This window comes from Flavobacterium praedii, from assembly GCF_026810365.1.
Taxonomy (GTDB): Bacteria; Bacteroidota; Bacteroidia; order Flavobacteriales; family Flavobacteriaceae; genus Flavobacterium; species Flavobacterium praedii.
Map to the genome: position 1 here is coordinate 2,739,678 of NZ_CP113948.1, position 57,671 is coordinate 2,797,348.

The following is a 57,671-nucleotide window of genomic DNA, read 5'->3' on the forward strand; positions in this document are numbered from 1 at the left end:
ACACTTTCCCAATATTTCAAAGCTTCCTTGCTGGCAAATTCGTTCTCGTTGTGCGCATCCATATAACGCATCCAGTACCAAGAGCTTCCTGCCCAACCCGGCATGGTGTTAAGCTCAAGCCCCCAAACCCCCGAAGGAGGATTAGCCGCGTCTTCAACAGAGACGATTTCGTTTTTATTGGTATCCCAATGCCAAGCTTTTGCATTTCCTAAAGGCGGTTGCCCATCTTCAGTCGGGAGATATTTCTCTACTTCTGGCAAGATGATTGGTAAATGTTGCGCATCGATCATTTGCGGCAAGCCATTCACGTAATACACTGGGAAAGGCTCTCCCCAATAGCGCTGACGAGAGAAAACCGCATCACGCAAACGGTAATTGATTTTCCCTTTTCCTTGATTTATTTTTTCTAATTCCTCAATTATTTTTTTAGTAGCTTCTTTGTAATTCAATCCGTTTAGGAAATCCGAATTGGCAATTTCCACATTGTCTTTTGAACCGTAAGCTGCTGCCGAAATATCCACATTCGCAAAAATGTTTTTGATTTCGGGCATTCCTTTTTGACCTTTGAAGAAATTTGCAAAAGCATAATCTCTTTCATCACCACAAGGGACCGCCATTACAGCACCTGTTCCGTAACCAGCCAAAACATAATCCCCAATCCAAACTGGAATTGGTTCCTTGGTAAACGGATGCTCGGCATACGCTCCTGTGAAAACTCCCGAAATGGTTTTTACATCCGCCATACGCTCTCTTTCAGAACGCTTGGCTGTTTTTTCGATATAGGCTTCCACTTCTGCTTTTTGTTCAGCAGTTGTGATTTGAGCCACCAATTCGTGTTCTGGTGCCAAAGTCATAAACGTAACTCCGAAAATCGTATCAGGTCTAGTCGTAAAAACATCTATGTTAGCCTGATGTTCTTTTACATTAAAAGAAACCATCGCTCCCACCGATTTTCCAATCCAGTTTCTTTGGCTTTCTTTGATGCTCTCGCTCCAATCTATATCATTCAGACCTTGCAACAAACGTTCCGCATAGGCAGAAATTCGCATACTCCATTGCGTCATTTTTTTGCGAATTACAGGATATCCACCACGTTCCGAAACACCGTTCACGATTTCGTCATTTGCCAAAACCGTTCCCAATCCCGGACACCAGTTCACTTCGGTCTCCGCCAAATACGTCAATCGGTATTGCAACAAAATTTTCTCCTGCTGTTCTTTTGCGAAAGCATTCCATTCATTTGCCGAAAACACTTCAATAGCATCGTCACAAACTGCATTTATATTGGCATTCCCTTCAGTAGAAAAAACTGCTGTCAAGGTCGAAATATCTTCGGCTTTATCCGAATTTCTATTGTACCAAGAATTAAACAATTGGATAAAAATCCATTGTGTATGTTTGTAATAATCAGGATTCGAAGTACGCACTTCACGATCCCAATCAAATGAAAACCCTATTTTGTCCAATTGCTTTCGGTACCCAGCAATCTCTTTTCCTTCTTTGTCCAAACCACCGTCAATATTTACCGAAGTTGTATCTTCTGGCCGTTGCCCAGTCTGAATTGCATATTGTTCCGCTGGCAATCCAAAACTATCATACCCCATTGGGTGCAAAACGTTAAAACCTTGGTGTCTTTTGTATCTCGAATACACATCTGATGCGATGTACCCTAGCGGATGCCCCACATGCAATCCCGCTCCAGAAGGATACGGAAACATATCCAACACATAATGTTTTGGTTTGTCTGAGTTATTTTGAGCTGCAAAAGTTTTATGCTCTGCCCAGTATTTTTGCCATTTGGCTTCAATTTCGTTCGGATTGTATTTCATTCCTTTTTTTTATTGTTTTTTAATGGAGTCATGCTGTCGCAAAAGCTCTACTCATTCCTTTTTTTTATTGTTTTTTAATGGAGTCATGCTGTCGCAAAAGCTCTACTCATTCCTTTTTATTTATTGTTTTTTTAATGGAGTCATGCTATCGCAAACTCAAGTCCTATTATAAAATTCTAAGTAACTGCGTTACTAAGTTGTCAAGTTTTTTGTCGCAAAGACTATTTGAGGTGCCAAATTTACATTTATTGTACGAAAGTTAAAACTTTGGGACTTATTAACTTCAAATTAAAGAATATGTTTATTATTTTTACCCCATAATTTAGATATACTATGAGCTCATCATTTGAAAAGTTTCAAAAACGCAGGTTAATTTCCTCTTATTTTTCAGTAGTACTAAGTGTATTCTTGGTATTATTCCTATTAGGTATCTTGGGATTTTTTATAATCAATTCCAAAAAACTAGCCGATGACTTCAGAGAAGAAATAGCAATGACTGTTTTTTTTAAAAAAGAAGCCAATGATACCATTTTAAAATCTTTTGGTCAAGAAATGAAAAGAGCCAAATTCGCAAAATCTTTTGTTTATGTTTCCAAAGAACAAGCAGCAAAAGAGCATACCGATATTATTGGTGAAGATTTCGTAACCTTCTTGGGTGAAAACCCTCTACAAAATTCATACGACATTCACTTAAAAGCAGATTACGTAATTAAAGATAGTATTGCCAAAATTGAATCCAATTTACGAAAAAACCCGATGATTTCTGATATTGTTTACGACAAACAATTAGTAAACTTAGTAAACGACAACATCAAGAAAGTCAGTATGTGGATTTTGATCATCAGTGCCTTCTTGACCTTTATAGCGGTACTTTTAATCAATAGTTCGCTACGCCTTTCGATATATTCCAATCGTTTTATTATAAAAACCATGCAAATGGTTGGCGCTACCAAAGCCTTTATCCGAAAACCATTTGTAATGCGTAGCATCAAACTGGGTATGATTGGTGCTGGCCTAGCTATTCTTGCTTTAATTGGCGTGTTAATTTATTTGGAAAACAGTTTTCCAGACCTTGGAATCCTAGATGACAAATTATTGATTGGACTTGTATTAATCGCTGTATTTGGACTTGGCGTTTTAATCACTTGGCTGAGTACTTATTTTGCCACACAACGTTTCTTGAATTTAAGAACAGACGACCTTTATTAATTTTAGATTGCAGATATAAGTCTGTACATTTCAGTTATAAAACATAAACTTAAAACAGCGGATGAGATTATTTCGTCCCTCACAATAACAAAATGAAAAACGAAGAAAACAAACACGAGTTCCTTTTTGAAAAAATAAACTATAAAATTCTATTAATCGGAATTGGTGTAATTGCATTGGGATTTATTCTAATGTCTGGTGGAGGAAGTGATGACCCTAATGTTTTCAATGAATCTGTTTTTGATTTCCGAAGAATACGTTTGGCTCCAACCACCGTTTTAATTGGTTTTGGAATTACCATTTATGCCATTCTTAAAAACCCTAAAAAATAGTAAGCAGTGATCTGTAATAAGTTTGCAGTAAAAGCAAGCAAAAAAACTGAACACTAAAAAACTGAACACTGATCACTACAAAATGAATACACTACAAGCTATTATCCTTGCCATTATTGAAGGAATCACAGAATTTTTACCCGTTTCTTCTACTGGGCATATGATTATCGCATCGTCTTTTTTTGGAATCGCGCACGATGATTTTACAAAACTCTTCACCATTGTCATTCAATTAGGAGCAATCTTATCAGTAGTGGTTTTGTATTTCAAACGCTTTTTTCAAACTTTTGATTTTTATTTCAAATTATTGGTTGCCTTTATACCCGCAGTTGTCTTTGGATTACTTTTTAGCAAAAAAATTGATGCATTACTCGAAAATCCTGTAACTGTAGCCATTTCTTTATTAATAGGCGGAATCATTTTATTGAAAGTTGACCAATGGTTTAACAACCCAGACGTATCTGAAAACACTCAAGAAATCACCTATTTACAAGCATTAAAAATTGGTTTATTTCAATGCATTGCTATGATTCCTGGTGTATCGAGAAGTGGAGCCACAATTGTTGGTGGAATGTCTCAAAAACTATCACGTACCTCTGCTGCTGAGTTTTCTTTTTTTCTTGCAGTTCCAACTATGCTTGGAGCAACAGTAAAAAAATGTTACGATTATTACAAAGACGGTTTTGTATTATCTCACGACCAAATCAATTACTTGGTTATTGGAAATATCGTTGCTTTTATTGTAGCGCTTTTGGCCATTAAAAGTTTCATTGGCTTTTTGACAAAAAATGGATTTAAAGTATTTGGTTACTACCGAATTATCGCTGGAATAATACTACTCGCCATTCACTTTTTCATTCATCCTTTGACCGTACTTTAATGACAACCGAAGATTTTTTAAACGGACAAATTCTCTTAATAGACAAACCTTTGCACTTTACTTCTTTTCAAGCGGTAAATAAGCTCAAGTATGCGCTAATCAATAAAGCAGGATTGCCCAAAAAATTCAAGATTGGTCACGCAGGAACATTAGACCCTCTCGCTTCTGGTTTACTATTGGTTTGTACTGGGAAATTCACCAAAAGAATTACCGAATTACAAGGGCAAGCCAAAGAATATACAGGAACGTTCTATATTGGAGCCACTACTCCATCTTATGATTTAGAAACTGAAATTGATCAAACTTTCCCGACAGAACATATCGATGAATCTTTGATACACGAAACGGTAAAACAATTTTTGGGAGAAATTGATCAAAAACCACCAATTTTTTCAGCTATAAAAAAAGACGGGATTCGTTTGTATGAACATGCACGCGCAGGAGAAATTGTAGAAATTGCTGCTAGAAAAACAACTATTCACGAATTTGAAATTACCAGAATTGCACTTCCCGAAGTCGATTTTAGAGTGGTTTGCAGTAAAGGAACTTACATTCGTTCTCTTGCCTTTGATTTTGGACGCGCCATGAATTCGGGATCACACTTGACTGTTTTACGTCGGACCAAAATTGGCGATTACAATGTGGAGAATGCCATAGATGTCAACTTATTCGAGCAAACTCTTTCTACAGATAAATGATAAAAAAAACACATGACAAATACAGAATTGAATTTGCGATGTGTTTTTAATAAGATCAAAGTAATTTTACTTCATACTTTTTTTCAACTTGTCTAAAATTTGGTTAATAATGGGTGGCACTTTCATTTCCAAATAAGAAATGTGATACATAATCATAAACCTTTTCAAATAGATTTTTCATAATGATGTTTTTTTTAATTGTTGAACAATAGTTAAACACACCAATAAAAAAAAGTAAATCAAAACAATAGACCCGGTTGGCAATCACTAAGTTACACTTATTTTAGATATAAAAAAATAAATCAAAAAATAAATTACAGACAAGCGCATTCTTTTATAGAATACATCATTTTTACCACTTCATGTTGCACAGACAATCCTTTGTCATGCAAATACCACAATTGCAATTGTGACTTGGCTTCCTCATCAACAATCCCAAATTGTTCTTTATAATTTTTAATTAAATCTGACGCTCCTTTTGGTCTTGGCCCCCAATGACTACAAACCTTACCCAATTGTTTATCTATAATAAGAAGCTTAGGAATGGCTCTAGCCCCATTAGTCAAAAAATGACTCATTAAATCATCATTCTCATCTCGTAAAACAATTTTCAAATCAATTTTATTCGATTCGGCCGCCATTTTATTCAATATAGGCAAAATTTGTGCAGCATCTCCGCACCAACCTTCTGCGATAACCAACCAAATGTATTCCTTTTCAAGACCTTTCAATTTCAAACTAATTTCCTCGGGAACAGTAATGGTTTTGTCTAATCTTTTCAAACGGGATTCATTCAAGGTACTGTAATGTAATAAATCTTCCGATTGTTCCTCACCAGTTGACTTTCCTTCTGCCAACAAATCGGATATAATTTTTCTATATTCTAAATAACTATAACTATTAAACAACGCTTTCGCAACTGAACTTTTCATATGTAGATAATATTTGTTTTTAATGGATCCCCATAGCTATCGGGAGGTATCGCCAGAAATTAATTAGTGTTTGTGACAGCTATTTTCATAGCGATTTCATATTTTGATTTATTTTTTAAGCAAATTTAAATTACCCTAACCATAAAAAGTGTGATAAAAATCACTTAAGACCCAACAAAATGCATAATTTTATATAATGGACAGTAAATTAAAATCAATCGGTTTAATATTATCTGGTGGAGGGTCTAAAGGCATAGCTCATGCTGGGGTTTTGCAGTTTTTGGAAGAAAAAAACATTACTCCAACTCACATTGCTGGCTCAAGTGCAGGATCAATAGTTGCTGCCTTGTATGGAATTGGCAAATCTCCCGAGGCAATCCTGGAATTTTTCAAATCTATTTATTTTTTCCATTGGAAACATTTTACATTTTCTAAAGCAGGTTTAATTGACTCGGAATCCTTCAAAGAATATTTTTATGAAATTTTTAAGGACACAACTTTGGGAGAACTAAAAATACCAATATACATTACCGCCACCGACTTGATCAAAGGCAAATCAAAAGTTTTTAGCCCCGAAACCAAAACAATAGATGCCATCTTGGCGTCATCGTCATTTCCTGGAGTAATGTCTCCGTATGAATTTAATGGAAAGTTATATAGTGACGGTGGCATTCTTAATCATTTTCCAACCAACATTCTAAAAGACAAATGTGATACCTTAATTGGGATATATGTCAGTCCAATACAGCAAATAGAAGCAAAAGATTTAAATTCTATCAAAGCAGTCACAGCTAGAGCATTTGATTTATTCTCCGCCAATTCGAGCATACACAAATTTGATCATTGCGATTGGTTGATAGAACCCGAAGCCTTGTCCTTATATAGCACATTTGAAACCAGTAAAATCAAAATGGAGGCTATTTTTAATATTGGATACGAATCGGCTAAAAAATCATATAAAAAACTAAATTTAAATATTTAGGGAACAGTATTTTCAAAAAAAACAGAATATGTCTATATTTGCACAACTTATGCTGTTTTGACTCGAAAACCAGTGTAATTTACTTTCGAAAATGAAGGGAGACCTTAAAAAAATAAAATCTAAAGATGAAATACAAAAGAATCCTTCTAAAATTAAGTGGCGAAGCTTTAATGGGTGATTTACAATATGGGATTGATCCTAAACGATTAGCCGAATATGCAGATGAAATCAAACAAATTCATGCCAAAGGAGTTGAAATCGCTATAGTTATTGGTGGAGGTAACATTTTTAGAGGTGTTGCTGGAGCCAGTTCAGGAATGGATAGAGTTCAAGGAGATTATATGGGAATGCTAGCCACAGTTATTAACGGAATGGCATTACAAGGCGCTCTTGAAGACAAAGGAATGAAAACCCGTTTGCAAACTGCCTTAAAAATGGAATCTATTGCAGAGCCTTATATCAAAAGAAGAGCGGATCGTCATCTGGAAAAAGGAAGGATCGTAATTTTTGGAGCTGGTACAGGAAACCCTTATTTTACAACAGATACTGCAGCCGTTTTACGAGGAATTGAAATCAATGCTAATGTAATTCTAAAAGGAACACGTGTTGATGGAGTTTATGATTGTGATCCAGAGAAAAACGCATCAGCTGTAAAATTTGAATACATTTCATTTGAAGATGTATTAAAAAAAGGATTAAATGTTATGGATACCACAGCATTTACTTTAAGCCAAGAAAACAAATTACCAATAGTCGTTTTCGACATGAATAAAATAGGGAATCTATTAAAAATTTGTGAAGGAGAAAACATAGGAACCGTAGTTAATATATAGTTAGCAGTATTCAGTGTTCAGTTTGCAGTAAAAACTGATCACTAAAAAACTGATCACTGACCACTAAATAAAAAAAAATGACAGAAGAAATTGAATTTATATTAGATAGCACCAAAGAATCAATGGCTGGTTCTATTGAACATTTAGAGAAATCATTTTTAAATATTCGTGCTGGAAAAGCATCTCCAGCTATGTTAGGAAGTGTTTTTGTAGATTATTATGGATCGGCATCTCCACTTTCACAAGTTTCAAAAATTAGTGTTCCAGACGCCAGAACTATAACGCTTCAACCCTTTGAAAAAAACATGTTACATCCTATCGAAAAAGCAATTATGATTGCCAATCTTGGATTTAACCCAATGAACAATGGTGACATGATTATCATAAGCGTTCCACCACTTACCGAAGATAGAAGACGTGAACTAGCCAAACAAGCCAAAGTTGAAGCAGAAGATGCCAAAATTGGGGTTAGAAATGCCAGAAAAGAAGCCAATACTGATATTAAAAAACTAGAAAAAGAAGGAACTTCTGAAGATATTTGTAAAAGTGCCGAAGAAGAAGTACAAAACTTGACTAATACTTATATCAAAAAAATAGATGAACTTCTAGTTATAAAAGAAGCTGAAATCATGAAAGTATAATCTTTTAAATTAATAAAAATAATAAATCTGTCTTGTCTTTTTGAACGAGACAGATTTTTTTATACTTATTTTTGTGGCAAGGATGCGTAGCCAAATGCCTTTCTAATCAAAACAGTATTATGAAGTACTTTATTGCATTGTTCTTCCTTTTTACACTAACAATTCAGGCACAATTTCAAATTAACGGAATTGTAAAAGACGCTACAACCAAAAAACCACTTCCTTTTGCTTCCATTGTTTCAAATGAAGACACCAATACTATTTCGGATGTTGACGGAAAATTTAGTTTGGTCTCCAAAAACAAAATAACATCAATTACCGTTTCCTATATTGGTTATACAAAAAACACCCTTACTGTAGATAACGCAAAAATATTTTATAAAATTGCTTTAGAACAAAAAACAAATCCTCTCCATGAAGTTCTTGTTTCAAATGTCAATCCAGCATTAGCCATAATAAAAAAAACAATTGAAAATAAAACAAAGAACAATCCACAAGAAAAACTAAAAAGTTATGAATTCAAGGCGTACAACAAGCTCATCGTAACAGCAAATCCCGATTCTATTCATGGGGATATTGATTCCGTTTTTGTCAATAATCCCTATGGAAAATACCTAAAAGAAATTGATTCCACTGATTATAAATTTAAGTTATTAATCAAAAAGCAACATTTATTTCAAACTGAAAAAATTTCCCAATATCAATATGATGGCAAACGATTAAAAGAAACCATTTTGGGAACAAAAATGGCAGGCTTTAAACAACCTGTTTATGAAATCCTATCCTTTAACCTACAGTCATTTTCTATTTACGACACTAAATACGAACTTTTTGAAACCAAATACAACAGCCCAATTGCTCGTGACGCGTTAAAAGATTATAACTTTAAACTTTTGGACACGGTAACCATAAATGGACGAAATGCCTTTATGGTTTATTTTAAAAACAAAAAAGAAAAAAGAACAGCGGGTCTGGAAGGTATTTTATATATCGATGAGACTAATTATGCTGTTGCAAAAGCAATTATGCGAATTAAGGGCATACTGGATATCAGTGCAATTCATGAATTTAATTACATTCCAGAAGAAAATTTATGGTTTCCTACACAGAAAAAATTTAAAATTGTTAAGGGAAATAATGATGATGATATAAAAATATTAGGCGGAACCATTCAATTTGACGGGGACATTAAAGAAGATTTAACGCCCAGAAAAAGAGAAGAATCAGACTATGTCTATTTACTATCCCAAACAAATAATTTTGATATTCAATACAATTCTACAGTTAAAATCAACAAACCAATTGTTGCTGTTGAAATTAAAGATGATGCCATATCAAAACCAGAAAGTTTTTGGAATGAATTTAGAAAAGACAGTTTAGACAGCCGAAGTCAAAAAACCTATTTATCATTAGATAGTATTTCGATAAAAAAAAGAATTGAAAGTCGGTTAAATTTGCTTCGAAAAGTACTTACTGGTTATGTTCCATTCAAATCTTGGGATTTTGATTTGCGTAAAATAATTAGTTACAATAATTATGAAGGACTACGATTGGGACTTGGCGGAATAACTAATGATTACTTTTCAAAAAAATACAGGATAGAAGGCTACACCGCTTATGGTCTTCGGGATTCTGAATTCAAATACAATATAGGAATTGGAACCAGAGTTAATAAATTCTCAAACACCTGGATTAGTTTAAACTACACCGATGACCTGAGAGAAATTGCGAGTATCGATTATGCTGTTGAAAAAAGAGCTTTCAAGATTTATGACCCTCGCGCTATCAATTTCAGCACACTTTATAGATATGAACAATGGAAAATAGCATTAGAATCTAAAATTATCCCAAAAGTAGAATCAACATTGGCTCTGGCAAGTACATTTGTGACTCCTCAATTCAATTACATATACAGTTTAAATGGCAAATCGTATTCTAGTTATAACATGACTACAGCAACATTTTCATTAAAATGGAGCCCTTATAGCGATTATATGCAAACACCAACAGGAAAAATCGAATCTGAAAAAAGGTTTCCAAAATTCACCTTACAGTTGATACAATCACTACCCGATGTTTTAAAAAATGATTTTAACTATACCAAAGTTGACTTTAAAGCAGATTATCAAATCAAATATCTCAATGGGCAACGTACCTTTTTGTTATTTGAAGCAGGTAAAGCATTTGGTGATTTACCCCTGCCACAACTTTACAACAACGCTCCCAATAATTTAAACAAAGAAACCATTATAAAAAGAATAACATTTGCCGGTAAAAATAGTTTTGAAACCATGTTTTTTAATGAATTTTTTTCGAGCGAATACATGACATTTCAATTTAAACATGGTTTTAATAGGATCTTCATATTAAAAAAATTAAAACCTTCATTGGATTTTGTCACAAGAATGGCGTGGGGAAAAATGGAAAACCCAGAAAATCATATTGGCATTGACTTTAAAACCTTAGAGAAAGGATATATAGAATCTGGAATTGAATTGAATAAAATATTTAATGGTCTGGGTCTAGGAGGCTATTACCGTTATGGTCCAAATCAATTGAGCAAATTTGAAGACAATATAGCCATAAAATTAACTTTCGTCTTAAATTTAGGAATTTAATAAAGTCCTAATGATAGTATCCAAAACGGTAAGAGCCCTCTATTGATTTAATTCAGACAGTTGCGATGAACATCATTGTAAAAAATCACGAACTTTAGAACACATTTCGATCTCAAAAGCATCCAAATTGAGAATAATCACAGAGCATGCGTACTTTCTCTTTACTCAACATATCAAAATCAAAAAAAAGTAGGGTAACGATCAATGTGAGGAAACAAATTTCAGCCCAACTATTGAGGCTATCAAAGTAAATAGGAAAAAAAGTCTCCAGAAAGTAGCCGGTTCTTTGAATATAAAAATACCAACTAAAACAGTTCCAACAGCTCCAATTCCTGTCCAAACTGCATAAGCGGTACCAATAGGCAAAGTTTGAGATGCTTTGTACAACAATAACATACTAATTGAAAGCGCCGTAAAAAAACCAACCATCCACAATGTCGAGGTCATACCCGAAGTTTCTTTGGCTTTGCCCAAACAAGTGGCAAAACCCACTTCAAAAAAACCCGCTATAATTAATAAAATCCAATTCATAATTATGGTTTTATAATCAATACCGAAGGCACCCCACTCAACCATTTACTGCGAGAATCCAATAAATCTTTCCAACTATCCAAACTCACAATCATTAAATCTTGCTGAATCAAGAATTCATTGTTTAACAATGATTCTTTATCTAAAATTACATTATTTGGATATTTTTGCTTTAAAGATTCTATAGCACTGGCAATTACAAAATTATTCTCTATGTGGCTGTTGAAATCCAAAAAAGCAACTGTAGCATTATTATTGAATATCATTTTTTGAGCATATTCAATCAAAAATGAGTCTTCGGAAGTGTAAATAGGAACGAAGACTTTATTTACTTCTTTCAAATCTTTATCAATCAAAACACCTAATGGCATTTTAGTTTTCAAAACAATTTGGCGAGTTCGTTCATCAAATGGAGAATTGACAAACAATCCTTCTTTACCGGTAAACTTATCTAATAATCTTTCTGGATTTATGATTCGAGAAGTAAAGCCAATTACTTTTCCCAATATTGTTCCTTCAAAAATCGATTTCCCCAATCCAACTAGCAATAAATCATATTCTCCTTGATTGGCAATATCAATAATTTCATTTTCTATATCAATAGTTGCCTTAAAAATAGTAGTAACTTCTTGTTTCAGCACAATTGCCTCTTTCATTATAGGACTAAAACTACTTTTCTCTTTATCGTCCATATTAAAAGTATGTACTTCATCACTTAACGATAAATGTAAAGCAGTGATACTGGCTTTTTCTTTTTGTTTTTTCACCATACTGTTGGCTAAACGCAATAAAGATTTTCCTTTTTCATTATTCCCAAAAGATAGTAGAATACGATATTTACTTTGATCAACTTCATCTTCATGATCTATTATATCACTAGTTTTGAAAATATAATTGATTAAATTTAAAGCGGGGCCTGTCATAAAAGTAGTCACCAATGCCATAATAACCATCATTGTAAAGACCTCCGTAGTTAGTACACCAAGGCCCAATCCAATATTCAAAACAATAAGCTCCATTAATCCCCTAGTATTCATTAAGGCTCCAATGATAAGACTGTTTCGCCAACTTTGTCCGACAAATTTTGCTGCCAAAGCACTACCAAAAAATTTCCCTACTACTGCAACTAGAATGATAAACCCTGTCACTTTCCATAAATAAGGTTCATTGATCAAACCAATTTCGGTACGTAAACCTGTGAATACAAAAAATAAAGGAAGCAATAATATAACAGAAACATCTTCTACTTTTGCAATAAAAACGGTTCGAAACTTAGGAATATCAGGCATAATAGCCCCCATCATAAAGGCACCAAATAGGGCATGAATACCAACCAATTCCGTAGCATAGGACGAAATGATTAATATTAAAAAAAAGATTGCCACCACGGGTTTACTCAAACTGTCTTTGGCTCCATATAAATCACCAATTCTTTTCAAGAATGGTTTTACAAGAAAAATCATTATTAGAACATATAAGGCTGCCAGAGAAATTATAAACATGGAACTTTCAAAGGTTCCCGCTTTTACTATAGCAATTACAACTGCCAACAAACACCAAGCGGTAATATCATCTGCGGCTGCACATGTAATTACGATTGCTCCTAACTTAGTTTTATGCATGCCTCTTTCTTGAACAATTCGAGCCAAAACCGGAAAAGCGGTGATACTCATTGCAATTCCCATAAACAAACTAAAAGAAAGAAACTTTACTCCTTCTGGAGCAAAACGATTGTAAACAAAATACGCCAATCCTATACCCAGTGCAAACGGAATTACAATACTTGCATGACTAATAACAATAGCTTCTTTGGCTCTGTTTTTTAGAACTTTTATGTCGAGTTCCATCCCAATAACAAACATAAAAAGAATCAGTCCAATCTGGCTCAAAAATTTTAAATTTTCTAATGAATCAGGGGGAAATAATGCATGAAAGAAATCTGGAAAATATAAACCTAACAAGGATGGCCCTAATGCAATTCCAGCTATAATTTCACCAATAACGGAAGGTTGACCAATTTTTTTGAAAACCCAACCAAAAAGTCGTGCCACAAGGATAATCATTATAATTTGTGCCAATAAAATAGCTAAAGGATCTTGTACATTATGAATCATTGCATTGAGAAAATCCTCCCAAGAATTATTACTGGCTATCGGATGAATAATAGTCTCATTATTTTCAAGGTATTTTCCTTCCTTAATTATCCAATACATAAGAGCTGTAAAACCACCTGTTACGCCAAAATAAAACAATGTATTCCTATACTTTTTCATATTTATAGTAACCCCAAAAATTAATTTAATAAAACAAAGTTGCGAAAACAAATCTATTAATTATAAAACAAATAACAATGGTAACTAAAATTTAATTCTACTGTAAAAAATGACCTTGAAAAAAATCAAATCAAATGCATAAAAACAAAAATAACTCTTGGAGTTTATGTATTTTTGGGGCTTTAAAAAATTTATAATGAAAAAATGGTTTAGTCTAGGATTTTGGGAGTTAATTGCCCGAGTTGTTCTTAGAAATAAAATAGTAATGTTATCGATAATTGCACTAATTACGATATTCTTGGCAATGCAATGGAAATACATTCGTTTTACCCATAGCGAAGCCAATTTATTACCTGCAGATAATATTGTAAACATAGAATACAATTCGTTTTTAAATAAATTTGGAGAAGAAGGAAACCTAATTGTTATTGGTATAAAAAACGATGCAATATTTACTCCAAAAGTTTTTTCCTCATGGGTAAAACTGATGAATACGATCAAGACAAACAAAGATGTCGATTTGGTCATTTCATTGAATGATATGAAAAAACTACAAAAAAACGAAGCTTTACAAAAATTTGAATTAGTTCCTTTTATTGATCCAAACAAAAAAATTGACAAAGAATATCTTCAAAAAATAAAGCAAGAACTTTTTAACAAACTCCCTTTTTATGAAGGATTAATTTTTAATAAAAGATCTGGAAGCATTCGCTCGGCGGTTTACCTTGACAAGAAAATTGTAAACACTACTGAACGCAAAAATTATGTCCTCAACGAATTAATTCCTGCTATAAAAGTTTTTGAAAAGGAAACCAAAATAAAACTCCGTGTTTCAGGTATGCCTTACATTCGTACCCTGAATGCTCAAACTATTCTTAGCGAAATAAGTCTTTTTATTGGCGCAGCATTATTCCTTACTTCCCTATTGTTCTTTTACTTTTTTAGAAGTTTTAGAGCAACCATGATTTCACTAATTATTGTAATTATAAGTGTAATGTGGTCTTTTGGTGTATTAGGCCTTTTAGATTATGAAATTACGGTTTTAACCGCTATGGTTCCTACTTTGATGATTGTCATTGGAATACCAAACTGTATTTTCTTAACCAACAAATACCATCAGGAATACAAAATTCACGGCAACAAAACCAAAGCTTTACAAAGGGTGACTACAAAAATAGGAATGGCAACCTTTATGACCAACTTAACTACAGCCATTGGTTTTTTTACTTTTATATCATCAAACAATAAATTACTTATAGAATTTGGAAATGTAACATCGATTAACATATTATTGTTATTCATACTTTGCATCATAACTATTCCTATTTTGCATAGTTATGTACCCGCTCCGATAGACCGTCATTTAGAGCATTTAGAGAGAGTTTCGATCAAAAAATTTATGGATTGGATACTAAGAAATGTAAAATACAATCGTTTTTCTATTTATGTGGTTTCTATAAGTCTATTGGTTATAAGCATCATCGGAATTTTTCAAATGCGAATTTCTGGAAGTTTGATTGAAGACATGCCCAAAAAAGAACCATTCTTCAAAGACATCGTGTTTTTCGAAAAAGAATTCGATGGAGTTATGCCATTAGAAATAATGATAGACACCAAACGCAAAAAAGGTGTCATGAAATTGTCTATGTTAAAAAAAATGGATGAACTTCAAAAAACTATTGAGGAAATTCCAGAACTTTCAAAACCTATTTCTATTGTTAATTTGGTGAAATATTCCAAACAAGCTTATTACAATGGAAACCCAGAATATTACGATTTACCTACATCACAAGAACAGGCTTTTATCTTGTCTTATGCCAAAAATGCAACAAAGGATTCCAAAGAGAATTTAATGAAGAGCTATGTCGATTCCAGTGGGCAAGTGGCTAGAATCACTACGTTTATGCGTGATGAAAGCGGAAGCAGAATTCCAATAATTGAAGGAGAAATTCGTAGAAAAGCAGATATACTATTCCCTCCAGATAGATACAATGTAATTATCACGGGAAAAGCCTTAGTTTTTCAAAAAGGAACAGGCTATTTACTTGACAACCTACTTTCATCTTTAGTTTTTGCCTTTTTCCTAACTGCATTATTGATAGCTTTTATGTTTCGTTCTTTCAAAATGGTTTTGGTTTCAATAATCCCAAATCTATTGCCATTATTATTAACGGCTGGAATCATGGGCTTTTTGGACATTCCATTAAAACCTTCTACTATTTTAGTTTTTGGAATTGCATTCGGACTTTCGGTAGATGACACCGTTCGATTCTTGTCTCAATATCGAGAGGAACTTAAGAAGAACAATTGGAAAATCAAAAAATCAGTTTACGCTACTTTTAACGAATCGGGATTGAGTATGTTTTATACTTCAATCGTTTTGTTTTTTGGGTTTTCGGTTTTTATGCTCTCTAGTTTTGGAGGAACTATTGCTCTTGGCGGACTCATATCACTGACCTTATTATTTGGAATGTTATCTAATTTAATGTTACTGCCTGCTTTGGTATTAACATTGAATAAAACTTTGGCAAACGAGCAAGAATTCATTGAACCTAAACTGGAAATGCTTGAATTTAGCGATGAAGAAATCGATAAATTAGAAAAAGAGAAATAGCAGTTTCTCGACGTTTTGGGTAATGATTGAGAATTATATCCTAATGTATCTAAATCCATTTATCGCAAAAGTATAAAAATCCATAAAAGGTTTTGTAGTTTGTGGTTTTGCGATAAATTTGAATCCAAACATACTATCATTGAAATAGTAAGATGTTGCCGTCTTACTATTCAAAGATGGCAATCAACAATGTACCTCCAAATTTCTTAAATTTTGCAAAAGATTGATTATCGAATTGATTTTGCAATTATCTTTTACTTTGTTATCAAAAGTAAAAGATAGAGAAAATAGCAGGAAATAGCTTCTCACTTAGAGAGGGTCTGTGCCAATTTTTCAAACAATTTCTTTTATATTTGCACTTAGATTAAAACACTGATTTTTGTATTAATCGAAAATCTGAACTTTAAAATCAAAAAATTAAAATGAGACACACAAAAGTTAAAGACTTACTAAACAGTACATCTACATTACACGAAATCAATGCAAAAGGTTGGGTTAGAACTTTTAGAAATAATCAGTTTATTGCTTTAAATGATGGTTCAACCATTAATAACATACAATGTGTTGTCGATTTTGAGAATACACCAGACGAAACATTGAAAAGAATTACAACTGGAGCAGCTATTTCGGTAACTGGGAATTTGGTTGAGAGTAAAGGTGCTGGTCAAAAATTTGAAATCCAAGTCAATAAACTGGAAATTCTTGGCGATTCGGATGCAGAGAAATTCCCAATACAACCAAAAAACAAACCAAGCTTAGAATTCTTACGCGAGAATGCTCATTTACGCGTGCGTACGAATGTGTTTGGCGCTATTATGCGTGTGCGTTCAGTTTTGTCGTATGCTGTTCATAGTTATTTTCAACAAAAAGGTTTTGTATATGTGAATACACCAATCATCACAGGATCTGATGCTGAAGGTGCGGGTGAAATGTTTAAAGTAACTGCATTGCCATTTGAAAATACACCAAGAACCGAAGATGGAAAAGTAGATTTCAAAGAAGATTTTTTCGGAAAAGAAACCAATCTTACGGTTTCTGGACAATTGGAAGGGGAAACATTTGCGATGGCTCTGGGTCAGATTTATACTTTTGGACCTACTTTTAGAGCAGAAAATTCAAATACTTCTCGTCACTTAGCCGAATTTTGGATGATTGAACCCGAAGTAGCTTTCAATGATTTGAATGACAATATGGATCTTGCCGAAGATTTTATTAAATATGTTGTAAAATATGCCGTTGATAAATGTGGAGAAGATTTAAAATTCTTGGAAAGTCGTTTGACTGAAGAAGAAAAATCTAAACCACAAGCAGAAAGAAGCGAAATGCCTTTGTTGGAAAAATTAGGATTTGTAATGGATAACAATTTCAAACGTGTTTCCTATACCGAAGCGATTGATATTTTAAGAGATTGTACACCGAACAAGAAGAAAAAATTCAATTATATCATTAACGAATGGGGTGCTGATTTACAATCGGAACACGAGCGTTATTTAGTAGAAAAGCACTTTAAATGTCCAGTAATTTTGTTTGATTATCCTGCTAATATCAAAGCATTCTATATGCGATTGAACGAAGATGGCAAAACGGTTCGTGCCATGGACATTCTTTTCCCAGGAATAGGAGAAATAGTAGGAGGTTCACAAAGAGAGGAACGTTTTGATGTTTTGGTCGAAAAAATGAAAGCCTTAGGAATACACGAAGAAGAATTATGGTGGTACTTGGACACCAGACGATTTGGATCTGCAGTGCATTCTGGTTTTGGACTTGGATTTGAAAGATTGGTGTTATTTGTAACTGGAATGACTAACATTCGTGACGTAATTCCTTTCCCAAGAACGCCAATGAACGCAGAATTTTAAAAAGTTTAATGTTGTTTTATAATTGTTTAAAGTTGTTTGAACCACAACAACTTTAAACAATTAAACTCTTAAACCTTTAAATAATAAGACAAATGTTAAAGCAATTTTTAAATTTAAAAATATCACAGAAATTATCTCCACAACAAATACAGTTGATGAAGTTAATTCAGTTGCCTACGCAAGCATTTGAACAAAGATTATTAGAAGAAATGAATGAAAATCCTGCTTTGGAATCTGGCAAAGAGGAGGATCTTCACGAAAAAGATGAATTTGACAACGAACAATATGACGACTATGATGATTCTGAAGCAGATAGAATTGAATCTGAAGATATAAACATAGACGAATATTTAAATAATGATGACACCCCAGATTACAAGACACAAATAAGCAACTATAGCGATGACGATGAGGAAAAAGAAACCCCATTTGCAGCCTCAATAAGCTTTCATCAGGATTTAATCAATCAATTAAATACTTTTATTTTAACTGACGAGGAGCGAGATATTGCGGAGTTTTTAGTTGGCAGCATAGATGATTTAGGATATTTAAGACGAAGTATTCCTGATTTGGTGGATGATATGGCTTTTACTCAAGGGCTTTATACCACGGAAAAACAAGTCCAAAACATCTTGCATATTATTCACGAATTAGAACCTACCGGTGTCGGTGCTCGTGATTTACAAGAGTGTCTGTTATTGCAACTAAAAAGAAAAACCCCAACAGAATCTGTGGATCTGGCCACTTTAATGATCGAACAACAATTTGATGCATTTGTAAGAAAGCATTACGACAAATTGATTCAAAAATTCAATATTTCTAATGAGCAGCTTAGAAATGCAGTTCATGAAGTAGAAAAATTAAACCCAAAACCCGGAGGTTCTTTTACAGGAAACAATAAAATAACTGAAAATGTAGTTCCTGATTTTGCAATTAGAATTGTAGATGGCGAATTAGAACTTACTTTAAATGGCAGAAATGCCCCCGCTTTGCATGTTTCTAAAGATTATCAAGAAATGATGCAGACGTATAAAGAGTCGAAAGATAAATCCCATTCGCAAAAAGACGCTGTACAGTTTATCAAACAAAAATTAGATTCGGCCAAATGGTTTATTGATGCCATAAAACAACGTCAAGATACTTTGTTTGTGACCATGAATGCCATTATGCATTACCAAAAAGACTATTTACTTGATGGAGATGAAACCCAATTAAAACCGATGATTCTAAAAGATATTGCTGATAGAGTTGGACTTGATATTTCGACCGTTTCTAGAGTTGCCAATAGTAAATATGTCGAAACACCTTATGGAACAAAATTGGTAAAAGAGTTTTTCTCAGAAGCTATGAAAAACGACCAAGGAGAAGAAGTTAGTACCATTGAAATAAAAAGAATTCTTCTCAACACCATTGAAGAAGAAGACAAAAGCAACCCACTACCTGATGATCTGTTGGCAGAAATTCTTAAAAATAAAGGATATCCAATAGCCCGAAGAACCATAGCCAAATATCGCGAACATCTAGAAATACCTGTTGCTCGAATGAGAAGAAAATTATAGATCCCTATTTAAATACTGTTTAAAACCTCTTTTCGAAATTGAAAAAGATACTACCAATATTCTCCTATATTTTTCATCCGATTTTTATTCCGGTGCAAGCTAGTTTTTTCTATTTTTTATTCCATATTACCGAATACAAAATAGAACAAATTGCTACTTTTCTTTTGCAAATAGCAATAGTCACAATCTTGATCCCAATGGCATTGTTTCTGGTATTGCGCTATACCGAAAGAGTAGACTCTATTATGATTGCAAATTTGGATCAACGCAAAATTCCCTTGGTTTTTCAAAGTTTTTTAATCATTCTATTGTTGCGAAAAAGCATCACATTAGAACAATTCCCTGAATTACATTTCTTTTTTTTAGGTGCTTTATTTAGTACTTTATTTGCCCTAGGATTATTATTTATAAAAACCAAAGCCAGTCTCCACATGCTAGGTATTTCTGCATTAACCGTTTTTATTTTTGGTATGAATATACACTTACAATTGGGCAATATTTATTTAGTGCCAATTATGCTTTTAATGAATGGTTTTGTAGCCTCATCGCGTTTGGTTATGCACGCACATACTCCAAATGAATTGATGATTGGTTTATTCGTAGGGAGTATTCCTCAATTAGCCTTTTTATTTCTTTGGTTATAAAATATAGAACACAATCCCAATACTTAGGATATCCATTTTTATAGGGACTGAATCAATTTGCGCTGAAGGTTTAAAAAGGTTGTTCAAACCGTAATATACCTGTAAATTAAAGGAGCTATATCCTATCGAAAGATACACTCCATAAAGGAATTCTTCAAAATCTTTATTATTTTTGATTACTATTTTTTGAATACTATCATCAAATACAGACTTATCAGATAACAAATAACTAAATTTAAAGCCTCCATAAATTCTAAAAAAAGTAAACTCTTCGGGTGTCGAAGTTCGCCATCTAAATTCAATAGGAACTTCAACTCGCCATTTTTCAAACCTATTCTTACTGTAATCCACATTAGACGGAATCACACCATAAATTGGATTTTTTCCACTTCCAACAATAGCCATATTTTGAATATAATTATCAAATGAAAAACCAATTCCAGGAGCAATTGCCAAAGTTCTACTTTTATTTAAAGGCATATCTCTAAGAAATCCAGCAGAAAAACCAAAAGATATTTTATTTTGAGAAACACCAACTGGTTTTGTAATTATTGAATTGTAATTAATCCCAGCATAAAATTGATCTTCCCTGTAAAGACTATCAATTTTAACATGCAGTGTATCTATAGAAAAAGGCACTTCTTGTGACAACCCTTTAAAAACGGATAAAAAAAGAAAACATCCAAGAAATATTCGCATCATTCTTTTGAAAGTTAAATTAAAAACAAACTATTTTACAGCAAACTTAATACTATTACTTAACACCCAGATTTCGCATAGAAATTTACTATATCTGAATTCTAATGCTGAACATGAATTAAAATTACACTTACAAATATACCAATTTGATAGTTTGCTATTACTTTTTAAAAGCAAATTAAAAACCACAAAAAAACCCTTCAATCATAAACATTAAGAAAGAAGGGATTTGGTTTTAAATACGATTACATTTACTGCATCGAAACAATTATAAATTCGCTTCGTCTGTTGGCTTGGTGTTCTTCTTCGGAACATTTTACACCATCGGAACATGGATTAACCAATTGAGATTCTCCATATCCTTTCCCGATTAATCGTGCTGAATTAATACCGTTTTTAACCAACCAAGCCACTGTAGCTTTGGCTCTTCTATCGGATAATTTCTCGTTGTAAGCAGCGGTTTGGCGGCTATCGGTATGCGAACGAACTTCGATTTTCATCGCTGGGTATTGCTGCATAACGGTCAATACTTTGGCCAACTCGTAACTGGCATCCTTACGAATGTATGACTTGTCCAAATCAAAATAGATCATCGGAATGTCTAAGGTTTTGGCCAAATCTGTTCCTACGGTTATTGGCTTGATTCTTCGCTCCAACTCCATCGAGTAGTCTTTGCTTCCGCTGAAACTTTTTGATCTAACTGATCCTTCTTTGGTTTGATAGTCCTCTTTCTCGGCTCTTACATAATACGTTTTACTGCAATCTACTGCAAAACTATACCTGCCTTGAGCATCGGTTTGGGCAACTTGCAACGGTTTGAAATTGGAATCAAATAAACTCATCTTTGCATTCGATACTATTTCTTTGGTTTCTTGATCTGTTATCAAGCCCGAAAGCACTTGATCACAAATCAATTTTTTGTACTCCACAAATCGGTAAATATCATCGTATCCTTTTCCGCCTTCTCTATTGGATGTGAAAAATCCATTGCGCTTTTTATTGATTAAAAACGCAAAATCATCTTGATTACTATTTATTGGCTCCCCAACGTTTTGAATGCCATAAAAACTATCATCTACCTCTTTTCTGGCCACAAAAATATCCAATCCTCCTAAACCTGGGCGGCCATCGCTGGCAAAAAACAATTCATTTTCTTCCGATACAAACGGAAAGGTTTCTCGGCCTTCGGTATTGATTTCCGGCCCTAGATTCTCTGCAGTTCCATATGTACCATCTTGATTGATTTTAACCCTAAACAAATCCGACTGCCCTAATGTCCCAGGCATATCCGAGGCAAAATACAGGGTTTTTTCGTCTTGGCTTAATGCTGGGTGAGCCACGCTGTATTCATTGCTGTTAAATGGCAATTCTGTTACATTGCTCCACTCGCCTTCTGTATCCAATGTGGCTTTGTAGAGTTTTAATAAAGTGTTTTTACTCGAATCTCTTCCTCTTTTGCCTTCTAGGTAGTTGTTTCGTGTAAAATACATGGTTTTGCCGTCTTGGGTAAATATCGGAGTTGATTCATTGAACTTCGAATTGATCGTACGTACAAATCGTTCCGGAATTCCCATCTCTCCATCGGGTTTCATCTCTGATGCATACAAATTGGTAAAGGATTTGTTGGTCCATTTGAATACTTTCTTGGAAACACCTCCAGTATCTCTTGCGGAAGCAAATACTAATTTATCGCCTAAAAAGGAACTCCCATAATCTGAAAATGCCGAATTAACTCCTGCATCCACTACTTGAAAACGTCCCGAATTGGCCTTGATTTCCTCTAGATAATTTTTATTCTCTTTGAATAATATCCCTCTTTTATCGTTACCACTTTTTAAATTAAACTGTTCCAACATTTGATCCGACTTTTTGTAATCTCCTGTTGATTTTAAGGTCTGTGAGTAGCGGTAATAATATTCGGCCTCTTGATTGGGATACAATGTAAATAGTTGCTCATACCATTTTGATGCTTGTGGCAATTCGGCTTTAAAATAATAGGCATTCCCTAACTTTTGAAACATCTTTTCGTCTTGGTATCCTTTGGCTGCCACTTTCTCATAATTGACTATGGCATCGACATAAGCATAACGATCGTAATTGACATCCGCTTTGGCAACTGTTTTTTTTTGGGCGTACCCTGAGGTCAACAAAAGCAATATAAAAAGGCTATATAGTGTAGTTTTAATTTTCATAGGTGTGGTTTTAAAAGAATCTTGGGGAGATAATTTTGTCAAACTTGTTAAACAATTCGTATCGCAAAAAGATTTCGTGGGAACCCGAATTGTATTGTGCCAATTCTGTTGTGTCAAAATCATAACTGTATCCTATAAACCATGAATCGCTGGCTTGGAAGCCCACCATGGCGCTCATCGCAGCACTCCATCTGTAGGCTAATCCCGCTACGAATTTTTCGTTCATCATGAAATTGGCGCTCACGTCCACCTGAAGTGGTGCTCCTTGTACGTATTTGCTTTGCAACGAGGGTTTGAATTTTAGACTTGGATTTAAATCAAATACGTATCCTGCTATCAGGTAATAATTGATTTTCTCGGTGGCAATATGGCTGCTTGAACTCGAGGTGGCCGTCCCATCAAAATGTACCGTTTCGATTAAATTGGGCGCTGACAATCCTAAATAACCATTATCCGAATGCAAGTAAAACCCAACTCCAATATTGGGCGAAAATTTATTGTCGATATTCTCTTCAAAAATAGCATCGCCTGGCTTTTGTTTCAGTTTTGTAAAATCAACGTTTAATAAATTTGCGCTACCTTTTAGTCCAAATGACATTTTATATTTATAATTTACAGGGATAGTGTATGAGAAATCAACGGCTATATTGTTCTCATCCGATGGCCCTATTTGATCGTTTACAAATGACAATCCCAAGCCTACTTTACTATCATTTATTGGTGTATTGATCGAAAAGGTGTTCGTCACCGGTGCGCCATCTATTCCTACCCATTGATTGCGGTGTAATGCAAAAATACTCATGGCTTGTCGAGATCCTGCATAACCTGGATTCACGACTATCGTATTGTACATGTATTGGGTGTATTGCGCATCTTGTTGGGCAAAGCCTACAAAGGATAAAAGCATTAATACCAACCCTATTATTTTCGTTTTCATGTGTGTGTTTTTTTTAAGCTTAGGGACTTATCCAACTATTTTCTGTTCAAATACAAATATCCTGATTTCTCAAATGCATTATTGGCACTGTCTCTGTATTTCAGTATATAAAAATAGGTTCCTACCGGTAATTCTGATGATTTCTCTATGGTTACTCGACCTTCGGAAACTCCTTTAAAAGCCCTATCTTCATTATTGTAATGCTCGCGTTCGAATACTAAAACACCCCAACGGTTGAAGATCTCTATCGAATTCTCCGGATAACATTCTAAGCCTTTTACATAAAACTTGTCATTGATCCCTGCCGAACCATCAGGTGACACTGCATTGAAGACTTCTATTGCACAGCCCGAAACACTCAGTACCGTTGGATTATCATCCACCAAATTCAACTCGTCCGATTTATCTTCTACTACTTTTCCGCTTGGTGCGGTACCATAAACAGTAGCTTGATTTGAAATACTTCCTAAATTAATATCTGATTGCTTAATAAAATACAAGCCCGAGAAATGTGTCGTACTGACTTCTCCTATGGCCAATGTTAATGGAGATCCTGACATGATAACTCCTGGTAATGGATCACTAATAGTTACATTACTCAATGGTGTATTACCTGTATTGGTTATTTCAAAACTGTAGGTAATGGTTTCCCCTGGCTGTGCATATCCATCGTTGTTCTCATCCCTGAATTTCGCCGTTTTCACTAAAGCAATACTAGGCCTTTCTACTACAATAGTGATCGTGGCTTGACTGCAATTGCTAGGATTGGCTTTCTCACAAATGCTGTAATTTAAGCTATAGCTACCCCCTGGTGTATTGCCCAACACATTCAACAGCCCATCTGTTCCTATTGTGAAATTTGGACTTGGTGTCAATGTGATACTTACATCTGAAGCCTTAGCCGGCAATCCATTGATTGTGTCATTTGACAATACATTGAGAACTCCTGTTAATGCTTGAGTTCCATCTACTGTTCCTGCATCGTCATTGACCGCTAGAATATCGGCATAGGTTTTACAACTGATTCCAAAATCTAAATTCAAATTAACTTTTACTGATTCTGTAAACTGAGCGTACAAAATAGTATTGGTGGTTAAACCACAGTCAACATAACTTTTTGATTTTTCTGTACGCGCTTGTTTTAGTGTTCCGCTTGGCAATACTTTAACCAATCCAGAAGCTGACATCGCCTCAGAAGCTTGTTCAAAATTAGCTTCTTTTATAAACTCAATTTTATATTCTCCATAAGCTCCTTGTGGCGCTCTTGTTCTCCAATAGCCTTCAACTCCCATCGTTACGCTTCTGGAGAATCCATTAGGACCCGTTACAAATATATTAGGAACATTGGTGGTACCATTACCAAATCCTGCAGCGTTCAATTCTCCAGCATTTTGGATCCCTTTATAACTTCCATCGCCATTAAAATCAATCCATTCCCATTTACTGAAATCAATTACGCCATTTGCATCTGGTATGTTTTTAGTCACAAGACCATCGTTATTGGCATCATACCACTCGTCTTGTAGCCCATTATTGTTCAAATCGTACCATACAAAATCACCTAAAACTAATAAATCAGTTTTATTATATCCAAAATCAATCTTTTGATACTTACAATCTTCTACTTTTAATATCAAGAAACTTGGTGTTGTATTATACAACTCTTGGGCCGCATTCAAATTCGCGTCTTGAACCTGGATTACATAATCCCCCGCTACCATTCCTGTAAATGAATAGCTGCCATCTGCTTTGGTAATACTCAACAAAATTGGACCGGTAGTAGTATTTATTGGTTTTAAAGTCACCGGAACATTTCCTAAGGGGGTATTAGTAAGCTCATTTTTAATTAAACCCGATATAGCTGTTGATAAACCACAACCAACTGTTACTGTAACTATAGCCGTATCACAATTATTTAGGTTTAATTTATCACAAATGGAATATGTCATTGTATATGTCCCAGACGGTGTAAAGGCTGCCATTTCAACTGTCCCATCTGATTTTAATGTCATAAAGCCCGTTGGATCAGCTGTGACTGTCGATATTAGTACATTGCTCAAAGTAGCTTTGGCCAAATCTACAGCATCATTATCCAATACATTTAATACCTCTTGAACTGAATTGCTGCTCAACAAAGATCCCGATAAATCATCAGCTGCAAATATAACCGGTGGGGCAGGTAAAATAAAGACTACCTCTAATGTAATTGTAGCTGAAGTTGCATCAACAGCACCATTATTATCTGTTGCAGTAAATGTAAATGTATCATTTCCTGTGAAACTTCCGCTTGGATCGTAGGTCAACAAAGCAACTTCTGCTGATGTCAACACTTGATTTAACGTTACTGCCGTTCCTGATAAAGCTAAAGTTCCGTTTGTTGGTAAGCTTAAAACTGTGTAAGTGGCTATTGTTCCGTCAGCATCTGCAGCTACCAAAATATGGATAGCTGTTGGTCCAGCATTAGCTGATATATTAGTGTTAATATCATCAACCGCAACAGGCGCATCATTGACAGCTGTCACAGTAACAACGACATCGGCTGTATCGGTCAAAACACCATCGGTTAAAGTATACGTAATCGTTGGAACAACTCCATTGTAATTAGCAACGGGTACAAATGTAAGACTTCCATCAGCCAATATCGTAAGGCTTCCAACACTAGGAATCGTTACTGCTGATCCTACGGTTTGTAAGCCTGCAATTCCGGCAATTGTATATTCTTTTACTTCTAAAGTTGCTGAATCGATATCACTATCTAATCCTGCTGTTGCATCAGTGTCCGTGATCACATTGCCTGTAATGGAAACCGCATCTTCTAGCCCACTGTAAGCATTGTTTTGTGCTATTGGCGCATCATTTACTGCTGTTACTGTAATTGTCAAAGTAGCTGTATTGGATACTAATCCTAAATTATCATTTACAGTGTAATTAATTGCAGTGGCTGTTCCGTTAAAGTTTAATACTGGGGTAAAAGTGACTACTCCTGTAGCAGCTACACTGTAGGTTCCTTCCCCTGTTACGGTGAATGTCGGTTGAATTCCTGCTGTAGCTGGGTCTAAATCAACTGTCGCTACATCAATGGTTCCGTCAACATCGGTATCTAATCCTGCAGCATTGGTTGCTACATTGATTGTTACTGGAGTATCTTCGGTTGTTGTGGCGGTATCGTTATTGGCTATTGGCGCATCGTTTTCTGCTGTTACTGTAATTGTCAAAGTAGCCGTATTGGATACTAATCCTAAATTATCATTTACAGTGTAATTAATTGCAGTGGCTGTTCCGTTAAAGTTTAATACTGGAGTAAAAGTGACTACTCCTGTAGCAGCTACACTGTAGGTTCCTTCCCCTGTTACGGTGAATGTCGGTTGAATTCCTGCTGTAGCTGGGTCTAAATCAACTGTCGCTACATCAATGGTTCCGTCAACATCGGTATCTAATCCTGAAACATTGGTTGCTACATTGATTGTTACTGGAGTATCTTCGGTTGTTGTGGCGGTATCGTTATTGGCTATTGGCGCATCATTTACTGCTGTTACTGTAATTGTCAAAGTAGCCGTATTGGATACTAATCCTAAATTATCATTTACAGTGTAATTAATTGCAGTGGCTGTTCCGTTAAAGTTTAATACTGGAGTGAAAGTGACTACTCCTGTAGCAGCTACACTGTAGGTTCCTTCCCCTGTTACGGTGAATGTCGGTTGAATTCCTGCTGTAGCTGGGTCTAAATCAACTGTCGCTACATCAATGGTTCCGTCAACATCGGTATCTAATCCTGCAACATTGGTTGCTACATTGATTGTTACTGGAGTATCTTCGGTTGTTATGGCGGTATCGTTATTGGCTATTGGCGCATCATTTACTGCTGTTACTGTAATCGTCAAAGTAGCTGTATTGGATACTAATCCTAAATTATCATTTACAGTGTAATTAATTGCAGTGGCTGTTCCGTTAAAGTTTAATACTGGAGTAAAAGTGACTACTCCTGTAGCAGCTACACTGTAAGTTCCTTCCCCTGTTACGGTGAATGTCGGTTGAATTCCTGCTGTAGCTGGGTCTAAATCAACTGTCACTACATCAATGGTTCCGTCAACATCGGTATCTAATCCTGCAGCATTGGTTGCTACATTGATTGTTACTGGAGTATCTTCGGTTGTTGTGGCGGTATCGTTATTGGCTACTGGCGCATCATTTACTGCTGTTACTGTAATTGTCAAAGTAGCCGTATTGGATACTAATCCTAAATTATCATTTACAGTGTAATTAATTGCAGTGGCTGTTCCGTTAAAATTTAATACTGGGGTAAAAGTGACTACTCCTGTAGCAGCTACACTGTAGGTTCCTTCCCCTGTTACGGTGAATGTCGGTTGAATTCCTGCTGTAGCTGGATCTAAATCAACTGTCGCTACATCAATGGTTCCGTCAACATCGGTATCTAATCCTGCAACATTGGTTGCTACATTGATTGTTACTGGAGTATCTTCGGTTGTTGTGGCGGTATCGTTATTGGCTATTGGCGCATCATTTACTGCTGTTACTGTAATTGTCAAAGTAGCCGTATTGGATACTAATCCTAAATTATCATTTACAGTGTAATTAATTGCAGTGGCTGTTCCGTTAAAGTTTAATACTGGAGTGAAAGTGACTACTCCTGTAGCAGCTACACTGTAGGTTCCTTCCCCTGTTACGGTGAATGTCGGTTGAATTCCTGCTGTAGCTGGGTCTAAATCAACTGTCGCTACATCAATGGTTCCGTCAACATCGGTATCTAATCCTGCAACATTGGTTGCTACATTGATTGTTACTGGAGTATCTTCGGTTGTTATGGCGGTATCGTTATTGGCTATTGGCGCATCATTTACTGCTGTTACTGTAATTGTCAAAGTAGCCGTATTGGATACTAATCCTAAATTATCATTTACAGTGTAATTAATTGCAGTGGCTGTTCCGTTAAAGTTTAATACTGGAGTGAAAGTGACTACTCCTGTAGCAGCTACACTGTAGGTTCCTTCCCCTGTTACAGTGAATGTCGGTTGAATTCCTGCTGTAGCTGGGTCTAAATCAACTGTCGCTACATCAATGGTTCCGTCAACATCGGTATCTAATCCTGCAACATTGGTTGCTACATTGATTGTTACTGGAGTATCTTCGGTTGTTGTGGCGGTATCGTTATTGGCAATTGGCGCATCATTTACTGCTGTTACTGTAATTGTCAAAGTAGCCGTATTGGATACTAATCCTAAATTATCATTTACAGTGTAATTAATTGCAGTGGCTGTTCCGTTAAAGTTTAATACTGGAGTGAAAGTGACTACTCCTGTAGCAGCTACACTGTAGGTTCCTTCCCCTGTTACAGTGAATGTCGGTTGAATTCCTGCTGTAGCTGGGTCTAAATCAACTGTCGCTACATCAATGGTTCCGTCAACATCGGTATCTAATCCTGCAACATTGGTTGCTACATTGATTGTTACTGGAGTATCTTCGGTTGTTGTGGCGGTATCGTTATTGGCAATTGGCGCATCATTTACTGCTGTTACTGTAATTGTCAAAGTAGCCGTATTGGATACTAATCCTAAATTATCATTTACAGTGTAATTAATTGCAGTGGCTGTTCCGTTAAAGTTTAATACTGGAGTAAAAGTGACTACTCCTGTAGCAGCTACACTGTAGGTTCCTTCCCCTGTTACGGTGAATGTCGGTTGAATTCCTGCTGTAGCTGGGTCTAAATCAACTGTCGCTACATCAATGGTTCCGTCAACATCGGTATCTAATCCTGCAACATTGGTTGCTACATTGATTGTTACTGGAGTATCTTCGGTTGTTGTGGCGGTATCGTTATTGGCAATTGGCGCATCATTTACTGCTGTTACTGTAATTGTCAAAGTAGCTGTATTGGATACTAATCCTAAATTATCATTTACAGTGTAATTAATTGCAGTGGCTGTTCCGTTAAAGTTTAATACTGGGGTAAAAGTGACTACTCCTGTAGCAGCTACACTGTAGGTTCCTTCCCCTGTTACGGTGAATGTCGGTTGAATTCCTGCTGTAGCTGGGTCTAAATCAACTGTCGCTACATCAATGGTTCCGTCAACATCGGTATCTAATCCTGCAGCATTGGTTGCTACATTGATTGTTACTGGAGTATCTTCGGTTGTTGTGGCGGTATCGTTATTGGCTATTGGCGCATCGTTTTCTGCTGTTACTGTAATTGTCAAAGTAGCCGTATTGGATACTAATCCTAAATTATCATTTACAGTGTAATTAATTGCAGTGGCTGTTCCGTTAAAGTTTAATACTGGAGTAAAAGTGACTACTCCTGTAGCAGCTACACTGTAGGTTCCTTCCCCTGTTACGGTGAATGTCGGTTGAATTCCTGCTGTAGCTAGGTCTAAATCAACTGTCGCTACATCAATGGTTCCGTCAACATCGGTATCTAATCCTGCAACATTGGTTGCTACATTGATTGTTACTGGAGTATCTTCGGTTGTTGTGGCGGTATCGTTATTGGCTACTGGCGCATCATTTACTGCTGTTACTGTAATTGTCAAAGTAGCTGTATTGGATACTAATCCTAAATTATCATTTACAGTGTAATTAATTGCAGTGGCTGTTCCGTTAAAGTTTAATACTGGGGTAAAAGTGACTACTCCTGTAGCAGCTACACTGTAGGTTCCTTCCCCTGTTACGGTGAATGTCGGTTGAATTCCTGCTGTAGCAGGGTCTAAATCAACTGTCGCTACATCAATGGTTCCGTCAACATCGGTATCTAATCCTGCAACATTGGTTGCTACATTGATTGTTACTGGAGTATCTTCGGTTGTTATGGCGGTATCGTTATTGGCTACTGGCGCATCATTTACTGCTGTTACTGTAATTGTCAAAGTAGCCGTATTGGATACTAATCCTAAATTATCATTTACAGTGTAATTAATTGCAGTGGCTGTTCCGTTAAAGTTTAATACTGGAGTGAAAGTGACTACTCCTGTAGCAGCTACACTGTAGGTTCCTTCCCCTGTTACGGTGAATGTCGGTTGAATTCCTGCTGTAGCTGGGTCTAAATCAACTGTCGCTACATCAATGGTTCCGTCAACATCGGTATCTAATCCTGCAACATTGGTTGCTACATTGATTGTTACTGGAGTATCTTCGGTTGTTGTGGCGGTATCGTTATTGGCTATTGGTGCATCGTTTTCTGCTGTTACTGTAATTGTCAAAGTAGCTGTATTGGATACTAATCCTAAATTATCATTTACAGTGTAATTAATTGGAGTGGCTGTTCCGTTAAAGTTTAATACTGGAGTAAAAGTGACTACTCCTGTAGCAGCTACACTGTAGGTTCCTTCGCCTGTTACGGTGAATGTCGGTTGAATTCCTGCTGTAGCTGGGTCTAAATCAACTGTCGCTACATCAATGGTTCCGTCAACATCGGTATCTAATCCTGCAACATTGGTTGCTACATTGATTGTTACTGGAGTATCTTCGGTTGTAGTTGCGGTATCGTTATTGGCTACTGGTGCATCATTTACTGCATTTACTGTGATCACAACATCAGCTGTATCGGTTACTCCATCTGTATCTACTATCACATATGGAAACGTTACTGATCCATTATAGTTTGCATTTGGGGTGAAACTAATCACTCCTGCCGCTGTAATTGTAACTGTCCCGTTGGTAACTGCAATAACTTGTGCAATGCCTGGTGTCAAGGCTACGCCATTGATGGAAACTATACTTACAGCACCTTCTAAATCACTATCTGCAATACCTGTAGTTAATGGGGTTAAGGCTACTACCGTATCTTCATCCGTTGTGTAGGCATCATCAACAGCTACTGGTGCATCATTCATACCTGTAATCGTAATATCAATAATAGCAACATCTGTAAATGTACCATCAGACATAGTATAATTAAAGTAATCATGTGCGGTTGCTCCTGCTGCTAATGTTTGGGCATTGTTCGCAACATAAGTATAGCTACCGTTTGTATTTATGATAAGATCTCCATAAGTTCCTGTCAATATTGAACCAAGGGTTCCTGCTGTACCTGAACCTTCGGTATTTCCTAATCGAATTGCAGTTACTGTTTTGGTCGATCCAGTATCAACATCGGTATCATTACCCAATACACCATTTGCTACAACAGTTAATGTAGCATCTTCATCAACACTACCAGCATCATTTACGGCTACTGGCGCATCGTTCATTCCTATAATAGTTATATCGATAATAGCAATATCTGAATCTGTACCATCAGACATCGTATAGTTGAAGTAATCATGTGCAGTTGATCCTGCTGCTAATGCTTGGGCATTGTTCGCAACATACGTATAACTTCCGTTTGTATTTATGATAAGATCTCCATAAGTTCCTGTCAATGTTAAACCAAGGGTGCCTGCCGTACCCGATCCTTCTGTATTCCCTAATCGAATTGCCGTTACTGTTTTGGTAGCTCCAGTATCAACATCGGTATCATTACCCAATACACCATTTGCTACAACAGTTAATGTAGCGTCTTCATCAACACTACCGGCATCGTTTGCCGCTATTGGCGCATCATTCATTCCTGTAATCGTAATATCAATAATAGCAACATCTGAATCTGTACCATCAGACATCGTATAGTTGAAGTAATCATGTGCAGTTGATCCTGCTGCTAATGCTTGGGCATTGTTCGCAACATACGTATAACTTCCGTTTGTATTTATGATAAGATCTCCATAAGTTCCTATCAATGTTAAACCAAGGGTGCCTGCCGCACCTGATCCTTCTGTATTCCCTAATCGAATTGCCGTTACTGTTTTGGTAGCTCCAGTATCAACATCGGTATCATTACCCAATACACCATTTGCTACAACAGTTAATGTAGCATCTTCATCAACACTACCGGCATCGTTTACTGCCACTGGTGCATCATTTCTCCCTGTAATAGTAATATCGATAATAGCAACATCGGTATCTGTACCATCAGACATCGTATAGTTGAAGTAATCATGTGCAGTTGCTCCTGCTGCTAATGCTTGGGCATTGTTCGCAACATACGTATAACTTCCATTGGCATTCAAAGTAAGTGAACCATAAGTCCCTACTAGTATGGAACCAAGGATTCCTGCTGTACCTGAACCTTCGGTATTTCCTAAACGAATTGCTGTTACTGCTTTTGTTGCTCCTGTATCAACATCGGTATCATTACCCAAAACACCATTAGCAACAACGGTTAAAGTAGCATCTTCGTTTACACTTCCTGCATTGTTTACCGCAACTGGAGCATCGTTGACTGCATTTACAACAAAAGTTATATCTGCATTATCACATGCCCCTGAAGTATCACATAATCTATAAGTTAATACTGCCGTACCATTATAATTATTCGCTGGATTAAATGTTACAATTCCTGTTGCAATAGCCAAACTCCAAACTCCTGTTGTATTAGTAAATGTAGTTTGAATTCCAGCTAAACTTGTATCCATGTCAACAGTAAACTGTCCTAACGTATTTACTGGTGCTGTGGGATTTCCTTCAATATCGGTATCATTGGTAATTATATTTATAGTCCCATTTACCCCATCTTCCGTCAACGAAGAGGCATTTTGATCATTATTAGCTACGGGAGGAAAATTTAATAAAGTTAAATTAGCAGATCCGGATGTCTCACTTCCACAAATATTACCGATTTGAGTTACAAGTACTCTATAATCATAATTTTTCATTCCTAACGTAACTCCCGTCAATGTTAAATTAGCAGTTTGAGAATTAGAATAAATTCCTCCGTCAACAATGTATATCCAAGTGGTACCGCCATCGGCACTTTCCTGCCATTTATAATCAGTACCTCCAGTTACAGAAAAAGTTACTGAACCACCAACATTTGTAGATTGATCAGTTGGATTAGTCACCATAACAGTTACAGAGTTTGAATACGTTCCAGCATAAGAAGCGGCTATTACCTTCCCATCTGCAGCATTTACTGCTGGCAAACCTGAACCATATTGCCCATTATCTATTCCTGACAGATTTCCATCGGCATTGTTTGAAGCATAATATTCATTGGCATCAGAACAACCATCACCATCTGAATCTAAGTCGAATTGGTTTAAAATACCATCTAAATCAGTATCATACCTATCATCAATTCCATCGCTATTTGTATCCACAAAACCAGAAGTAGTTGGATCAAAATAATTTGGAATTTTATCTGCGTTTAAGTCTCCAAAAGGGTCTGGTAATATACCATTTTCAACGGCATCTAAAATCCCGTCATTATCATCATCTAAGTCACAGTTTTCTGGAACTCCATCCGTATCAGTATTCCCTACATAATTTGGATTTTCAATTGGAATATATAATGAAATAGAACCACCTGCTCCTCCATCCTTGGAATCATTTCGGTAACCATTTAAATGTTGACCCCCAATACCTCCAGTAGTAGTATAAGTAACATTTGCTGGGATAGTCGCTTTTGAATACAACAAAACACCACCACCACCACCACCACCTGGCCCGTGGTATGTATTTGTATTTAAATCTTGACCATCTCCGCCATTTATAGTAACACTAAGATTTGTAGTATATTTTATCACTTTTAAGACAACAGTTCCTCCTGCTCCTCCACCGCCTCCACCATCTGGAGCTCCAACTGGATTTACCGCTAAAGGTGACAATCCGTTGGCACTTATAACATGTCCATTTCCAATAATTTCATCTGCAAAAATGATTACAATTCCTCCACCATCTGCAGCAGTAGACGGATTATTTGTAGAAACCCAACCTGGACCACCAGCACCACCAAAAAAGGCCTTATCTTGAGCTAAATAAGAAGTCATTGCATAACCACCAACTCCTCCAGCATTTGCTCCCCCCGCATTACACCAACGCTTTCCTCCATCTCCACCAGCGCCATAATTGGATCCTCCACCACCTCCAGAATCACCTGAGACACCAGATCCACCACCATTTGCCCTTGGAGCTCTACCTCTATCTGTTAATGGATCAAACAAAGCGATTCCTTCCCCTCTAGTATAAGATGAAACATTAGTATCAGGCAAAACAAATTGAGTAGCTGGATTAATAGTACAATTGTCAGGAGTTCCATTAATAGGCATTTGAATCCCTTTAAATCCACGTCCATTTACATCAATATCTGCATTAAAAGTTATTGTTTTAGCACTCAAGGCTACAACTCCACCTGTTCCTGTAGCATCATTCCAATCGACTGAAGTTAAAGTTCCATTTATATTAGCTGAATTGTAATTTGGAATTCTTACGATTTGCACTTTACCGATAACGTTATAAGATCGAATTAAAGGATAACGAGGCGTTATTACATTTCCTGCAATACTTGCTATTTCAAAAAATTCGTAATTACCAGCATCATTAATAGCTGATATACTTCCTCCTGTTGCATCGTTTAACGTACTGACTGAAGCCCCTTTCATTTGAATAATAAGTGCTTTGTCTCCAATTGAAAAAGCAGAGGCATCCGTAACTGTAATTGTATGCGTACAAGTCAAGTCACAAGCTCCACAGACAGGTAAATTTAAACTAGTTACAGCTGTATAAGAATTTACAACTCCTGAAATATTAGTTTGAGAAATAGTTTTATTACTTAGAAGAAACAAAAATAAAAGCACAGAAAAAATTGCTTTTTTCTTAAAAAAAGTAGTTTTATGCATAGGTTGTGGTATTTAATGGGGTACAAAAATTTAAAAAACTAAAATTTCATCTAATCATTATGAATTCATAAGAAAAGAAATTATAATAATTTTTAAACGCGGACAAAAGTAACAAACAACTTACTCATTAAGATCTATTTGTCGTTTAAGGGCAATTTTCAACTATAAAAAACAACATTTTCAATTAATAGTAAGAGATATTGTATTTAAATATAGTCTTTTAAGGTGTTTTGAAATGTAAATATGAAGTATAATTTTTACAATAAAATAAATGTTGTGTAAAAAATTGCTGGAGGGTATGAAAAAGCACTTTTTAAAAATGCTTAATTTTTTAAATAAACATTATTTTAACATGCCTCATGTAATACTACTTATGAAATGTTTTTATAAAAAATATAAAATTGTTTGTAATACTGCACGAACAAAATAACATCGAAATTGTATTTATTTGTTAACTCTTTATTTTCATTAACAATTCCAACAAATTCATTAAAAGAGATATTATCACAATTTTCTTTTACAATTAAACTCGTTTCTTGTCTTGTTAAGCAATCAATATTTCTATCCCCTTTTTCACAATGCAAAAATTTATATTCCTCAGAAAAATCTACACAGCTCGTTGTATTAATTATTGATTGAGCATGTGAAAAATTAACAAATAGAATAAAAAACAGGAGAGCTATAGGATTTGCATAAGCAAACCTTAATAAAGTAGATTTATGCATATTCTTTGGTGGTTAAGTTTATTTGTCTTTGGAATAACAAACATAACATAAAATTTAAATAAAAGCACAATAAAAATAGACCGAAATACACTTATATCGATGAAATACACATATAGGTACTTTTACTCGCTATTTTTACTACAAAAAAACACAGCAAATGAAAATTTAAATTTAAAAAAAAACGTATTCTGCTTTAAGAAGCAAAATACGTTTAAATCTGCAGAGAGGAAGGGATTTTTTCTTACCAAACTGCAAAAAATAACAATCTCATTATCAAAAATTTACATTTCAAAAAACACCCTATTTTGATGTTATTTGACACAATTACGACACAGGACGCAGAGGGCGAAATCCCTCTCTGCAAGGCTTTACGCTGTTTTAAAGGTTTATAAACTTGCTTTTTTTCGCAAAATAAGCCGTTTTTAAACCCAATATTGACACACAGGCTCAATAGCATAGCGATTGAATAAAACTCATCAAATAAATACAAGTAGGGGTTTTTGTGAATTGGTTGCGACAGCAAACCAAAGAGCAAAAAAGCCTACTTGTATTTATTTGATACCTTATTGGGTACGCATTTATAAAACACCCCTACTCTACACCTCGGGACGGTAATTAAAAAAGACATCACTAAAATCCCTCCGCTCAAAAAGTAATTTTATTGCCCTCCCTTTTAAACCCTCTATTTAAAATTAATAATTTTGGAAACATTGGAAACATAACCGCAAACCCTTGTTTTTACTGCTTTTTCTTGTTTCCTTTTTGTTTCCAAATATTTTTTTGTTTCCTAAATTTTGGAAACAAATCTTTAAAAAAAATAAAAAAATAAGCCAAAAAGGAAATTTTGGCTTATTTTCAAACGTGGCATTAGTTCGAGTTGTAAAATGATCTTAAATTGCTATATTTACATAAAAAACTATGGAAATTACAATATCAATTGTTTTAGCTTATGCAGTTGGGTATATATTTGGTTATAAAGAAGGATATTTTTCTTCCAAAATAGATAAGTTAAACGAAAAACTTAAAGAGTTAGATTTTTAAATCTACTCCTTTCGGTTAAATACTTTTCCTAAAAAATCTTTATTACTATTTAGAATCCCACCTACAACAACCATTATTAGTGTTGCTGATGCTGATTTGTCTATAATTGTAAATTTTTGCAATATAATTGCCAAAATCAATATCATAGACAACAATACAATTGAATAAATTTTATTTCGTACATCGAACCCTTTGACATGCTCTCGCATATCAGTAGAATTTTTTTGCCTTAATTCAAGTTCTTTTAGATCGAGTTCTTTAAGGATAATCATATTATCTATTTCCTTACTTTGATTTTCTAACCTTAGTTTATCCATCACCGATGATTGCTCTACTAGTGTTGCAATGGCGGTTACGCCTTGTTTTAAAAGTTCCTTATCAAAATCTTCAAGTATTTCAACCGAATTATTGTTTTCAACCATATTTATTTTATTGTTACTATCATTTAGTTACTACATAGCCACTTAGCTAATAGTCTTGATACGTTTTTTTGTTCTAAATTGTGAATTTATTTAATGCCCATTTTTCATTAAAACAATAATACATTACCTTTCTTTTGTGAAATGCTTTAATTTGAACTATTTGATGTTCGTAAAAATTAGCTTCAATTAATTCAATTTGTTTATCAAAATTTAATATTTTTTCTATAATATCTCTATTGCAAGATTTTCTGTAAAGAGGGTCGATTTTTTTATACAAGTAAACTTTATCATTATTATCAAGAATTGAAAAAAAAATTAAATTTTTTATTTCATTTTCTGTTGGGTACTGACCTAAATCCCAAGTCGAATAATTTTTAGAATATTTATTAATGTACAAGAATATAGATTCCTTTTTAAAAAGAATTGAAGTGTTATTTTTAGTATAATAATTGTCATTTTTATTACTTAATTTGAAACCATTATTCAATAATAACAATTCTATTTTTTGTTGTCTTTCATCAATCATTATTTCTCTCCAGTTACCATTTTCAATAAATGTTCTCTTTTATCCGATGATATTTCGAATGTTACCGAAATTCTTTCTTGAATATTGGTATTGTCTTTATCAATGTAAATTTTAGGATAAGTAATAATATCTATTGCGGAAACATTCAAGGCCTTTGCAATTTCTGCAAGTTTTGAGTATGATAATGCAATACCTCCTTTTTCTATTCGGCTATAAGTTGCTCCGTCTATACCTAGAAGTTCGCCTAAATAGTTTTGTGTAAAACGCTGTTTAGTCCTTATTTCCAGTATGTTTTTTAGTATTTGCTGTTCTGAAACTTCCATATATAAATATAACATTGAAAATCAAGTGGTTAAAATTTAAAACGCAAAATATTTGCATATGACGTATGATTAATTTGCGTATTACGTAATATTTTATATATTTGTAATTGAAAACGAATTGAAAACAGTTAAAAAAACAAATCAAAAGCAATTAGCAAGGTATAATTAATTAATCAAATAATTATATAATTAATTATAAAAAATGAATTCAAATGATAGCGGATAAAAAAAGTATTTACAGAAAGTACAGATTGCATCAAAAGATAAAGGGTTTGTTTCGCTATCAATCCAGTACGAAAACAATTTTTGTCCCTTATAATGATGATTTACAAAATAAATTTTTACTGGAACTACAAAACAATTACAACTATCAAATACAACTCGAAATACCACTAATATGATAACAGATAATCAAAAGAATAAAATTACCGAAGTACTTACAAAACATTATTCCAAGAGAATCATTGACCACTTGAACGAAAATGAAATTTATAATTCAAAAGGTAAGGAGTTTTCAAAAGCTTCTATTCAACGCATTGTTTCTGGAGCGCAGGTCAACGAAACCGTAGAACTGGAAATTGCGAAACTAGTGGCCAAAACTAGAGAAGAGCAAAAAGAACTCGAAAAAATCAAAAAACAACTATTTAAGTAATGGCATTCATAACCACAAAAAAACAATTAGAAGCCTATAAAAAAAGGATTGAACACCAAAGGGATTTACTGCCTTTGAGTTTAATATTTTCAGAAGAGGACAAAGGGGCAATTGACACTATCTATAGAGACCTAATAGAAATTTGCAACGATAGAATTAATAGTTTGCCCGAAAAGTACATTCCTTTTCCTTAAATCAAAGCCCCTAAAAAATGACTAACCAACCATACAACCTACAATTACTTTGGGACGCTACTAATAACGGTTTAGACTACTGGCATGAAGTATTTCCCGAAAGCAAGGGTTTAGAAAACAAAAACAAACACTTTAAAACCCATATCGAAAATACCCCAAGTACAACCCTATACAACAAAGGAATAGAAAACAATGTATTTGTAATTTACAATCATTCTAGTAAAGAGGGTTGCAGTATTATTAATCACGTAAAAAAAGAGCGCAATTGCTCCTCTGGTCAAGCCATGAAATGGCTTTTTGAAAAATACAATTTGGAGGTAAACGGCAAAAAAACAAGTTTCAAACCCGTAGTTACTTTCAAAGACACCAAAGAACCAATTGGCTGGAAAATTGAAGAAGCTGAAACGGTTTCTATTGCCTTTAAAGTTCCCTTTGGAGACAGCGAAACTTTTAGTTATCATAATTTTGTGCAGCTAATTAACTATGAAAATGTTTATTTAAATAGCGAAACACAAACTGTTAAACTTCTTAAAATTGAAGCTACCCCCGAATACCCTATTTACGGACACAAAAAAAATGATTTTGTAAAATTATATTGCCCAACTTCAAACAATAAATACAAGCATTCATTTATAGGCACTAAACCCCAACGCTTTATATATGGCTGGGAACAACTGTTTGACGATGTTGCAGAAAACAGAATTAGAGAAATTTGGGAGGTTTTAAAAGATCCTGTTTACTCGGAACACGAGAAAAAAGAATTTAGAAAAGAATTAGAATCGTTGCAACTGGACGAAGTATTTATCGCTTCGGGAGGTTCAGACGGTTTAAATCTAACATCATTAGGTTACAATGTAATTTGGTTCAATTCAGAATCCGAAATTATAAACAAAGCCGAATACAGCCGATTATCTAAAATTGCTAAACAAATCTACTACGTTCCCGATTTAGACCCTACAGGAGTAAAAATGGCTGTGAAAATGGGAATGGAATTTATTAAAATAAAAATCGTTTGGTTGCCCGCCAATTTTAGCACTAACGGAAAAGATTTGACCGATTGGGTAATCGCTAATAAATATGCTGGAAAAGAAAGTGTAAAATACAAATTTGAACAACTAAAAAGTGTTGCCTTAGAATTTCAATTTTGGGACAAAACCAAAACAGGTTACAAAATCAATCCTAAAAAGGCATTGCATTTTTTAAAATACAACAATTTTCGTCTCGAAAAAGACACAACAAAAGTAATTGCAAAGGGCAAAGAAGAGGATGGCAATTTTCTAGTTATAAAAAACGACATACTAGAGCGTACCGTACCTACTGAGGTTAGACGATTTGTAACCGATTGGCTAGATGCTAACTACTACAGTACAGAAATTTTTAACACTGTTGTGAAATCTAATTTTTTTAATCAACACATTTTAAAAGCTTTACCAAGTTTTGAGTATATAAGAAAAACAAGCGGCACACAACATCAAATTTATTTTTTTAAGAACAAAAAAATTCTAATTACCAAAGAGGGAATAAGCGAAATAAAAGACAAAAAATATGACAATGTACAGGTTTGGGACAATAATGTAATTGAGCATCCTTTTAAAATTACCGAACCCTATTTTGAAGTTTTTGAAGATGATGAAAAACGAAAACGCATTAAAATAAACAGTTTAGAAAGCAATTGTCTAAAGGTATTAATCAATACTAGCCGTATGTTTTGGCGCAAAGATGCTGATTTAGTACAACAAGATACCAACGAATTTAAAATAAACAGTACAAAACTAAACCCCGAAGAAAACCAAATACAAGAACAACACTTATTAAACAAAATGTATTGTTTAGGATATGCTTTGCATCAACAAAAAGTAGCTTCAAAATCGTACTTAGTTTTAGGTATGGATAGTCACCAAGGAAAATCAATAAAAGGGAGTCATGGAGGAACTGGTAAGTCTGTAATTTTAAAAATGCTCAATCTATTTTTGAAAACCACGGTTATAGATGCTAACAATATCAAAAAAGATGCCTTTCCTTATGATGGTGTTACGCCTGATACACAAATTGTAAATCTTGATGATATTGGGATGTATCAAAATTACCGTGAGTTTTATGTAATGGTAACAGACAACTTAGTAGCAAACCAAAAAGGAGGTGTAAAATACAATATTCCGTTTGCCAAAAGTGCCAAAATAGTTGGAACCACCAACTATACCCCAAATGAAATATCAGGTAGTAGCGAACGTAGAATTTTGCCTTATTACACTTCTGATTTTTATCACAAAGCTACTAGTGAAGACGATTATGTTTTTAGCAGAAAAATATCAGATTTTTTAGGTCGTGATTTATTTGACGAAAATTATAAAGAATCTGAATTTAACCACGATTATAATTTTTTGTTGCAATGCCTGCAATTTTATTTGAGTTGTGATACTGAAATGTATGCTCCAAACAACACAATGATAGAGCGTAATCTATGGCAAAAAATTGGCGATGAACTCAAAGATTTTTTTGATAAATTTTTTGAAGAACCCGAAAACTGCAATGCTTGGATAGAAAAATCCTCGATAGCTCTATTGTACATTCAAGACTACGGAGGGAAGAAAACAAAACAACAAATAAATGAAGCTTTATCGATGTATTGCACCATTAAAAAATGGGGACTTACTGAAAAGAAAATAAGGAGCAAATACGACAACAGTAAAGTTGTTCCGCACTATTTTATTGATATGAAATTAAGTGACAAACAATTTCAAGAAAATAAAACAACCGAAGCACCTGCAGAACCAACCGCTCAACAACTGCAACCCGAAATGAGTTTTGAAACAGTTAAAACCGATTTACCTGACTGGTTATGAAAATAGTTGTAATGAATTTAAGAGTAGCCATTAAAGAAGATTTTGCAGACGAATACGATAATAAAAAAATCGGAGTGCTGTATTTTCAACAAAACCATGATGGCAATATGTGTACACAACCATTCTATTTTAATGAGAATACTGAAATACACAATTTTAGACAATTGTACTCTACTGGTCAAATTTTTGTCCCTGTTAGAATTTTTGATACAGTGGACATTTTAGAAGAAACAACAAACTAATAAAATAATTTAAAAATGGAATTTAAATACAAATTTAAAGAAACCCACAAAGCCCCAAAAAATTGTTTTGCAAAATTTAAAAACGATGAAGGTGGTTTTCATTATGAAAAAGTATATCGCTTTGCTGTTTTTGAAAGTGTAGATGCAATTGGAAAAGAGGATTATCCAAATTTAGTCCCTATTACTATGGCAGAATATAGCGATGGGTTTCTCTCTTGGGATGGTATCCAAGAAATTAAAAACTTTGTAGGATTGGTTTTTGATTATAACCCAAAAAAAACTTTAAAAATGTCCTCTATAAATAGCTTTATAATTAATCCGTAAAAAGTAGATTTTTTAGCAAACCTGGAATTACTGCAGAAACAGATCTATTCAAAAAAAATCTACAAATTCAACAACATGATAAAAGAAAGTACATACATCAGAAGTTTTACACCTGCACAGCGCAAACAGCTGGAACAGATAGAAAAGCAACAAAATTTTAAAACAGTTCCCGAAATGTTATTTTTTGCTTTAGATAATTATTTTGAACAAAAAAAAGACATCGAAAGACTAAAAAAAATAATTAAAGAAAAAGAAGAAAAAATTTCAACAATGAACCTACAAATTGACTTTTTCAAATCAGCATCCAAAAAAATAAGTGATTTAAATAATTTTATAAAAAACCTAAACAAATGAAATTTAATAAAACCAGTGTAACCCTATTAATGATCTTTATACTTCTTTCTTCTTTTGCCTTATCGGTCTATGTTTTTGTAGTTTCTTTTGATTTACTACCAAAAGAAATTCACAACGAAGCTTATGTCAGTCCTAATGAATCACAAAATTAACTACTTTAAAAAGGGTGTAAAAACAAGATTTATACCATTATACCCTTTTAATACCTAATTATTACCTAATACACCCCTATTTTAACACCATTTTTTTTTATATAAAAAACCATGACCCACGACCTAAAAATAAAATATGAGTTTGCCCAACTTCACTTTCAAGGTAAAAAGGATTGGGAATTGAGAATAAACGACCGAGATTTTAAAACAGGTGATTTAATACGATTCACGATTATAGAATTTGGATTTGTCTACACAAGGACAATTGAAGCAATTTTCAATGATTTTGGACTACAAAAAAACTATGTAATTCTATCTCTAAAAAAACATTAAAATCACCTAACTATGGCGCTCAAATCTAGCAACCCTACAAATGCAATTATCAATCAGAATTTTGTCATCCGAGTACTGGAGAACCCAAAAGAGAATCCAGTCAAAAACACGAAATTGACCACAGCAAACAAACTCTCAAGGTACTTAAATGACGAAGAAATGAAAATAAAGCTTTTTAAGAAAGTATTAGAGGGTGCGAAAGACAAATACACCTTTCTTATACGAAACCGCCTTAAAATAGATTTTTGCTCAAAATAACTTTTTTTAACAAAACGAATCAAAATAAAGCCTTTTAAAGGGTTTTTGCTTCAAAATATATAAATGTATATTTAAAAGAAAATAATTACTTAAAATTAATATTTAATCAAAATAACTTTATAAATTTGGAGTCAAAACCCAAACCTATTATCAACCAAGTTACTGTATTATGAACCAAACTACACCCAAAAAGTTACCCAATGCACCTACAAAAAAACAAGCCGTTGATATTTTTTTAAGGGCGGGGATTACTTACAAAAGAATACAAACTACAATAAACGACATTATAAAAGAGTCTCGCTCCTTACCAAGAGATTCAGAAGTAAGAGCCAAACAAATCAGTGAACGAGAGTTTGAAGAATTGGTAGAAACTTTCGGAATGCCAAAAGGGTATAGTTGGTAAATTTATTAGAATCCAAAAATCAAATCATTTTGTATCTTTGTAAATCTAAAACACATTGCTATGGATACTTTAATAATAAATACCAAGAATACTAGTAACGCAAAATTTATTTTGGAACTGGCAAAAAAATTAGGCGAAGAAGGAAAAATATTGAGTCAAGAACAGCAAGAAGATTATTTTTTGGGAGCAATGATGAACCAAGAAAAGACAGGTATAAAAGTATCGAGATCGACTATATTTAAAAAACTAAAAAAGTAATGGAGGTTACAAAAATTATTATCGAATAAAAATAGGAGATTACAGAATAGGAGTTGAAATAATAGATAATGTTATCGATTTTATTGTAGTAGCGCCTAGAGGGAAAATTTATAAAATCTTTCCTTAACACCCCACAAACCGCCCCAAAACAGGCGGTTTTATTTTTTTTGCAACTTTTTTTACCCCTTTTTGCAAAACAATACTTTTTTTGTGTACGTTTGTAATGCTAAATAACGTTACCGAGGAGAAATCCTAAAAATTTTTATCGTAAAAAAATCATAAGCAAACCGTTGCTATGGTGTCGGGTTCTCGAAAGAGCCGAAAATTTTCTCTCCTTTGGGAGCGTTGTTTAGCACACCTAAGGCAACGGCCTTGCTATTTATTAACGTTAAATTTTTCAAAATGCTAAACAACGAAAAAAACACCCCAGTTAAAATAACCGATGAGTTATTGTACCAAATTCCCGAAACTTTATTGGGAGAATTTATGGAAGCCCGCAAAGACAAAGAATTACTTAAGGGCTTAAACTTGATGTTCCAGAACTATTTTCAATCCAAGCGTTATTTTGATGACGAAAACTTCAACCACGAAGCCGTAACCGAGTGCTATCACTTTTGCTTTTATTTTTTGAACCACAAAGAATTGTTTAACCCTAAAACTGTAGCGTGATGAAAGCAAAATCAATGATATTTGTAAGTGAAGCTCAAAAAGGAAAAAGTGCCTACGAGTTGCATTTTAGATTGTTGCAACAGCAAGAAAAAGGATGTGAGCATATTGTTATGGATGGCGAAAAAGTTTCTAAACGATTTTTTGATATGCAATTCGAGTTAAAAAAATGGCATCCCAGCGCCAATTTAATTACTATTGTCGATGTCGCCAAAAATTTTGATTACACCAAGCTTTATAACCTAATAACCAACGGCTATACCAATGTTTTTGGGCGTACAATTATCCCTCAATTTTTGATAACTACCGAGCATTTACCCAAAAGAAACGACCCCTTTGATACTTTATTTGTGGTTTATGAGATAAAAAAAATATAACGATGAAAAAACTATCTCAAAAACAGCGTATAGAAAACCTCAAAGAACAAATTAACGATTTGGTTTTAATGATAGAAGTCTTGGAAACCCAAAATAACCAATTGCGATTGGAGCAAAAGCCCAAAACCCCTTTTGATTTTCCAATATCAAAACTTCACGAAACTAGAATTTATCATACTTTGTAATTATTTCAAACTCTAAATTTGCAACACTTTTGCAACACCTTTGCAACACCGTTGCAACAAACCAAACCACGCCAGTAAAAGCGTGGTTTTTTTATGCAATATTGTTTCGTAATAGTTGGTAATGGTTCAAAAAGGTTGGTAAAGTATCGTAATGTCGCAAAATAACAGTATCCCGTTGGTGCTAGTTCTAAATGGTTATGTACAAATAATTCCTTAACATATTTGCAGTCACAGAAATGATTAACCAGCCTAACGCTCTATTAATAAGCACGAACAGAATATGAACATTGATAACTTGTTAAGAAGAAATTTGTTAAGTGGTACAGAGTATGAGCCGTTGTTTCCAAAGGTTAGCTGTGATAAGACTAATCTGGGCAACGGCAATACTTTTGATTCCGTGAGGATGATTAAGCAAATGGTTATCAAATACCAGTTTCAAACAAAGAAAGTTGCAACGTTGTTGCAACAGGAAACACTTAAGGAAACCTGCGATAGGATTTACTGGTTTTTATATCACCATATTCAGTACAAAGCTGATGGAGCGGAACAAATGCTGAGAAGTCCTGCGTGTGCGTTCAAGCAAAGAGTTGAGGGAGTGGATTGCAAAAGCTACTCAATATTTGCTAGTTGTTTGCTTGCTAATATGGGCGTAAGGCATTATATCCGTCAAATTAAGCAGCCAAGTTTTAGACCTGATTTATTTACGCACGTTTATGTAATTGTGCCTTTAAATCAAGAAACGGGAAACATAAAAGACGGCTACTTAATCATAGACGGTACAACGAGTAACAACAGAGAACCAATATACACAATGGCACACGACACAGAGGTAAATCTACCACATTACGGATTGAATGCACCAAAAAACAGAGCCGTTGCAACAAAAAGAAAAAACGTTGCAACAAAAGGCAAAACCGTTGCAACAAAAAGTTGCAACAAGAAAGTAACTTTAGGTATAGGTGCATTTTTGGCAGGTATTTTTCTATTTGGAAAAAAATAAAAAAAAGAAAGTATGATACATATTAATGTCGAGGGAGAAAATGGGTTAGGAAAACCAAAAAAAGGATTCAAAAAATTTTTGAAAGGTGCAAAAATTGCGATTGCGCCACACACACTATTGTTAAATAAAAGACACCGTAAGCCAAACCAAAGACCTAAACTTAAAGCTAAACAAATCAATTTTGACAGTACAGAAAGTCCAGAAATTGGATTAGGAAAATTGAATGTCAAAAAGGCATTAAAAAAAGTAAAGCTTAAAACGGTTGTTAAGCAGGTGGGTAAGGTGGGTAAAATAGTTGCGCCAATTGCTGCAGGTTTTATTCCTGTAGCGGGTGGTACCGTTTCTAAAGTACTGGATTCAAAGCTAGGAAAAACAGCGATGAAACTGGGGAAATCAAAAGTAGGAAGTGCCGTTTTAAGTCAAGCGGGTGTAACCTTACCGAGTTCAGAACCAAGGGCAAAAGCAATACCAGTAAAAAAGAAAAAGGGCTTACTAAAGAAAAAAGCTGTTACAAAGAAAACACCCGTTGCACCCGTTGCAACAAAAGTAAAGCCAAAAGCAAAATTTCCTATAAAATTTAAAAAGAAGAAAGCTGCTAAAACACTAGCCATTGGAAGTAAAGGCGAAGATGTCAAAGTATTGCAAGAAGAACTTGGTGTGAAACCTGATGGTGATTTTGGACCAAAAACGCAACAAGCATTAGAGCAAGCAACTGGGCAAAAAACTATAAGTACAGAAGCTTTGCAAACCCAGTCAGAACCAATGGAGGAATTGCAACCACAAGGAGCAATTACCCCAATTAAACCTTATGAGGAATTGCCCGAAGAAATGCAACAGTCAAGCGCAACAGCTACAGGAGCAGTTGCAACTCCAAAAAACAACACATTGTTATTGGTAGGTGGAGCGGTTGCTTTGGTGGGAATAGGGTTTTTAGCAACAAGAAAGAAGTAAGTAATTAATAAAAATTAGACAATGAATAAAGAAGTAGTAACAATTGGAGGGGCGGTACTAGGCGGAATGGTATCAAATGGCGTAGGAACGTTATTGCCTCAGTCGGAAAGCCCGATTATGAATGTAGTTCTTGCAGGAGCGTCGGCTTTTGGAGCAACAAAAGTTAGTGGTTCATCCACAAAAGACAACGCTTTGAGAGGTGCTTTAATGGGTAGTGCAGTAGTACAGGCACTAATTGCTGTTAAGAAAATTTCAACCAAAAGTTTAGACGCAAAGCTTGCAGGAACAAGTAAGCCAACAATGTTTATGCGTGGAGCGGTTGGATTAGGTTGTCCAGATGAAGACGGTTTGCACGGTGCTTTGATGGGTGCAGATGGCCAAGTTTACGAGTATGACGAATCGGGTTTGCATGGTACGTTTATGGACGAAAACGGAAATGTTTTTGAACAAGCAGACGGATTGCACGGTGTAGAAGAAGAAATCTACGGATTGCAAGGAGTTGAGGAAGAAATCTACGGATTGTAGGGCTGAGGAAGAATTATACAGCTAAAAAAAGAATTCAAAAAATAAAAAGTGTAAAACTGGGAATTATCCCGTAAAAAACAAAAAAATGAGCAGAAAACAAGAATTATTGTCAGCAGTATCTACAATTAAAGCAAAAGATCAAGACGGAGTTCCGCACGTAGGAAGAGTAGCATTAACCGATAAAACGCTTTACTTAAATGTAAACGTGAGAGGTCAAGGAGGAACAATCGCCTTAATTGATGTGAATACAAAACGTGAAGTTGGGGTAACCAATCTTGACGGTAATCGTTTAAACGCTGGACGAGATTACATCATTGATGGCATTAGAGTTCTTAAAGGAACGACAGCTTCGGCAAACGTTAGAAGTGAAAAATACTCTCAAACAGCCGTACTGGATGAAGCATTGCAAAATGCAGAAATCAGACTCAAACAAAACGGAAACATTTTGCTTGATATGCCAATGAGTGACATTTCAAACCCGAGTAGTACAAATGAAGTTTTTAGAAATATCTCAACTTCTCCTTTGATCCAATCAAATATGGAATTTGAGTTTGAAATTGAATATCCAAAAGGTGTTTCTGTTTCTGGTGCAGCTGATTTAAACATTCGTTTTGAAATGAGAGCGCACCAAGCAAAAGTTTAAAAAAAACACGGAATCATTAAATCAAAAAAGCCGTAAAGCGTAAGGCTTACGGCTTTTTTTTATTCACAAAAGAAATGAAAACCAAAGAGAAAGTAATCAACCTAATCATACCACAAGGTTCAAAAGAAGCAACGCTTTTAACTGCACTAGAAAACGGCTACGTATTAGGAGCAGAAGTTCACACAAACCATGCAGATGTTGATAATATGGCTGAATTTGCCATAAATGATGATAGTGGAATTGCGGTTGCAAAATCATCACACATAGACCACTGGAAACGTAGAGAGGGAGCAGGATTTCACGACAGCTACAAACCTTTGCAATTTGAAACAAACGCAAAAACGTTCAATTTCATTGCAAAAACAAAAACAGCCGTTGCAAAGGACACGTATTTTAATGCTGTAGTTATTTACAGCATAATAGAAGAAAAATGCAAAAGTCTAGCCCAGTAATATTAGTAACTAAGGAAGATGTAAGTGTCAAAATCGAACACGTTACCACAATGGAAGTTTTTAATGTTGGGGATGTTGATGCAACTTTCAACGGTGCAACACTCAAAGCAGGAAAAAACAAAACTATTGTAGTTGCGGACGGAACATTTTCAGACGTTGATATTGACGTTGTTTTCTCCAGCGCTGCTTTGGCAGGTTACGAAAAGAAAATAGAAATAATCTACAAAAAAATTATACCCTCATGCGTGAATTAGAATTATTAATGGAAAAACTCAACAGCGACCAGTACGCTTGCGTTTCTGTTTTCGATTTAGATACGAATGCATTTCTTTTTCGCAATAAGACTCACACTGAAATAATGCAGGAACACCAAAGCGCAGAAAATTTCTTTGAATCTCTTTTTGCAAATGGACACAAAGCATTGGAACTAACACCTAAACGCAAAAACGGTTCTTCTTATAAAGTTACGGGAGCGAGTTTCAAAGTTAATTTTTCGCCTAATACGCAAACGACACAATCACAAACATTTCCACAAATAACGATGCCACAAGTGCAACAACCGATTTTGGCTGAACCGATGCAAAACTCTTTTGGTTTGGGAGCATTAGACATTATGAATCTTATGGTGTCAAAAAACGATGCAACAAGACTACATACTGAATGTGAGATTTTGAAAGCTGAAAACAAAGAGCAAAAAAAACTCATAGAAGAACTGAAAGAAGAACGCCTTGAAACAAAATACAACAGTGAGAAAAGCAGTGCAAATCAAGGAATGTTAATGGGAGCGTTGCAACAATTACCCGCATTGGCGGGAATGTTTAATGGTACTGCAGCTGCAGGACTTGCAGGAGCTGTAGAGCAGTTTACAACTCCCGCAAAAAAAACCTTTGCAACGACATTGCAACAACTTGATGATACCGTTGTGAGTGTATTGTACAACATTAATACTGGACTTAATACGAATAACGAATTTTCGGTAGAACTAGCCGAACTCTTAAAAAAGCACAACTTATGGCAAGCATAATGAATATAAATATTGAAACTAAAATCAATACTCCTTTTGAGATAAAACCAAAAACCGAAGCTTTAGAAGCATTGGCAAAATTGGATTTAGATGTGTTACAAAAGCTGGCAGAACTTTCCAAAAGTCCCAATGCTATTTCGCAGTTGAAAAACAATTTCGGAATGATTAAGGGATTTTTAGGATAAACCTCTTAAAAAATGAAACAAGGATTAAAAAACCCCGCACTCGTAGCTTATGCCAGTAGTGAACAAGGGCAAAAAACCATTGCAAAAGGTACTGATTTAGGTTTTTTGCTTTTGAAAATTACACTTATAGGCGGGTTAGGCTTTTTTGCTTATTACAAAATATTTATGGGTTTCAAGAAGCTTCAAGAAGACCCCCGATACAAACCAAGCAACATAAGTCAGACAACAGCCAAAGCGAGAGCCGAAGCAATTTACACCGCAATGATAGGCTTTGGTGCAAACTATGCCACAATCGAAAAAAATCTAACGGGATTGAACCACAACGGTTTTATACGATTGTACAATGAGTTTGGACAAAGAAGAGGAGCCACACTCGTAAATATGAATTTAGTAGAATGGTTGCAAGACCAGTTCAAAGAAGACGACATTTCAAGGCTTAGATTTTTAATACAAGGATTCTTTTAAGATGGACAAGAAAAAAATAATAATTATAGGCGTTTCGGTAGTTGTTTTAGGGGTTGGGGCTTATTTCCTTACCAAGACCAACAAAAACGGAAAATCCATATTAGGAAGCAAAAAGAAATTCATAGACGAGGGCGACATAAACAGTGCGCCTGTCTTTTCTGCAAAGCAAAAAGTATCATTACTCTATGAAGCAATGAACCGCTACACAGGGACAGACGAAACCTTAATAGTAGAAACCCTCACGGGAGTATCACAAGCGCAATTTGGAGCAATTAATAAGTTGTGGGGCTTAAAAAACTACAATACTATTTTGGGTTACAACGCAATAGGCGGTTCAAAATTACCTCTTAAAACATGGCTTCGGGAGGAACTAAACGATGAATATTACATTTTATTGAGGAAAAAATTTCCTCTTTACCTATAAAAGAAAAAGACAATGAAAGTGAGTAATGAAAATAAAGTTTTGATAGGCGTAGGAGTTTTTGCAGTTGCGGGACTTGGTTTTCTGTACTGGAAGAAAAAACAGAACGAAAAGCAAGTAGAAGAAATACCAAGCTATCTACCAGAAGTAGCCCAAAGTGCAACAAACAAAAGCACAAGCACAGGACTTGACAGAAACAAGCTATTGAGCAAAGGAACAAAAGGGGCGGAAGTAATGGAACTACAGAACTTACTTAATATTAAAGTAGATGGTGATTTTGGAAACATCACCCTAACGGCTTTGCAAAAGGCAAAAGGAGTTTCGCAAATAAGCCTTAATCAGTTCCAAACGATAAATACAATTTTAGGACCCATTGTAAAGCCAGTTGCAAAGCCAGTTGCAAAGGCGGTTGTTAAACCAGTTGCATTGCCAAAAGTAGGAGCAAAACTAATGATTTCAGTCCCTACCACTACGCTTTACAACTCCAAAAAAATAGCCAACGGCTCTTATACCAATACTGGAGAAGCGGTTTTGGGAAAATTCAGTTACGGGGAATCAGCTGGAACATTTAAGTCTGCTACTTCAAACGGGAGTTATTTAGTTCAAAAAGATGGCTACTATTATTTCATCAATGGCAAACACGTAAAACCGTATTGAAATGACACAGACAGCAGAATCAAAATTAATGATTGGAGGGTTGGCAATACTAGCTTTAGTATTGTTATTGCCTAAAAACGAACCTAAAAAAGTAATTCTATAATGGTAAATTTTATAAGCATAAACAGTGGGTCTTTTTTTAATTCACTCAAAAAATACGGCATTACAAGTCCTTTAAGGATAGCGCATTTTTTCGGTCAATTAGCTGTAGAAAGTGCCAATTTCACGGCAAACGTAGAAAAAATATCCTACGCCTTGGCTCAAAAAAAATACCAAAACCACCGATGGTTAGGGAATAAAAAAGAAGGTGACGGCTACCGATTTAGAGGGCGTGGATTAATCCAGTTAACAGGGCGTTACAATTACCAACGTTACAAGGACTATTCGGGCGTTGACGTTGTTAATCATCCCGAATTAGCAGCGGAATTGATTAACTCAATTGACATCGCTTGCTGGTATTGGGTAAACAGTCCAAATGGCAACCTAAACAAATTAGCAGACAAAGACAGCGTTTTAGCCGTTACCGAAGGAGTAAACGGAGGACACAATGGATTACCCGAAAGAAAAAAAGCAACCGCCTATTTCAAAGCCCAAAACATCACGCTTGAGGAATTAAAAAAAAAAGTCAAGCCAGCAGTATTTAATGTTAAGCCTACTGTTTGGAGTTGGTTTAATAACGGTAACAACAATATATTTTACAAAAAATGAAAGACACAATAATTCAAATAACTAAGTATTTCGGGGATTATTTGGTATTCATTCTATTAGTTCTTTCAGGTCTAGTGGTTAAGATTCACTTTGCTTTAAAAAAAGGAAAAGCCCCCTCTTTTAAATGGTTTTTAGCGGAAGCTGTGGTCAGTTTTTTTGTCGCTTTTTCTGTTTATGCTGTTTTCGATCAATTTTTGCAATGCAACAAACCCTTTACATACATTGCTTGTGCTTGGGGTGGTTCTATGAGTACCATGCTGCACGACAAAGTAGAAGACTTAATCTCTGAAATCTTTTTTATTCTTAAAATTTTAATCAAATCAAAATTTATCAAATGACAACAAACGCACCAATGCAAAGCCCTTTTAAGGGTAATAACGTGTTAATTATTTTATTGACTTTATTCTTTACTATAATGCTTTTGGTAGGATGCAAAGCAACACCTCCAACAAACACTCATACTATCGAAAGAATTATCGAACACAAAACTGACAGCACAAAAGTAACTCAAGTGAACAAAGCAATTTTAGACAGTTTAGTCATAAAAATTGCAAAGGTCAAAACGGTAAAACCCGAATGCGATAGTATTACACAAGCCACGCTCGACCAAGTTTTAAGCCAATTGAATAGTTATAAAAAATCGGGCAATAATGAATACAGAATTGGCTATGATGCAGCCCTTAAGCAAATAGTAATATTACTGAAACAAGCGGAAACCAAAGACGAAAGCACAACCACAAATAAAGTAGAAAAAGAGAAAGAAAAGGATAAAGAAATTAAACCTGTCCTAATAAAATATATTCCTTGGTGGGTTAAGTATTTAGCTTATTTGGGTGGGGCAACTCTTTTATATTTGGCTTACAGGATTTCAAGATTTTTTTTAGTGTAATTAAAGCAGAACAAAATGAGCAATACAATAGCTAAAATAGGAATAGGAATAGGGATTTTTGCCATTGCAATAAACTTATTCAAAAACAAGGCACAACAACTGGTTAGCCAGTTTGAGGACATTGTTATAATTCCTGTAGGTTTAAAAAACTTTAATGCAAAATGGAATAATGGCAAACCTAGCGCAACATTCAGTATTGATTTGAATTTTATCAATCCAACGCCAACTGTTTTTAGTGCTGATGGAGTGATTTTAACTCTTAAAAAAATAGTTTTCTATGACCAGAACGATAATTATTTAGGGGAAACAATTTTAAATATGACATCGTTAAACATCCCAGCAAAATCAAAAACAATTGTAAGGAACATTCCTATTGTGTTGGACTTGAAAACGACATTGACAAATGCACTTGCAATAATTAACAGCGGAAATTTTAGTTTGGATAAAATCAAAACAGAAGCCGTAATAAATATTTTAGGAATAGAATATAAAACAAAGCAATAATGAGTATCGCAAAGGAATTTAACGCACTTAACGGGATGATAGTAACAAGGAAAGACCTTGAAAAACTATTGGAAAAAGCTGAAAAAGAGCGACACACCATAATTTCAAAACGTGTTATTCGGGTTCTTGAAGCTTTTAAAGACGATACTTTTTTGATTGAACTCAGAAACTTAGTAGAGCCTTATGGATTGAATGGGGTGGATATTGATGGAAATACCTCTTTGCTCGATGGTTTGGAGTTTATTCCCGAAACCAAAGACATAGGACTTGGGAAACCAGTTTCGCCAAACGAGATTTACGATATGGTTACGCAACGAATGATTGATTTAATCAAAGAAGCGAACAAAGGCGATTATAAGAGGGCTTGGAAAGAAGAGGGTTATTTAATTCCGTACAATTTCGTTTCAAAAAAAGCGTACAGAGGTGTAAACGTGTTTATGTTGTCGCCTATGTTCGGGCTTTTAGACAATCCCTACTATCTAACTTTTAACCAAATACAGGAAAAAGGCGGAAAACTAAAAAAAGGTAGCCATGCACATAAAGTGGTTTATTTTTCGACTTTCAACAAAGAGTATTCCGATGCAGAAATTGAAAAACTGAACACTATAATAGTGGACAATAAGCTTGAAAAAGGAGACGAAAAAACCATTTTTTTTCTGAAGTATTACAACGTTTTTAACGGTGCGGACATTGAGGGAATTGATTTTGATTTAGATAATTTCCCTCTGCAGGGAAAAGTCGTAAACAATGAGGTTGAAACTGGCAACAATGAAACAATTGACATTGCCGAAGCGATAGTAAAAAATTATCCTAAGCCACAACCCGAAATTTTATTTTTAGGAAGCGGAGCTTCATATATTCCCGATGTGGATATGGTAAAAATGCCAGATATTTCAAAATTCAAGACTTCACAGGATTTTTACAGAACACTTTTTCACGAATTAAGCCACAGTACAGGACACGAAAGCAGGCTAAAAAGACCGTTTAGAAATCCTTTTGGCACACCCGAATATGCTTTTGAGGAATTGATTGCAGAGTTTGGAGCGGTTTTTTTATCGGCTCAAGCAGGGATTATGTTTTATACTAATAAAAATCACGCTGGCTATTTAAAAGGTTGGAATGAAGTGTTACTTCCAAATTTAGAAAACGACAACCGTTTTTTAATGAAAGCCAGTAGTCAAGCGCAAAAAGCAACTGATTTTATTTTACAACCCGATGCAAAGGGTGATTTCTTGTTTATGAAAGATGGAAATTCTCAAAAACAAATTCAAAATCTCAAAAGCAGCAAGCCAAAAGCAAAAAAAAGCAACCAATTAGAGTTGTTTGAGGGGTTGAAAGGGACTGCAAAAACCGTTGACACTATTGCTTTTAATAAACAGATTCTGGAAGCAAAGCGAAATGGGTTTTCAAAAATTAAAATTTTTCAGTTAGGAAGAACAAAATCGGAATTATGGAAAATTACAGGTAACAATAAAATTACATTGTCGGGTGCAATTATAAAAAAGGCGATGACAAATAAAGATAAATCCCATAATGTAAAATGGGAACACCTGATAAATTTGCCAGACAATATTAATGAGCCAGTTGCTATTTTTAAAAGCGAAAATAAAATAGGTGGTTTTGTAGTCCTTACAGAAGTAAAAAGCCATTTAGAAAAGCCTTTTATGGTTGCAATTCACACAAGTAACGATATTAAAATAAACGACATTAGAAGTATTTATTCTCGTACCGGTTTAGTTCATTATAAAAATTGGTATAAAAAAGGATTGCTTTTGTATGGAAATGAAAAAAGCGAATTATTTAAACTGATAGTGGGTACAATTCCCACCAAGTTTAAAAACCCGCTTACTAGCCACAAAGATACAAAAAAAGGTTTGAACGCTCCAAAAACCATTGCAAAAACTGTTGCAAAGGAAAAAAAGCCAGTTGCAAAAGGAATTTTAAACACAAATTCCCTTGCCTATAAAATGGCTAACAAGCCTACAAATGTTGATTTTTTTAAAATTGAGAATAAAGACATATCAGACTTTTTGGGGCAAATAGAGCATAAGCAAAAAGAAAGTGTTGTGATCTCGCTTACTGGTGGTCAGGGTTCAATGAAAACCCGAATGTGTTTTCAGTTTATGAATGCTTTGGCACAAAATTATAAGGTAGGACACGCAAGTATTGAAGAGCATCCCGAAAGCAATTTATATTTTGACAAAGCAGAGCAATATTTGAATACAAAGGCTTTGAATAATATAGAAGCTCCCGAAATAAAAACCATTGCTGAACTCGAAAATCTGATAAAGAAAAACGATGTCATTGTGATTGACAGTTTTACCAAAATGCAAGAAATGCACAAAGGTTTTGAAGTCGATAAAGATTTACGCAAAAAGTATGATGGCAAACTCTTTATTGTGATTTTTCAGCAAACCACAGACGGTAAAATGCGTGGGGGAAGCAAAAGCCAGTTTGATGCCGACATTGTTTTGTTTACGGAAAAGAAAGACGACTACCGAGAAAATTACATTTATGCGGACAAAAACCGTTACCAAAACAAACCTCTTGACGGCTTGAAATTCAACATTTTTAATAAAAAGTTACAAGGTAACACACCCGAAACAACGGGAGAACCAACAGAGAAAAGAAAATTATCATTTATAGTGAGTTAAAAAAAATAATCAATCAAAAAATGAACAACTTAGAAATATTTAAGACCCCTGATGGGAAGCCGTTAGAAATGGGAAGGGAACAACTAAAAAACGAATGTTTGAAAAGTTTGAAATTTTGGAAGCCCTTTTTGAATAAAAAAGGATGGGAAAACGCAGCTAAGGAACATATCTCATTTTGGAATTTTCTTTTAAAACAAACCAATAACCAAAAATCAATAAAAACCATGAAAAACCAAGGATTAAAAAAACCAACAGTAAGAGGCTTAAAAACAGTATGTAGTCAAGTTATAAAAGCTACAGGGCTAAAAGTAGACGGTACTCTGAAAAAAGGCTATAAATATGTAGCGGGAGGTAAAATAGTAAAAACAAGTGCAACCCCATGCAAAG

The 57,671-nt window shown here is 34.8% G+C and carries 54 protein-coding genes (2 of these 54 cut by a window edge); 43 read left to right on the forward strand and 11 right to left on the reverse strand.

Going from position 1 to position 57,671, the window contains the following annotated elements; translation table 11 throughout:
• On the reverse strand, positions 1-1,829 hold the 5' portion of the coding sequence (locus OYT91_RS11825) for a leucine--tRNA ligase (RefSeq protein ID WP_281238118.1). 1,210 nt of this gene lie to the left of the window's left edge; the window shows 1,829 of its 3,039 coding nt (coding positions 1-1,829); its start codon is at positions 1,827-1,829; the stop codon falls past the left edge of the window.
• A gap of 333 nt (positions 1,830-2,162) precedes the next feature.
• Between OYT91_RS11825 and OYT91_RS11830 the strand changes: the two genes are divergently transcribed.
• From OYT91_RS11830 to truB, 4 genes are all read left to right on the forward strand, one after another.
• A complete protein-coding gene (locus tag OYT91_RS11830) occupies positions 2,163-3,038 on the forward strand; it encodes a cell division protein FtsX (protein WP_269221619.1) in 876 nt (291 codons plus the stop codon).
• 92 nt (positions 3,039-3,130) lie between these two features.
• Complete coding sequence (locus OYT91_RS11835; RefSeq protein WP_269221618.1) at positions 3,131-3,370, forward strand: DUF3098 domain-containing protein; 240 nt, start codon at positions 3,131-3,133, stop codon at positions 3,368-3,370.
• An 82-nt stretch (positions 3,371-3,452) separates the two neighbouring features.
• On the forward strand, positions 3,453-4,250 hold the full coding sequence (locus OYT91_RS11840) for an undecaprenyl-diphosphate phosphatase (protein WP_281238119.1): 798 nt from the start codon (positions 3,453-3,455) through the stop codon (positions 4,248-4,250).
• A complete protein-coding gene (truB, locus tag OYT91_RS11845; RefSeq protein WP_269221617.1) occupies positions 4,250-4,948 on the forward strand; it encodes a tRNA pseudouridine(55) synthase TruB in 699 nt (232 codons plus the stop codon). Before OYT91_RS11840 ends, truB begins: the two co-directional genes overlap by 1 nt.
• 314 nt (positions 4,949-5,262) lie before the next feature.
• Here truB and OYT91_RS11850 read toward each other — a convergent pair whose 3' ends face one another.
• On the reverse strand, positions 5,263-5,880 hold the full coding sequence (locus tag OYT91_RS11850) for a thioredoxin family protein (protein ID WP_281238120.1): 618 nt from the start codon (positions 5,878-5,880) through the stop codon (positions 5,263-5,265).
• Positions 5,881-6,076: 196 nt separating this feature from the next.
• Here OYT91_RS11850 and OYT91_RS11855 point away from each other — a divergent pair, with 196 nt between their 5' ends.
• From OYT91_RS11855 to OYT91_RS11870, 4 genes are all read left to right on the forward strand, one after another.
• Positions 6,077-6,862: a patatin-like phospholipase family protein gene (locus OYT91_RS11855; protein WP_269221615.1), complete on the forward strand. Its 786-nt coding sequence runs from the start codon at positions 6,077-6,079 to the stop codon at positions 6,860-6,862.
• Between the two features lie 125 nt (positions 6,863-6,987).
• Positions 6,988-7,695: a UMP kinase gene (gene pyrH / locus OYT91_RS11860; protein ID WP_269221614.1), complete on the forward strand. Its 708-nt coding sequence runs from the start codon at positions 6,988-6,990 to the stop codon at positions 7,693-7,695.
• 77 nt (positions 7,696-7,772) lie between these two features.
• The gene (frr, locus tag OYT91_RS11865; RefSeq protein WP_281238121.1) at positions 7,773-8,336 is read left to right on the forward strand and encodes a ribosome recycling factor; all 564 of its coding nucleotides are present in this window, start codon (positions 7,773-7,775) and stop codon (positions 8,334-8,336) included.
• 119 nt (positions 8,337-8,455) lie between these two features.
• Positions 8,456-10,954, forward strand: a complete 2,499-nt coding sequence (locus OYT91_RS11870; RefSeq protein WP_281238122.1) for a DUF5686 family protein — start codon at positions 8,456-8,458, stop codon at positions 10,952-10,954.
• Between the two features lie 201 nt (positions 10,955-11,155).
• Here the strand turns inward: OYT91_RS11870 and OYT91_RS11875 are convergent, their stop codons facing one another.
• Both OYT91_RS11875 and OYT91_RS11880 read right to left on the reverse strand, forming a co-directional pair.
• Positions 11,156-11,485 (reverse strand): DMT family transporter, encoded by a 330-nt coding sequence (locus OYT91_RS11875; RefSeq protein ID WP_281238123.1) that lies wholly within the window; start codon positions 11,483-11,485, stop codon positions 11,156-11,158.
• A gap of 2 nt (positions 11,486-11,487) precedes the next feature.
• Positions 11,488-13,758, reverse strand: coding sequence for a cation:proton antiporter (locus OYT91_RS11880; protein WP_281238124.1), 2,271 nt, complete (start codon positions 13,756-13,758; stop codon positions 11,488-11,490).
• Between the two features lie 196 nt (positions 13,759-13,954).
• On the opposite strand from OYT91_RS11880, the gene OYT91_RS11885 reads away from it, so the two are divergent.
• From OYT91_RS11885 to OYT91_RS11900, 4 genes are all read left to right on the forward strand, one after another.
• A complete protein-coding gene (locus tag OYT91_RS11885) occupies positions 13,955-16,372 on the forward strand; it encodes an efflux RND transporter permease subunit (RefSeq protein WP_281238125.1) in 2,418 nt (805 codons plus the stop codon).
• 422 nt (positions 16,373-16,794) lie between these two features.
• Positions 16,795-18,231 carry an asparagine--tRNA ligase gene (asnS, locus tag OYT91_RS11890; protein ID WP_281238126.1) on the forward strand — a complete coding sequence of 479 codons (1,437 nt, stop codon included), beginning with the start codon at positions 16,795-16,797 and terminating at the stop codon, positions 18,229-18,231.
• Between the two features lie 92 nt (positions 18,232-18,323).
• Positions 18,324-19,790, forward strand: a complete 1,467-nt coding sequence (gene rpoN, locus OYT91_RS11895) for an RNA polymerase factor sigma-54 (RefSeq protein ID WP_269221607.1) — start codon at positions 18,324-18,326, stop codon at positions 19,788-19,790.
• A 38-nt stretch (positions 19,791-19,828) separates the two neighbouring features.
• Positions 19,829-20,434, forward strand: coding sequence for a hypothetical protein (locus tag OYT91_RS11900; RefSeq protein WP_281238127.1), 606 nt, complete (start codon positions 19,829-19,831; stop codon positions 20,432-20,434).
• On the opposite strand, the gene OYT91_RS11905 is transcribed toward OYT91_RS11900, so the two are convergent.
• The 4 genes from OYT91_RS11905 to OYT91_RS11920 all read right to left on the reverse strand — a co-directional run bounded on the left by OYT91_RS11905 (position 20,429) and on the right by OYT91_RS11920 (position 35,928).
• Entirely contained in the window at positions 20,429-21,136 is a 708-nt protein-coding gene (locus OYT91_RS11905; RefSeq protein ID WP_281238128.1) for a porin family protein, read from the reverse strand. The two genes, OYT91_RS11900 and OYT91_RS11905, sit on opposite strands and share 6 nt — an antisense overlap.
• Positions 21,137-21,384: 248 nt before the next feature.
• On the reverse strand, positions 21,385-23,325 hold the full coding sequence (locus OYT91_RS11910) for an OmpA family protein (protein ID WP_281238129.1): 1,941 nt from the start codon (positions 23,323-23,325) through the stop codon (positions 21,385-21,387).
• Positions 23,326-23,335: 10 nt separating this feature from the next.
• Positions 23,336-24,262, reverse strand: a complete 927-nt coding sequence (locus OYT91_RS11915; RefSeq protein ID WP_281238130.1) for a PorP/SprF family type IX secretion system membrane protein — start codon at positions 24,260-24,262, stop codon at positions 23,336-23,338.
• Positions 24,263-24,297: 35 nt separating this feature from the next.
• A complete protein-coding gene (locus tag OYT91_RS11920) occupies positions 24,298-35,928 on the reverse strand; it encodes a cadherin-like domain-containing protein (protein WP_281238131.1) in 11,631 nt (3,876 codons plus the stop codon).
• A gap of 1,643 nt (positions 35,929-37,571) precedes the next feature.
• Between OYT91_RS11920 and OYT91_RS11925 the strand changes: the two genes are divergently transcribed.
• Positions 37,572-37,694 carry a hypothetical protein gene (locus OYT91_RS11925; RefSeq protein ID WP_281238132.1) on the forward strand — a complete coding sequence of 41 codons (123 nt, stop codon included), beginning with the start codon at positions 37,572-37,574 and terminating at the stop codon, positions 37,692-37,694.
• 2 nt (positions 37,695-37,696) lie between these two features.
• On the opposite strand, the gene OYT91_RS11930 is transcribed toward OYT91_RS11925, so the two are convergent.
• The 3 genes from OYT91_RS11930 to OYT91_RS11940 form a co-directional block, all read right to left on the reverse strand.
• Positions 37,697-38,116: a hypothetical protein gene (locus OYT91_RS11930; RefSeq protein WP_281238133.1), complete on the reverse strand. Its 420-nt coding sequence runs from the start codon at positions 38,114-38,116 to the stop codon at positions 37,697-37,699.
• 73 nt (positions 38,117-38,189) lie between these two features.
• On the reverse strand, positions 38,190-38,642 hold the full coding sequence (locus tag OYT91_RS11935; protein ID WP_281238134.1) for a hypothetical protein: 453 nt from the start codon (positions 38,640-38,642) through the stop codon (positions 38,190-38,192).
• Entirely contained in the window at positions 38,642-38,980 is a 339-nt protein-coding gene (locus OYT91_RS11940) for a helix-turn-helix domain-containing protein (protein WP_281238135.1), read from the reverse strand. The genes OYT91_RS11935 and OYT91_RS11940 overlap by 1 nt, the downstream gene beginning before the upstream one ends.
• A 382-nt stretch (positions 38,981-39,362) precedes the next feature.
• Here OYT91_RS11940 and OYT91_RS11945 point away from each other — a divergent pair, with 382 nt between their 5' ends.
• The 30 genes from OYT91_RS11945 to OYT91_RS12090 form a co-directional block, all read left to right on the forward strand.
• Positions 39,363-39,617 carry a hypothetical protein gene (locus OYT91_RS11945; protein WP_281238136.1) on the forward strand — a complete coding sequence of 85 codons (255 nt, stop codon included), beginning with the start codon at positions 39,363-39,365 and terminating at the stop codon, positions 39,615-39,617.
• Positions 39,617-39,811: a hypothetical protein gene (locus OYT91_RS11950; RefSeq protein WP_281238137.1), complete on the forward strand. Its 195-nt coding sequence runs from the start codon at positions 39,617-39,619 to the stop codon at positions 39,809-39,811. Before OYT91_RS11945 ends, OYT91_RS11950 begins: the two co-directional genes overlap by 1 nt.
• Positions 39,812-39,828: 17 nt before the next feature.
• Positions 39,829-42,654 carry a primase-helicase family protein gene (locus OYT91_RS11955; RefSeq protein WP_281238138.1) on the forward strand — a complete coding sequence of 942 codons (2,826 nt, stop codon included), beginning with the start codon at positions 39,829-39,831 and terminating at the stop codon, positions 42,652-42,654.
• A gap of 11 nt (positions 42,655-42,665) precedes the next feature.
• Positions 42,666-42,896: a hypothetical protein gene (locus tag OYT91_RS11960; protein ID WP_281238139.1), complete on the forward strand. Its 231-nt coding sequence runs from the start codon at positions 42,666-42,668 to the stop codon at positions 42,894-42,896.
• Between the two features lie 15 nt (positions 42,897-42,911).
• The gene (locus tag OYT91_RS11965; protein ID WP_281238140.1) at positions 42,912-43,220 is read left to right on the forward strand and encodes a hypothetical protein; all 309 of its coding nucleotides are present in this window, start codon (positions 42,912-42,914) and stop codon (positions 43,218-43,220) included.
• Positions 43,221-43,295: 75 nt separating this feature from the next.
• Entirely contained in the window at positions 43,296-43,574 is a 279-nt protein-coding gene (locus OYT91_RS11970; RefSeq protein WP_281238141.1) for a hypothetical protein, read from the forward strand.
• Positions 43,571-43,726, forward strand: a complete 156-nt coding sequence (locus OYT91_RS11975) for a hypothetical protein (protein ID WP_281238142.1) — start codon at positions 43,571-43,573, stop codon at positions 43,724-43,726. The genes OYT91_RS11970 and OYT91_RS11975 overlap by 4 nt, the downstream gene beginning before the upstream one ends.
• Before the next feature lie 111 nt (positions 43,727-43,837).
• Entirely contained in the window at positions 43,838-44,059 is a 222-nt protein-coding gene (locus tag OYT91_RS11980; protein WP_281238143.1) for a DUF3850 domain-containing protein, read from the forward strand.
• 427 nt (positions 44,060-44,486) lie between these two features.
• The gene (locus OYT91_RS11985) at positions 44,487-44,720 is read left to right on the forward strand and encodes a hypothetical protein (RefSeq protein ID WP_281238144.1); all 234 of its coding nucleotides are present in this window, start codon (positions 44,487-44,489) and stop codon (positions 44,718-44,720) included.
• Positions 44,721-44,780: 60 nt separating this feature from the next.
• Positions 44,781-44,978, forward strand: coding sequence for a hypothetical protein (locus OYT91_RS11990; RefSeq protein WP_281238145.1), 198 nt, complete (start codon positions 44,781-44,783; stop codon positions 44,976-44,978).
• 402 nt (positions 44,979-45,380) lie between these two features.
• Positions 45,381-45,647: a hypothetical protein gene (locus OYT91_RS11995; protein ID WP_281238146.1), complete on the forward strand. Its 267-nt coding sequence runs from the start codon at positions 45,381-45,383 to the stop codon at positions 45,645-45,647.
• The gene (locus OYT91_RS12000) at positions 45,647-46,021 is read left to right on the forward strand and encodes a hypothetical protein (RefSeq protein ID WP_281238147.1); all 375 of its coding nucleotides are present in this window, start codon (positions 45,647-45,649) and stop codon (positions 46,019-46,021) included. The genes OYT91_RS11995 and OYT91_RS12000 overlap by 1 nt, the downstream gene beginning before the upstream one ends.
• 2 nt (positions 46,022-46,023) lie before the next feature.
• On the forward strand, positions 46,024-46,206 hold the full coding sequence (locus OYT91_RS12005) for a hypothetical protein (RefSeq protein WP_281238148.1): 183 nt from the start codon (positions 46,024-46,026) through the stop codon (positions 46,204-46,206).
• A 280-nt stretch (positions 46,207-46,486) separates the two neighbouring features.
• Positions 46,487-47,206, forward strand: coding sequence for a hypothetical protein (locus OYT91_RS12010; protein ID WP_281238149.1), 720 nt, complete (start codon positions 46,487-46,489; stop codon positions 47,204-47,206).
• 12 nt (positions 47,207-47,218) lie between these two features.
• The gene (locus OYT91_RS12015) at positions 47,219-48,157 is read left to right on the forward strand and encodes a peptidoglycan-binding domain-containing protein (protein WP_281238150.1); all 939 of its coding nucleotides are present in this window, start codon (positions 47,219-47,221) and stop codon (positions 48,155-48,157) included.
• Between the two features lie 21 nt (positions 48,158-48,178).
• The gene (locus OYT91_RS12020; RefSeq protein ID WP_281238151.1) at positions 48,179-48,682 is read left to right on the forward strand and encodes a hypothetical protein; all 504 of its coding nucleotides are present in this window, start codon (positions 48,179-48,181) and stop codon (positions 48,680-48,682) included.
• An 85-nt stretch (positions 48,683-48,767) separates the two neighbouring features.
• The gene (locus tag OYT91_RS12025) at positions 48,768-49,325 is read left to right on the forward strand and encodes a hypothetical protein (protein WP_281238152.1); all 558 of its coding nucleotides are present in this window, start codon (positions 48,768-48,770) and stop codon (positions 49,323-49,325) included.
• 74 nt (positions 49,326-49,399) lie between these two features.
• Positions 49,400-49,777, forward strand: coding sequence for a hypothetical protein (locus OYT91_RS12030; RefSeq protein WP_281238153.1), 378 nt, complete (start codon positions 49,400-49,402; stop codon positions 49,775-49,777).
• Positions 49,756-50,031, forward strand: a complete 276-nt coding sequence (locus tag OYT91_RS12035; protein ID WP_281238154.1) for a hypothetical protein — start codon at positions 49,756-49,758, stop codon at positions 50,029-50,031. The genes OYT91_RS12030 and OYT91_RS12035 overlap by 22 nt, the downstream gene beginning before the upstream one ends.
• Positions 50,019-50,801 carry a hypothetical protein gene (locus OYT91_RS12040; protein WP_281238155.1) on the forward strand — a complete coding sequence of 261 codons (783 nt, stop codon included), beginning with the start codon at positions 50,019-50,021 and terminating at the stop codon, positions 50,799-50,801. The genes OYT91_RS12035 and OYT91_RS12040 overlap by 13 nt, the downstream gene beginning before the upstream one ends.
• The gene (locus OYT91_RS12045; protein WP_281238156.1) at positions 50,789-50,986 is read left to right on the forward strand and encodes a hypothetical protein; all 198 of its coding nucleotides are present in this window, start codon (positions 50,789-50,791) and stop codon (positions 50,984-50,986) included. The genes OYT91_RS12040 and OYT91_RS12045 overlap by 13 nt, the downstream gene beginning before the upstream one ends.
• Before the next feature lie 12 nt (positions 50,987-50,998).
• Entirely contained in the window at positions 50,999-51,451 is a 453-nt protein-coding gene (locus tag OYT91_RS12050; protein ID WP_281238157.1) for a hypothetical protein, read from the forward strand.
• Position 51,452: 1 nt separating this feature from the next.
• Positions 51,453-51,875: a hypothetical protein gene (locus OYT91_RS12055; RefSeq protein ID WP_281238158.1), complete on the forward strand. Its 423-nt coding sequence runs from the start codon at positions 51,453-51,455 to the stop codon at positions 51,873-51,875.
• A 12-nt stretch (positions 51,876-51,887) separates the two neighbouring features.
• On the forward strand, positions 51,888-52,529 hold the full coding sequence (locus OYT91_RS12060; RefSeq protein WP_281238159.1) for a peptidoglycan-binding domain-containing protein: 642 nt from the start codon (positions 51,888-51,890) through the stop codon (positions 52,527-52,529).
• 102 nt (positions 52,530-52,631) lie between these two features.
• Positions 52,632-53,237 carry a glycoside hydrolase family 19 protein gene (locus OYT91_RS12065; RefSeq protein WP_281238160.1) on the forward strand — a complete coding sequence of 202 codons (606 nt, stop codon included), beginning with the start codon at positions 52,632-52,634 and terminating at the stop codon, positions 53,235-53,237.
• Positions 53,234-53,575: a hypothetical protein gene (locus tag OYT91_RS12070; protein WP_281238161.1), complete on the forward strand. Its 342-nt coding sequence runs from the start codon at positions 53,234-53,236 to the stop codon at positions 53,573-53,575. The genes OYT91_RS12065 and OYT91_RS12070 overlap by 4 nt, the downstream gene beginning before the upstream one ends.
• On the forward strand, positions 53,572-54,126 hold the full coding sequence (locus OYT91_RS12075; RefSeq protein WP_281238162.1) for a hypothetical protein: 555 nt from the start codon (positions 53,572-53,574) through the stop codon (positions 54,124-54,126). Before OYT91_RS12070 ends, OYT91_RS12075 begins: the two co-directional genes overlap by 4 nt.
• A 15-nt stretch (positions 54,127-54,141) precedes the next feature.
• Positions 54,142-54,630: a hypothetical protein gene (locus OYT91_RS12080; RefSeq protein WP_281238163.1), complete on the forward strand. Its 489-nt coding sequence runs from the start codon at positions 54,142-54,144 to the stop codon at positions 54,628-54,630.
• Positions 54,630-57,284, forward strand: coding sequence for a zincin-like metallopeptidase domain-containing protein (locus tag OYT91_RS12085; RefSeq protein WP_281238164.1), 2,655 nt, complete (start codon positions 54,630-54,632; stop codon positions 57,282-57,284). The genes OYT91_RS12080 and OYT91_RS12085 overlap by 1 nt, the downstream gene beginning before the upstream one ends.
• Positions 57,285-57,304: 20 nt before the next feature.
• A protein-coding gene (locus tag OYT91_RS12090) for a hypothetical protein (protein ID WP_281238165.1) crosses the window boundary here: on the forward strand, positions 57,305-57,671 show its 5' portion. 98 nt of this gene lie beyond the right edge of the window; only the first 367 of its 465 coding nucleotides appear in the window; it begins with the start codon at positions 57,305-57,307; the stop codon falls past the right edge of the window.

Excerpts from the sequence above, each read along its gene's own strand:
- OYT91_RS11830 (WP_269221619.1), top strand. The coding sequence starts at position 2,163 with ATGAGCTCATCATTTGAAAAGTTTCAAAAACGCAGGTTAATTTCCTCT.
- OYT91_RS11835 (WP_269221618.1), top strand. The coding sequence starts at position 3,131 with ATGAAAAACGAAGAAAACAAACACGAGTTCCTTTTTGAAAAAATAAAC.
- OYT91_RS11840 (WP_281238119.1), top strand. The coding sequence starts at position 3,453 with ATGAATACACTACAAGCTATTATCCTTGCCATTATTGAAGGAATCACA.
- truB (WP_269221617.1), top strand. The coding sequence starts at position 4,250 with ATGACAACCGAAGATTTTTTAAACGGACAAATTCTCTTAATAGACAAA.
- OYT91_RS11850 (WP_281238120.1), bottom strand. The coding sequence starts at position 5,880 with ATGAAAAGTTCAGTTGCGAAAGCGTTGTTTAATAGTTATAGTTATTTA.
- OYT91_RS11855 (WP_269221615.1), top strand. The coding sequence starts at position 6,077 with ATGGACAGTAAATTAAAATCAATCGGTTTAATATTATCTGGTGGAGGG.
- pyrH (WP_269221614.1), top strand. The coding sequence starts at position 6,988 with ATGAAATACAAAAGAATCCTTCTAAAATTAAGTGGCGAAGCTTTAATG.
- frr (WP_281238121.1), top strand. The coding sequence starts at position 7,773 with ATGACAGAAGAAATTGAATTTATATTAGATAGCACCAAAGAATCAATG.
- OYT91_RS11870 (WP_281238122.1), top strand. The coding sequence starts at position 8,456 with ATGAAGTACTTTATTGCATTGTTCTTCCTTTTTACACTAACAATTCAG.
- OYT91_RS11875 (WP_281238123.1), bottom strand. The coding sequence starts at position 11,485 with ATGAATTGGATTTTATTAATTATAGCGGGTTTTTTTGAAGTGGGTTTT.
- OYT91_RS11880 (WP_281238124.1), bottom strand. The coding sequence starts at position 13,758 with ATGAAAAAGTATAGGAATACATTGTTTTATTTTGGCGTAACAGGTGGT.
- OYT91_RS11885 (WP_281238125.1), top strand. The coding sequence starts at position 13,955 with ATGAAAAAATGGTTTAGTCTAGGATTTTGGGAGTTAATTGCCCGAGTT.
- asnS (WP_281238126.1), top strand. The coding sequence starts at position 16,795 with ATGAGACACACAAAAGTTAAAGACTTACTAAACAGTACATCTACATTA.
- rpoN (WP_269221607.1), top strand. The coding sequence starts at position 18,324 with ATGTTAAAGCAATTTTTAAATTTAAAAATATCACAGAAATTATCTCCA.
- OYT91_RS11905 (WP_281238128.1), bottom strand. The coding sequence starts at position 21,136 with ATGATGCGAATATTTCTTGGATGTTTTCTTTTTTTATCCGTTTTTAAA.
- OYT91_RS11910 (WP_281238129.1), bottom strand. The coding sequence starts at position 23,325 with ATGAAAATTAAAACTACACTATATAGCCTTTTTATATTGCTTTTGTTG.
- OYT91_RS11915 (WP_281238130.1), bottom strand. The coding sequence starts at position 24,262 with ATGAAAACGAAAATAATAGGGTTGGTATTAATGCTTTTATCCTTTGTA.
- OYT91_RS11920 (WP_281238131.1), bottom strand. The coding sequence starts at position 35,928 with ATGCATAAAACTACTTTTTTTAAGAAAAAAGCAATTTTTTCTGTGCTT.
- OYT91_RS11925 (WP_281238132.1), top strand. The coding sequence starts at position 37,572 with ATGGAAATTACAATATCAATTGTTTTAGCTTATGCAGTTGGGTATATA.
- OYT91_RS11930 (WP_281238133.1), bottom strand. The coding sequence starts at position 38,116 with ATGGTTGAAAACAATAATTCGGTTGAAATACTTGAAGATTTTGATAAG.
- OYT91_RS11935 (WP_281238134.1), bottom strand. The coding sequence starts at position 38,642 with ATGATTGATGAAAGACAACAAAAAATAGAATTGTTATTATTGAATAAT.
- OYT91_RS11940 (WP_281238135.1), bottom strand. The coding sequence starts at position 38,980 with ATGTTATATTTATATATGGAAGTTTCAGAACAGCAAATACTAAAAAAC.
- OYT91_RS11945 (WP_281238136.1), top strand. The coding sequence starts at position 39,363 with ATGATAACAGATAATCAAAAGAATAAAATTACCGAAGTACTTACAAAA.
- OYT91_RS11950 (WP_281238137.1), top strand. The coding sequence starts at position 39,617 with ATGGCATTCATAACCACAAAAAAACAATTAGAAGCCTATAAAAAAAGG.
- OYT91_RS11955 (WP_281238138.1), top strand. The coding sequence starts at position 39,829 with ATGACTAACCAACCATACAACCTACAATTACTTTGGGACGCTACTAAT.
- OYT91_RS11960 (WP_281238139.1), top strand. The coding sequence starts at position 42,666 with ATGAATTTAAGAGTAGCCATTAAAGAAGATTTTGCAGACGAATACGAT.
- OYT91_RS11965 (WP_281238140.1), top strand. The coding sequence starts at position 42,912 with ATGGAATTTAAATACAAATTTAAAGAAACCCACAAAGCCCCAAAAAAT.
- OYT91_RS11970 (WP_281238141.1), top strand. The coding sequence starts at position 43,296 with ATGATAAAAGAAAGTACATACATCAGAAGTTTTACACCTGCACAGCGC.
- OYT91_RS11975 (WP_281238142.1), top strand. The coding sequence starts at position 43,571 with ATGAAATTTAATAAAACCAGTGTAACCCTATTAATGATCTTTATACTT.
- OYT91_RS11980 (WP_281238143.1), top strand. The coding sequence starts at position 43,838 with ATGACCCACGACCTAAAAATAAAATATGAGTTTGCCCAACTTCACTTT.
- OYT91_RS11985 (WP_281238144.1), top strand. The coding sequence starts at position 44,487 with ATGAACCAAACTACACCCAAAAAGTTACCCAATGCACCTACAAAAAAA.
- OYT91_RS11990 (WP_281238145.1), top strand. The coding sequence starts at position 44,781 with ATGGATACTTTAATAATAAATACCAAGAATACTAGTAACGCAAAATTT.
- OYT91_RS11995 (WP_281238146.1), top strand. The coding sequence starts at position 45,381 with ATGCTAAACAACGAAAAAAACACCCCAGTTAAAATAACCGATGAGTTA.
- OYT91_RS12000 (WP_281238147.1), top strand. The coding sequence starts at position 45,647 with ATGAAAGCAAAATCAATGATATTTGTAAGTGAAGCTCAAAAAGGAAAA.
- OYT91_RS12005 (WP_281238148.1), top strand. The coding sequence starts at position 46,024 with ATGAAAAAACTATCTCAAAAACAGCGTATAGAAAACCTCAAAGAACAA.
- OYT91_RS12010 (WP_281238149.1), top strand. The coding sequence starts at position 46,487 with ATGAACATTGATAACTTGTTAAGAAGAAATTTGTTAAGTGGTACAGAG.
- OYT91_RS12015 (WP_281238150.1), top strand. The coding sequence starts at position 47,219 with ATGATACATATTAATGTCGAGGGAGAAAATGGGTTAGGAAAACCAAAA.
- OYT91_RS12020 (WP_281238151.1), top strand. The coding sequence starts at position 48,179 with ATGAATAAAGAAGTAGTAACAATTGGAGGGGCGGTACTAGGCGGAATG.
- OYT91_RS12025 (WP_281238152.1), top strand. The coding sequence starts at position 48,768 with ATGAGCAGAAAACAAGAATTATTGTCAGCAGTATCTACAATTAAAGCA.
- OYT91_RS12030 (WP_281238153.1), top strand. The coding sequence starts at position 49,400 with ATGAAAACCAAAGAGAAAGTAATCAACCTAATCATACCACAAGGTTCA.
- OYT91_RS12035 (WP_281238154.1), top strand. The coding sequence starts at position 49,756 with ATGCAAAAGTCTAGCCCAGTAATATTAGTAACTAAGGAAGATGTAAGT.
- OYT91_RS12040 (WP_281238155.1), top strand. The coding sequence starts at position 50,019 with ATGCGTGAATTAGAATTATTAATGGAAAAACTCAACAGCGACCAGTAC.
- OYT91_RS12045 (WP_281238156.1), top strand. The coding sequence starts at position 50,789 with ATGGCAAGCATAATGAATATAAATATTGAAACTAAAATCAATACTCCT.
- OYT91_RS12050 (WP_281238157.1), top strand. The coding sequence starts at position 50,999 with ATGAAACAAGGATTAAAAAACCCCGCACTCGTAGCTTATGCCAGTAGT.
- OYT91_RS12055 (WP_281238158.1), top strand. The coding sequence starts at position 51,453 with ATGGACAAGAAAAAAATAATAATTATAGGCGTTTCGGTAGTTGTTTTA.
- OYT91_RS12060 (WP_281238159.1), top strand. The coding sequence starts at position 51,888 with ATGAAAGTGAGTAATGAAAATAAAGTTTTGATAGGCGTAGGAGTTTTT.
- OYT91_RS12065 (WP_281238160.1), top strand. The coding sequence starts at position 52,632 with ATGGTAAATTTTATAAGCATAAACAGTGGGTCTTTTTTTAATTCACTC.
- OYT91_RS12070 (WP_281238161.1), top strand. The coding sequence starts at position 53,234 with ATGAAAGACACAATAATTCAAATAACTAAGTATTTCGGGGATTATTTG.
- OYT91_RS12075 (WP_281238162.1), top strand. The coding sequence starts at position 53,572 with ATGACAACAAACGCACCAATGCAAAGCCCTTTTAAGGGTAATAACGTG.
- OYT91_RS12080 (WP_281238163.1), top strand. The coding sequence starts at position 54,142 with ATGAGCAATACAATAGCTAAAATAGGAATAGGAATAGGGATTTTTGCC.
- OYT91_RS12085 (WP_281238164.1), top strand. The coding sequence starts at position 54,630 with ATGAGTATCGCAAAGGAATTTAACGCACTTAACGGGATGATAGTAACA.